Below are 57165 nucleotides of genomic sequence, written 5' to 3'. Positions count from 1 at the left end.
TCAGGGCGTTACTGCCGAGTACGTTCAGAGTGCCGGTCAACGCGATGTTGTTGGCCAACGTGACGTTGGCGGTGCTGTCCAGACTGGTGCCGGCGGCGGTGTTCAGCGCGCCGCTGCCCAACGAATTGTTGTTGGTCACCAGCAGGCTGCCGGCGCTGAGCGTGGTGGTGCCGGTGTAACCGCTGTTGGCGCCGCTGAGGGTCAGGCTGCCAGTGCCGGTTTTGGTAATGCCGCTACCGCCGCTGATCAGACCGCCGAGGGTCAGTGCTCCCGTGCCGCCAGCCGTCAATGTGCCGCCGAGGCTGATGGCATTGCTCAGGTTGATCGTGCCGGGTGCGCTCAGGGTTGTCGCGCCGGTCACATTGAGGGTACCGGTACTGAACGCCTGATTGTTACTCACCTGCACCGTGCCGCCGTTGAGCGTGGTGTTGCCCAGATAAGTGTTGGCGGCGCTTAAGTTCAACTGGCCGGAGCCGATCTTGGTCAGGCCACCGCTGCCCGATATCACGCCGCTCAACGTCGTGGCGTTGGTACCTTGCAAGGTCATGCCACCAGCCCCCAGCGAAATCAGGTTGCTGATGTTCAAGCCGGCGTTGCTGGCTTGAATGATCCCGCCGTTGGAGGTCAGCACGCCGCTGCCAAACGTGGCGTTGTTGTTGAATTGAGCGACGCCGCCATTGAGCGTGGTCGCGCCGCTGACCAGCGGCCCCTGCAAAGTCCAGGTGCCGCTGTTGATGGTCAGGTTGTTGAAGTTGACGTAGGTCGCGCTGGACGCCGTGCCGACGCCGGTGGTGCCACCGCCGACACCCACGGGGTTTTGCAGGATCAGGCGGTTGGTGCCGCCGGCACCGCCATCGACGGTGCCGGTCGGGGCGAAAGTCAGGTTGATGCCAATCAGTCCGCCAAGCCCCACCGAAATCTGAACGCCGTCACCCACCTGCACCGAAGAACCGGTCACTGCCGTGAAGGTGTTGGTGCTGCTCGCCCCCATCGACACGCCGCCAGTGATGGCGCCGGCGTTGGTAAAGGTGTTGCCCGCCGCCGAAGTCTCGAACGCGATCCGGCCATTGATCACGCCGGTGCTGCTGTTGGTCATGTTGACCTGCGAGCCGCCGTAGACGCCGATCACCGGCGTATCCGCCAGGGTGATGCCGCCTATCGACAAACCCGTCGAGGTAATGGTGCCGTTGTTGGTGATGCTGGTAGTGCCCGCAGCGGCGTTGTTCACGCCGATGGCCAGGCCGTCAATGCTGGTCAGGTTCAGCCCCAGCAGCATTCCCGTGCCTCGGATGATCCCGGAAGCATTGTTGAGCACGTTGACGGTACTGGTGGCACCACTGCCGATGAACGCACCGCCACTCAACACCGAAACCAGACCCAGCAGCGCCGGGTCGATCGTGCCGGAGTTGTTCAGGCTGATGTTCACCCCGGTCAGGTCCATGACATGGCCGCCGAGGGTTGCGTTCATCTGCGCCCCGGCGTTGACGTTGATCGTCAGGCCGTTGGTGGCACTGCTGAAGTTGTTGAGAAACAGCGGCAGGGATGGCACGCCGGTACAGGTCACCGTGGAGCCGGCTGTCGAGCAGGTGGCCAACGCAGGTGTGCTCACACCGCCGAACAGCCATCCGGCGACGCTTAGGTGCACAGCAAGGGAAAGTGGGGGAAAACGCGAAAAAACCAGGGCAACGCCAAACCTTGCTTCCACGGGAACTCCTTTCGTGGTCAAACCACTTCAATCCATGAAGGGCAGATAGCAATGACGGTAAACCGTTACGTGCTGTCAGAACTGCTACGACCCAAAACTGTTTCACTCCCGAAACACCTTACTTGACGTTCGCTGATGGGCTAGTTGTCAAATAGTGCTAGTACTTTGGTGCTATCGGTGGCGAATGCGTCGGTTTTGTTGGAGTTTCGCCTGGTAATCCGGCAAAAAACCTGTTGATCGCAAGGCAGCAGTGGCGAGCAAACTCACTTGTACAGAACCGTAAATTTGTACGACAAGCCCAGTGCTCATTCAGGATGGGAGCTCTTCATGATCGTCACCGTCCGACAATCCGAATGAATTTTCCGAGTGGCCTGCGATCCCTCTAATACAACAGGGAGGATCCAGGGCTTTATGAATAACGCAAAACTTTTCGTCATCGAGTACACCCTTCATGGCGCCCCGAAATCGTTCATTATCCGTCTGGACAAGATGGATAACGCCGAAGCCTGGCATTGGGCGAGCTGCGACGCGGGAGTCGGGCGTATCCCGCGCTTCGGCCGCGAAAAAGTGCAAAAGACCAGCAAGCCGATGGCGGAGAAATTCGGGGTGGAGAACGTCAAATGGCGGCCGGCGAATTGAATCTCGGCGGACACGGGGGAATAGGCATGACAGGTACAACCATCAGCCAACCGGCGCATCTGGACTACGGGCTGGATACGCTGTTCGGTCGCGTCACCAAAAGCGCTGAATGCCGGGTTGGCCTGGAACAGGTCGAACATGCGCCGGACCGCTTCGCCGTGCGCATCACGGCGCCCTTGCCCGAAGACCTGGAACAGGCAAAAACCGTGGTATTGAGAGTCGAGGGACGTCGCCTGACCGGCACCGTCCGCCACAGTGAACGGTTGGACGATAACAGCCTGAAACTGGAAGTGGAGCCCGATTAGGCTCCACATTCCTGCGCACGGCTAACGATTGTCAGTGAGCGCACTTGCAGCCTTGATGACTGCATTCCTCGCCGTGTTCGTGATGCTTGGCGCAGGCTTCACAGCAATAGTGCTTGCCGTGACGCACAATCGGATGCTCGCCGAGCTTGCAGTTGCATTTCGGACAGTCACAGGTACGGTCGTCGGTCATGGAGCTGACTCCTTTTGCAGTGGTCGTCAGGGCTGTAGAAACAGCCCATCCAACCAGTGTAGGAGTTGCTCGGAGACTCGCACGATGATTGGCCCGGCCGCCATCGCCGGCAAACAGCTACCACAGGAGAGCAAAAGCAAAAGCAAAACGCCATACAACCACCGTTGCTTCTAACCACTCAACAGGCCGAGCGTTAGCTCGCCTGCAGCTTTTGATCTTGATTCACCCGCCCCATCGGCAGGCTGAGTGGAGGCGTTCATCCGGGGGTGGGCGCGCAGCGCCGTGCGGCGAAGCCGCACACATCGAGAGGAGGTCGTCGCGAAGCAGACCGGAGGCGATGCCCCCGGATGAATGCCGGAGCGAAGGTACCCCGAGCCTTAGCGAGGGGCCGTACGTCAGGGGCGAGCGTTTTTTTGCTTACTTTTTTGCTGGGCCGGCACTCCGGCGCTTGTAAAAAAAGTGACTCGCCGTAAGGGCGAAACCCTAAGCAGCCGTTACCGCAGCAACGGATATGTACACGTTCAACCCACCGCCTGATCGGCCCAGAGGCCGCCAAGGTCAAGCAGCCCCGCGCCGCCCACTACTGCGATACATGAAAACCAACGCCAACCCCAACAGCACCATCGCCAAAACCCGACTCCCCGACAACTCAATCGCCGGATTCCCCAACCAGCCAAAATTGTCGATCAACATCCCCATCGCCAATTGCCCGAGAATCACCGCCACCGTCGCCACCGCCGTCCCCACCCGCGGCACCGCGCCCACCATGACCATCATGTAGACAACCCCAAACAGCGCCCCGCTGAGTTGCCATTTCGGCACCTGCAGCAAACTCACCGCATGAACCGGTTCAAAAAACACAATCAGCAACCCGGTCAGTACCGTGCCGACTACAAAGGTCAGCAAGCTGCTGCGCAATACGCCGACCGTTTCGCCCAGACGCCCATTGATCGCCGCCTGCACACTCAACACCGCACCGGCGGCCACCACCACCGCCAACAAAATAATCAGACTCATCATTACCCCCGGGCAATCAGAACGAGTGCCGCAACAATCAGCAGCAAGGCCAGCCAACGTTCACCGTTAACCTTTTTTCGCGTGGCGCCGAACCAGCCGAAATGGTCGATCAAGACGCTCTTGCCAACCTGCCCGGACAGGATCGCGATCATGGTCATCGCAATACCGATATGCGGGGTTGCCAGGGTCAACACCACCACATAGATCGGCCCGAGAAAGCCACCAACCAATTGCCAGCGCGGCAGTTCGCTCAGGGCCGGCCCCTTTTGCGGGCCACTGAGCAACAGCAGGAAAAACAGAATCGCCGAGCCCACCCCGAAAATGCTCAGGGTCGCCCACAAATGACCGACCTGGACACCCAAAGGGCCAAGCAGACCGGCCTCCACGGAAAGGCCCATACCGGCCAGTATCACCAGTGGCAGCAGTAATAAACGCAACCCGGAGTTGGCGACCGGCGCCGGTACTCCCCCCACATCATCAACAGAAGCATGCATAGAAAACACCTGTGTAAAGGAATGATGGCGTGCATTATCGATTGGCATAGCTGTGCGATAAATGGGAGCATTCGGACAACACTTTTGCGCGTCTCGCACAGCAGGATCTACCATGCAAGGATTCAACGAATTGGGTTTCAAGGCGCTTCGGCTGTTTGTCGCGGTGCTCGACCACGGCAGTTTTTCCGAAGTCGCCCGCCGCGAAGGCGTGGCGCCGTCTTCGATTTCCCGCCAGATCCAATTGATCGAACAGGCCCTCGGCCAGCAATTGCTCTACCGCCACACCCGCGCCGTCATGCCTACCGAAGCTGGCCGAGTGCTGGGCGATCACGCGCGGCGGGTGCTGGTGCAATTGGAGGAAGCCGAACAGGCGTTGCAGGAACAACAAGCCGAACCGAGCGGACTGGTGCGCATCAATGCGCCGGTGGTCTTCGGTCAGCGGCACCTGTCACCCTGGCTGGGTCAACTGTGCGCGCGTTATCCGAAGCTGCAACTGGATATCCAGCAAACCGACAGCTATGTCGCACCGTTGCAGGAAGGCGCAGACCTGCTGTTTCGCATCGGTTCGCTGCACGACTCGAGCATGCAGGCGCGGGTGCTGGCGCCGCAGCGCTTTCAGGTCGCGGCGAGCCCGGCTTACCTGGAACGCCACGGCAGGCCCGAGCATCCCGACGAACTGGCCAACCACCAGTGCCTGGCCTACAAAGGCGTGGCTGGCCTGCAACGCTGGTTTTTCCGCAAGGGTACACAGCCGTGGGTACCGTATTCGGTGAAAGGGTCAATTACCGGCAACCACGCCGACACCCTGACGCAAGCCGCTGAACAGGGTTTGGGCCTGGTGATGTTTCCGTCATGGTTGATTGGCGAGGCGGTGCGCAGCGGTACGCTGGTGCCGGTGCTGGGCAACTATCAGGTATCCAACAGCCTGGAGCCGCAGCAGATCGCGATACTCTGGCCCGGCAGCCGACGCCTGTCGGTGAAGGTCAGGACGGTGATCGACTACTTCGTCCAATGCTTTGGCGAAGTGCCGTATTGGGACAGGTCATGACCCCTCAGACGGAAAGGTTGCGCTTCTGTGGCGAGGGAGCTTGCTCCCGCTTGGCTGCGTAGCAGCCTTAAAAAAGCGGTGAGCGCTGCGCACTCAAGCGCGAGCAAGCTCGCTCGCCACAAAAAGCATCGCTGATCAGATCCGGAACTGCCCGACCAGACCGCCCAACCGCTGTCCCAGGTCGGCCAAACTGCGCGAAGTCTGCGCGCCGAGTTGGGTTTCATCGGCAACGTTGTCCACCGCCACCGCGATCTGGTGCACGCTGCGGTTGATCTCTTCCGCCACGGCGGTCTGCTCCTCGGCGGCGCTGGCGATCTGTGCGTTCATCGAATTGATGGTGGCGATCAACTGCGCCATCGTATCGAGCGAAGCACCCGCCTCATTGGCCTGCGCGGACGTGCCGTCACCGGCTTCGCTGGAACGTCGCATGGCTTCTACCGCCGATTGGGTGCCGGCCTGCAAGCGGTCGATCATGCCCTGGATTTCCTGGGTGCTGATCTGCGTACGACTGGCCAGCGCCCGTACCTCGTCGGCCACCACCGCAAAACCGCGCCCGGCCTCGCCGGCACGGGCCGCTTCGATGGCGGCGTTGAGTGCCAGCAGGTTGGTCTGCTCGGCGATCGAACGAATCACCCCAAGCACGCTGACAATCGACGACACGTCTTTTTGCAGGCTGTCCAGGGACACGCCGCTGCTGCGAATGTCGTCCACCAACGCATGAATCTTGACGATGCTGCCGGCCACCACTCGCTTGGCAGCTTGTCCTTCTTCATCAGTCTGCTGGGCAGCAACCGCGGCGTTTTGCGCACTCTTGGCCACTTCCTGGGCAGCGGCGGACATTTCGTTTATCGCCGTGGCCACCTGGTCGGTCTCGTGACGCTGGCGCTCCATGGCCTGGTCGGAACGGTTGGCCTGTTCGGAAACCTGAGTCACCAGCCCGGTCAACTGTGAGGTCATCTCGGTGATCTGGCGCACCAGGCCATGGATCTTGTCGACGAAGCGGTTGAACGAACCCGCCAGTTGACCCAGCTCATCCTGGCTGGTGATGGTCAGGCGACGGGTCAGGTCCCCCTCACCCGCGGCGATGTCGTCGAGGTTGGCTTTCATCAGGTTCAATGGCCGCAGAATGGTGTTGGCCAGCAGCATGCCGGCTGCCGCGATCAGCAACAGCACCACCACGGCCACACCGACGATACTCAGCACCACGCCTTGCATACGCTCCTGAACCTTGGCCTCGACCACGGCGACTTGCGCCTCGATACCGTCGAGGTTGACCGACGTACCCACCGCCATGTCCCATTTCGGCAGGAATTCGGTGTAACCGAGCTTGGGCACCAGCACCTTATTGTTGCCCGGCAACGGCGAGCTGTATTGCAGATAGTGCGTCCCGTCCTGGGCGACTTTCACCAGATCACGATTGACGTAGACCCCGTTGGGGTCGCGGTTGTCCTTGAAGCTTTTGCCTACGCCTTCCGGATCTTTGGCCTTGAACAGGCGCACGGTGTTGGAGTCATAGCCGAAGAAGTAGCCGTCCTTGCCGTAGGTGATGTTCGACAGCAACTTGATCGCCTGCGCCCGCGCTGCGTCATCGCCTTGCGCGGCAGCGTCGTACAGCGGCTTGATCGTGGTCATTGCCACGGCAACGTAACTTTGCAGGGTGGCCTTGGCATCGCTGAGCAGGCGCTCGCGGGTGACCTCGACCTCTTGGCGGGCCTGGCCTTGCAGGATGAACAACGTGGTCAGGCTGATGACCAGCGCGAAGAGCAATACCGGGAGGACGGCGAGGGACAGGACTTTGGCCTTCAGGCTCATGCGCATGACGTTCACTCTTTTGATTTTGTTGGCGTGGTTAAAGGCTATAACGGCACGCCAAGGCAAAACTGTAGGAGCCGGGCTTGCCGGCGAAAGCAATGTCAAAGACGCCTTCGCCGGCAAACCTGGCTTCTACATGAGTGAAATCAGAGGACCATCGCGGCCACCCAGCCAAACGCCAGCAACGGCAGGTTGTAGTGCAGGAAGGTCGGGACCACGGTGTCCCAGATGTGATGGTGCTGGCCGTCGATGTTCAGGCCGGAAGTCGGGCCGAGGGTCGAGTCCGATGCCGGCGAACCGGCATCACCGAGGGCACCGGCCGTACCGACGATGCACACGATGGCGATCGGACTGAAGCCAAGTTGCACGCACAACGGCACGAAAATCACCGCCAGGATCGGCACGGTGGAAAACGACGAACCGATGCCCATGGTCACCAGCAATCCCACCAGCAGCATCAGCAAGGCGCCGATGGCTTTGCTGTGGCCGATCCACGCTGCCGACGTTTCGACGAGTGTCTGCACTTGCCCGGTGGCCTTGATCACTTCGCCAAACCCGGAAGCGGCGATCATGATGAAGCCGATCATCGCCATCATCTTCATGCCTTCGGTGAACAGGTCATCGGTGTCGCGCCATTTGACGATGCCCGATACCGAGAAAATCAGGAATCCGGCCAGCGCACCGATGATCATCGAGTCCAGCAACAGCTGAATAATGAAGGCCGCCGCAATCGCCGCACCCGCGACCATCAGGCTCAACGGGTTGTATTGCACCGCAACCTGTTCGACTTGCTCGATCTTTTGCAGATCGTAGACACGCTTCTTGCGGTAACTGACGAACGCAATCAGCAAGCCCACCAGCATGCCCAGCGCCGGAATCCCCATGGCGTGGGTGACGTTGATGCCGCTGATGTCTACGCCGCTGCGGGCGACGTTGGCCAGCAGGATCTCATTGAGGAAGATGTTGCCGAAGCCCACGGGCAGAAACATGTACGGGGTGATGAGGCCGAAGGTAATGACACAGGCGATCAACCGGCGATCGAGTTGCAACTTGGTCAGCACGTATAAAAGCGGCGGCACCAGCAAGGGAATGAAGGCGATATGTATCGGCAAGATGTTCTGCGAGGCAATGGCCACGACCCAGAGCAACCCGATCAACAACCACTTGACCTGGCCACCGCCCGAGGCGTGCTGGCGATCGACCATCGCCAAGGCCTTGTCGGCCAGGGCATGGGCCATGCCGGACTTGGCAATGGCCACCGCGAAAGCACCGAGCAAGGCGTAGGACAACGCCACGGTCGCCCCGCCGCCGAGCCCGCTGTTGAAGGCTTTGAGCGTCGCCTCGATCCCCAGGCCACCGGTCAAACCACCCACCAGCGCACCAACGATCAGCGCGATCACCACATGCACGCGGGACAGGCTGAGTATCAGCATGACGCCGACCGCGGCAATTACTGCATTCATTGTCACTACTCCAGACAAGCGAAAAGAGTCCAGCCGGGCGCCTGCATGAGCCACCAGCGGGTTAAAGAATGGGTCTTATTAGAAGGGCGCGCACTTTGCCGCAGACACGGCCCGGTGTCAAAGCCGCGCTCGAGGTCATTTATTCACCGGGGCGAGATAAAGAAAGCCAAATCACAGCCGTTACAGTGCAAAGTCTCAGATATTTATCGAATAAGGACGTCTCCATGTCGCTCAGACAACTTTCCATTCAATGGAAAATCACCCTGCTGGCCGGGCTGTGCCTGGCGGGCATCGTGACCCTGCTGGTAGGTCTTTCGCTGTACCGCATGGAGCACAGCTCCGAGTTGGTGAAAGCCTCGAGCATGGAAATGCTGACTGAAGCGGCGCAGGCACGGATCGAGTCCCAGGGTGTAAACCAGGCACTGGTCATTCGCCAGCAGTTCATGGACGCCTATCAATACGGGCATGGATTTTCCCGTCAGGTGCTGTTTTTGCGAGACCAGGCCGAGAAGCGTTTCCTCGATGCCTTCGACCTGCGCGAAGACCTGACACGACAGGTCAAATCAGCCCTGCAAGCCAACCCCGAACTGCTCGGCTTGTCCCTGGTGTTTGAGCCCAATGGCCTGGATGGCAAGGACGATCTGTTCAGCGGACAAGCCGAACTGGGCAGTAACGACAAGGGCCGTTTTGCCCTGTACTGGTCACAGCCGACGCCGGGCAAAGTAACGTCCATGGCGCTGCCGGAAAGCGACATGGCCGACACCAGCAGCGGCCCCAGCGGCGAACCGGCCAATGCCTGGTTCACCTGCCCGCGCACCCGCCTCAAGCCCTGCGTGATCGAACCCTACTTTTATGTGATCGACGGCCAGAAAGTGCTGATGACCAGCATCGTGTTCCCGCTGATGGTCAACGGCAAGGTCATCGCTTCGCTATCGGTGGATATCAACCTCAACAGCTTGCAAACGATCAGTCAGGGCGCCAGCAAAAAGCTCTACGACGGCCAGACCAGCGTCAGTATTGTCAGCCCGGCCGGCCTGCTCGCCGGTCACAGCCCGGACGCCGGCAAACTCAGCCAGCGCCTGGAAACCGTGGACCAGACCAGCGGTGCCGAACTGATGCGCATGCTCGCCGGCAGCAGCCAGACCGGCAGCCTGCACAGCCATCAGCAGCTCAAAGTCATATCGCCCTTCCAACCGATTCCCGATGGAAAATCCTGGGGTGTGTTGCTCGACGTCCCTGAAAAAGTGCTGATCGGTCCCGCCGAAGCCTTGAAAAAGCAGCTGGATGAAAGCAACACGGCCGGCACACTGACCGAGTTGGGGCTGGGTGTCCTCGCCGCATTGATCGGGCTGGTGCTGGTGTGGCTGATGGCCCGCAGTGTGACCAAACCGATCCTCGGCGTGGCGTACATGCTCGAAGACATCGCCAGCGGCGAAGGCGACCTGACCCGGCGCCTGGCCTACGACAAACAGGATGAGCTGGGGCAATTGGCGGGCTGGTTCAACCGCTTCCTCGACAAGCTGCAACCGATCATCGCCGAAGTGAAACGCTCGGTGCAGGATGCCCGCAACACCGCTGACCAATCGTCCGCCATCGCCACCCAGACCAGCGCCGGCATGGAACAGCAGTACCGTCAGGTGGATCAGGTCGCTACCGCGTCCCACGAAATGAGCGCCACTGCCCAGGATGTCGCCCGCAGCGCCGCCCAGGCCGCACAAGCGGCGCGGGATGCCGACCAGGCGACTCGCCAAGGCCTGACCGTGATCGACCGCACCACCACCAGCATCGACAACCTCGCCGCCGACATGAGCGCGGCGATGGTCCAGGTTGAAGGCCTGGCTGCCAATAGCGAAAAAATCGGTTCGGTACTCGAAGTGATCCGCGCCATTGCTGAACAGACCAACCTGCTGGCACTCAACGCCGCCATCGAAGCCGCCCGTGCCGGTGAAGCCGGACGTGGGTTTGCCGTGGTGGCCGATGAAGTGCGCAACCTGGCGCGGCGCACACAGGAGTCCGTCGAGGAAACCCGGGTGGTGATCGAGCAATTGCAAAGCGGCACCCAGGATGTGGTGGGCTCGATGGGCAACAGCCATCGCCAGGCCCAGGGCAGTGTCGAGCAGGTTGGACAGGCCGTTACGGCACTGCGGCAGATCGGCGATGCGGTGACCGTGATCAGCGACATGAACCTGCAAATCGCCAGTGCAGCCGAAGAGCAAAGCGCGGTTGCCGAGGAGATCAATAACAATGTCGCGACCATTCGCGATGTGACCGAATCGTTGTCGGGACAAGCCAACGAATCAGCACGGGTGAGCCAGTCGCTCAATTGCCTGGCCAATCATCAGCAGGGGTTGATGGATCAGTTCCGCGTCTAATTACCACTGATCCCCTGTAGGAGCCGGCTTGCTGGCGATGGCGGCGACACATTCAGTATCAATGTGTCCAGTACACCGCTATCGCGAGCAAGCTCGCTCCCACAGGTTTTCGTGTACATCCTTGCCATTCACTTTCCATCTTCAATGATGGCGAGTGGATATCTTCCGGAAGCCGATTATGCTTCATGAAACCTTGCAGCGATGCGAGGCCGTCAGTCTGTGTCCCAGGGCCCGGGTACGGCAACAAATGAGAGGTGCTCCGGCCTAAAACAAGAACAACGGAGAAAACTCATGGCGGCAATCGACAATACAACCACGGGCAGTGCGCCCAACCGCGGGATTACCAAGGAGGAACGTAAAGTCATCTTTGCCTCGTCCTTGGGCACCGTGTTCGAGTGGTACGACTTTTACCTGTATGGCTCCCTCGCCGCGATTATCGCCAAGCATTTCTTCGCCGGCGTCAACGAGACCACCTCCTTCATCTTCGCTTTGCTCGCGTTCGCCGCAGGTTTTGCCGTGCGGCCATTCGGCGCGATTGTGTTCGGCCGACTGGGTGACATGATCGGACGCAAACACACCTTCCTCATCACCATTGTGATCATGGGTGTTTCCACGGCGGTGGTGGGTTTCCTCCCGGGGTACGCGACCATCGGGGTGGCGGCGCCGATCATCCTCATCACCCTGCGCTTGCTGCAAGGTCTGGCCCTGGGCGGCGAGTACGGTGGTGCGGCGACTTACGTGGCCGAGCATGCGCCAAAAGGCAAACGCGGTTACTTCACCTCATGGATTCAGACCACCGCAACCCTCGGTCTGTTTCTGTCACTGCTGGTGATCCTGGCCTGTCGCACAGCACTGGGCACTGAAGCCTTCGAAGCCTGGGGCTGGCGGATCCCGTTCCTGTTGTCGATCCTGTTGTTGATCATCTCGGTGTACATCCGCCTGCAACTCAACGAGTCACCGGTGTTCCTGAAAATGAAGGCTGAGGGCAAATCCTCCAAGGCGCCGCTGACCGAATCTTTCGCCCGCTGGGACAACCTCAAGATCGTCATCATGGCCCTGCTCGGCGGCACTGCCGGGCAAGCCGTGGTCTGGTACACCGGGCAGTTCTACGCGCTGTTCTTCCTGTTGCAAACATTGAAAATCGAACCGCAGACCGCCAACCTGCTGATCGCCGGCTCGTTGCTGATCGGCACGCCGTTCTTCGTGATTTTCGGCAGCCTGTCCGATCGGATCGGCCGCAAAGGGATCATAATGGCCGGCTGCATCCTCGCGGCGCTGACGTATTTCCCGATTTTCAATGCGCTGACCCAGTACGGCAATCCCGATGTGTTCGTCGCCCAGGAGAAAAACCCGGTCACGGTGGTCGCCGATCCTGACCAGTGTTCGTTCCAGTTCGACCCGGTGGGCAAGGCCAAATTCACCAGTTCCTGTGACTTGGCCAAGACCGTGCTGGCCAGACGGGCGATCCCCTATAAAAACGAAAAAGCCGAGCCGGGCACTGTGGCGCAAGTGCGGATCGGTGAGAAGGTGATCCAGAGTTTCGAGGGCACCGGCATGCCGGCCGCCGACTTCAAGGCCAAGAACGATGCCTTCACCGCCTCGCTCGCTACTGCTCTCAAAGAGGCCGGCTACCCCGAAAAGGCTGACCCGGCCAAGACCAACTATCCGATGGTGTTGTTGCTCCTGACCATTCTCGTCATCTACGTGACCATGGTGTACGGCCCGATCGCCGCGTGGCTGGTTGAACTGTTCCCGGCACGTATCCGCTATACCTCGATGTCGCTGCCGTACCACATCGGCAACGGCTGGTTTGGCGGGTTCCTGCCGACGGTGGCCTTCGCTATGGTGGCAGCCACTGGGGATATCTATTACGGCCTGTGGTATCCGATCGTGATCGCAGTGATGACGGCGATTCTGGGGATTTTCTTCATGCCGGAAACCAAGGATCGGGAGATTCATCACACCTGAAACCGGCACAACACAACCCCTGTGGGAGCACGGCTTGCCGGCGATGGCGGACGGGAGATCGCCATCGCGAGCAAGCTTTGCTCCTACGGGGGATGTCGGTGTGTTTTCAGGTGCGTTTTGGTAGTTCGATCAACACTTTCAACCCGCCCCACTCGCTCACCTGCAAGTGCATCACCCCGCCCCAGGTGTCGACGATATCGCGCACAATGCCCAGGCCCAGGCCATGCCCATCGGCCTGTTCATCCAGCCGTGCGCCGCGGCTGAACACCTGATCGCGCCGGTCTTCGGGAATGCCCGGCCCGTCGTCTTCGACAATCAGCTGAAAACTTTCTGCAGCCTCGACCACACTCAATCGGACTTCGGCATCGGCCCATTTGCAGGCGTTGTCCAACAGGTTGCCGAGCAGTTCCAGCAGATCCTCGCGATCCCATGGCAGTTGCAGCCCGGCCGGGGTGCGATAGCTCAGGTTCAGATGGTCGCCGTGAATCATGTTCAATGTCGCCAACAACCCCGGCAGTTCGGCGTCGCAGTCAAACAGTGCGCCCGGCAGTGCATCGCCGGCCAAGCGAGCGCGATTGAGTTCACGATTGAGCCGCTGTTGCACCTGTTCCAGTTGTTCCTTGAGCACCTTGCGCAGTTGCGGATGCGCGTCGAGCTGTTCGCTCGAGGCAAGACTCAACAGCACGGCCAATGGGGTTTTCAAGGCGTGACCCAGATTGCCCAAGGCATTGCGCGAGCGCTTGAGGCTGTCTTCAGTGTGAGCCAGCAGGTGGTTGATCTGCGCCACCAGCGGCTCCAATTCCACCGGTACCTGCTCATCAAGTTGCGAACGCTGGCCCTGTTGCAGTTGCGCGATCTGTTCGCGGGCCTTTTCCAGCGGGCGCAAGGCGCGACGCACAGTGACCCGTTGCAACAGCAGGATCAGCAGCAACCCCGCCAGCCCCAGTCCGAGCCCGACCTGCTGCATCCGCTGGAAGCTCTCGCGCACCGGCGTGTAATCCTGCGCCACACTGATGGAAATCGACTGGCCGAGGCGCCGATAGTCGGAACGCAACACCAGCAATTGCTGCCCTTCCGGCCCCAGTTGCAGGTTGCTGTGCAGGCCGGGATGATCGAGGCGCGGCAGCTCCTGATCCCACAATGAACGGGAGCGCCAATGACTGTCGGCAAAATCGATACGGAAATAATGACCGGAAAACGGCCGTTGATAGGCTGGAGACAAGCGCCGCTCATCCAGTTGCAAGCCCTGCGGGCCACGCACCAGCGCCACCAGCAGGCTCTCGCTGTCGTTGCGCAATCCCGCCTCGAGGTAGCGCTGCAAGCCCATTTCAAACAACCACAGACTGGTTTGCGCCAGTATCAGGCCGACAATCACCATGACGCTGATCAGGCCAAGGCTCAAGCGCCGCTGGATCGACCTCACCTGGCTTGCCCGCCGAACAGGTAACCCTGGCCGCGACGGGTTTCGATCACACTCTTGCCGAGCTTGCGCCGCAGGTGATTGACGTGAACTTCCAGCACGTTGGAATCGCGCTCGGTTTCACCGTCGTAGAGGTGTTCGGCGAGGTGGCTTTTGGAAAGGATTTGCTCGGGGTGCAGCATGAAATAACGCAGCAAGCGGAACTCGGCTGCGGTGAGCTGGACCTCGGCGCCATCGCGTGTCACGCACTGACGGCCCTCGTCCAGATGCAACCCGGCAGCCTTGAGCGTCGGTTGATTGGCCTGGCCGTGGGAGCGACGCAACAACGCCTGAATGCGTAAATGCAGCTCTTCGGGATGGAACGGTTTGGTCAGGTAATCGTCGGCACCGGCCTTCAGGCCTTCGATGCGTTCAGCCCAGGAACCGCGTGCGGTGAGGATCAGCACTGGCGTAGCCAGACCTGCGGCGCGCCATTGCGCCAGCACGTCCAACCCCGGGACGCCCGGCAAACCGAGGTCGAGGATGATCAGGTCATAGGGCTCGGTACTGCCCTGATGCAGCGCGTCGCGACCATCGGCCAGCCAGTCCACGGCGTACCCTTGGCGATTGAGGCCGGCCATCAATTCGTCGGCCAGGGGCACGTGGTCTTCCACCAGGAGCAAACGCATCGGTCAGTCTTCCTTGTCTTTCAGTAATCGGCCGGTGGCGGCGTCAAGGTCAAGCTCGCGCACCACGCCTTCAGTAGTGAGCAACTCGACTTCGTAAATATAGATGTCGTGCTTCTCTTCGAGCTCAGCCTCCAACAGTTTGGCCTCGGGGTAGCGGTCCAGCGCCTGTTGCAACAATTGCTCGAGCGGCAGGATCACCCCCTGTTGGCGCAGGCGCAGGGCTTCGTCCTGATCGAGGTCACGAGCCATGGCCACCGAACAGAAAGCCAGCAGCACCAGCGCCAGTCGACTGCCGGCGCGCCGTGTTGTAAAGGAAAGCAACGTCATTACGAATCCTGATGATCCTTGAGAACCTGCCCGCTGACAGCGTCTAATTCCAGATCCCAATCGATACCCTGCGAGTCGCGCAGTTCAATCTGGTAGATGTACTTGCCGTACTCTTCTTCCAGCTCGGTTTCAGTGATAGTGGAACCCGGGTGCCTGGTCAACGCGGTGGCATTGAGTTTCTCGAAAGACACAATGGTACCAGCGTCGCGCAGCCTCAAGGCTTCATCCGGCCCCAGATCGCGCGCGTGGGCGATACTGGCGGTCAGGCTGATGATGGACGCGGTGAACAGGGCAGTCAGGGTTTTCATGGGTGTCTCCGTATTCTTTTAGGTGTTGCCTACGGGGGCCACGTTAGCGATAAGAACTTAATTGAAACTGAATTGCCATCATTGGCCACAGCAACACAAAACCTGTAGGAGCACGGCTTGCCGGCGATGGCGCCCGGGAGATCGCCATCGCGAGCAAGCTTTGCTCCTACGGGTTTGGCGCAAGCTGTTACATAATTAACTGTTGCCAGACACAGAGGCCGGTATGACCGCCATGCACATCAAGTTTCCCTCCCTGACGCTCAAGGCCGGGCCGCGTGCCTTGGCGCGCATCCGTGAAAACGGGTTGCAGGCTGCCGATGTCGGCACGTTGCCGGGCGCTGCCGGTGGCCCCAAGGCATTGGGGATTCAGGGGCTGGACCTGGCGTTATTCGGCCAATGGTTGCCGACGGCGCCCCGGGAGCGCTCGCTGATCGGCGCATCGGTGGGTTCCTGGCGCTTCGCCAGCGCCTGCCTGCCAGACGCCGCCGAAGGCATCCGCCGACTTGGCCAGCTCTACACCGAGCAGGATTTCGCCAAGGGTGTGACCATGGCGCAAATCAGCCAGAGCTCGCGGCGCATGCTCGATGACTTGCTCGACGGTCACGATGCCGCCCTGCTCGCCAACCCCCATTACCGCCTGAACGTCATGGTGGTCAAAAGCCACGGCCTGCTCGCGGATGACCATCGCGGGCGTCTGGGCCTTGGCCTGTCGTCGGTGATTGCCGATAACCTGCGCGGCCGCGCGCGGCTGTCGCGGCACTTCGAACGGTTGATCATTCACGATCCGCGCCTGGCGCCGCCGGTCAATGCGCTGAATGACTTCCCGTCACGTTTCGTCGCCCTCGATGCCGGGAATCTGCGCCAGGCCTTGCTAGCCTCCGGATCGATCCCGATGGTGATGGAAGGCGTGCGCGATCTGCCGGGTGCCGGCGCCGGGACGTTCCGCGACGGCGGCTTGCTCGACTATCACCTCGACCTGCCCTACAGCGGCGATGACATCGTGCTCTATCCGCATTTCACCGACCGGGTGATTCCCGGCTGGTTCGACAAGACGCTGCCTTGGCGCCGCGCCTGCCCGGCACGCCTGCAAAATGTCTTGCTGGTGGCGCCGTCGAAGGAGTACCTGGCGCGTTTGCCCTACGGCAAACTGCCGGACCGCAACGACTTCAAACGCTTCATGGGCGACGCCCCGAGCCGACAGAAATACTGGCGTGCGGCGATGGATGAAAGTCGGCGCCTGGGCGATGAGTTTCTCGAACTGGCCGCCAACGGTCGCCTTGGCGAGCGCTTGCTGACCCTTTAGTCAGGACAAGCTGTTAAACTCGCCGCCTGCCCGAATCGCTGCGGCGAACGCCATCTGAACAGAGCTGAAAACACTGTGGAAATTTTCAAAGAGTTTACTTTCGAATCCGCCCACCGCCTGCCCCACGTCCCGGACGGCCACAAGTGCGGCCGCCTGCACGGTCACTCGTTCAAAGTGGCGATTCATCTGAGCGGCGACCTCGATCCGCACACCGGCTGGATCCGCGATTTCTCCGAAATCAAGGCGATCTTCAAGCCGCTGTACGAGCGTCTGGACCACAACTATCTGAACGACATTCCCGGCCTGGAAAACCCGACCAGTGAAGTGTTGGCCAAGTTCATCTGGACCGAAATGAAACCTCTGCTGCCGGAACTCAGTGCGATCCGCATCCACGAGACGTGCACCAGCGGTTGCATCTATCGCGGCGAGTAAACCTGCCAATGGATGCACAACCCTGTAGGAGCGAGCCTGCTCGCGATGGACGTCAAGACACCGCGTTTTTTCCAGATACACCACGTTAACGTTAACGTCTTTCGCGAGCAGGCTCGCTCCTACATTGGGTATGCGTTTCGTCAGTGATACAAAAAACAGCCTTCAACGGCTGTTTTTTTATGCCTATGCTTTTTGGCTCGCACCTGCCAAGAGGACACGTCCATGACTGAATGGCCACTGGCTCAAACCTACCGTTTCAAAGGGCACTCCGTTCGCTATGCCGTTCGCGGCGATGGCCCGCCGCTGGTGTTCGTGCACGGCACACCCTTCTCTTCTTATGTATGGCACCGGATTGCGCCGCATTTCATCACCACGCACCGCATTCACTACTTCGACCTGCTGGGCTACGGGCTATCCGAGAAAGTTGAGGGTGACGTTTCATTGGGCGTGCAGAACGAATTACTGGCGCAACTGTTGGAACACTGGGGCCTGGATAACCCCGATGTGGTGGCCCATGACTTTGGCGGCGCGACCACCCTGCGTGCGCACCTGCTCAACGGCAAGGATTACCGCAGCCTGACGCTGATCGACCCGGTCGCGCTGACGCCCTGGGGCTCGCCGTTCGTGCAACACGTGCGACAGCATGAAGCGGCATTCAGCGGTTTGCCCGACTACATTCAGCGAGCCATCGTGCCGGCCTATATCCGCGGGGCAATCAAACGCGACATTCCGGACGACGAACTCGCACCGTACGTGCAACCCTGGCTGGGCGACCCCGGGCAAGCGGCCTTTTACCGGCAGATCGCTCAGATGGACGAACGCTTCACCCGCGAAGTCGAAGGCTTCTACCCGACGATGCGCTGCCCGGTGCAGATCCTGTGGGGCGAGGACGATCAGTGGATTCCCATCGAACGCGGGCGAGCCTTGCAACAGATGATCCCGGGCGCACAGTTTCACGCGGTTCCCAACGCCGGTCATCTGGTGCAGGAAGATGCTCCTGAGGCCGTTGTCGCGGCGTTGATGCGATTTTTGCCACTGGCGGGGATTGCCATCACCGAGCTAACGTGAGGACATTGACAACCGAACCTCTAAAAGGACTCTCCTGATGCACATCATCAATGCCAGGTTGCGCAACCAGGAAGGCCTGCATGAGTTGCACCTGGAAAACGGCCTGATCAGCAACATCGCCCGCCAGACCGAAGCACCTACCCTGGGGCCAGACGATCTGGATGCTGGCGGCAACCTGGTCATACCACCCTTCGTCGAGCCGCACATTCATCTCGACGCAACCCTGACTGCGGGCGAGCCGCGCTGGAACATGAGCGGTACGCTGTTTGAAGGCATCGAGTGCTGGGGCGAGCGCAAAGCCACCATCACCCAGGAAGACACCAAGACCCGGGCCAGGAAAACCATCCAGAACCTGGCGGCCCACGGCATCCAGCACGTGCGCACGCATGTCGATGTCACTGACCCGCAGTTGACCGCCCTGAAGGCGATGCTCGAAGTGCGCGAGGAAAGCCGGCACCTGGTGGACATGCAAATCGTCGCATTCCCGCAGGAAGGCATCGAGTCCTATCGCAACGGCCGGGACTTGATGGAGGAAGCGATCCACATGGGTGCCGACGTGGTCGGCGGCATTCCGCATTTCGAGTACACCCGCGAGCAGGGTGTCAGTTCGGTGAAGTTCCTGATGGACCTGGCCGAGCGCACCGGGTGTCTGGTGGACGTGCATTGCGATGAAACCGACGACCCGCACTCTCGCTTTCTCGAAGTGCTCGCCGAAGAGGCCCGCAGCCGCGACATGGGTTCGCGGGTCACCGCCAGCCACACCACGGCCATGGGCTCCTACGACAACGCCTACTGCGCCAAACTGTTTCGTCTGCTCGGGCATTCGGGTATCAGCTTCGTTTCATGCCCCACCGAAAGCATCCACCTGCAGGGCCGCTTCGATAATTTCCCGAAACGCCGCGGCGTGACCCGGGTCAACGAGCTGCTCGAAGCCGGCATGAACGTGTGTTTCGGCCAGGACTCGATCGTCGACCCGTGGTATCCGCTGGGCAACGGCAACATCTTGCGGGTACTCGAAGCGGGCCTGCACATCTGCCACATGCTCGGTTACCGCAACCTGCAAAGCGCCCTGGACCTGGTCACCGACAACAGCGCCAAGGCCCTGGCCCTGGGTGACCGCTACGGACTGGAACCAGGCCGGCCAGCGAACCTGCTGATTCTTTCTGCCGATAGCGACTACGAGGTGATCCGCAGCCAGGGATTGCCGTTGTATTCAGTGCGCGGGGGCAAGGTGTTGATGAAGCGGACGATGCCGGTGGTGGAGTTCAGTGGGCAGAGCTGAGACTTGCGTTGGGCTGGTCGGCAAGCCCCTTGTAGGAGCGAGCCTGCTCGCGATGAACCCGAGAACAATGCGGGGGGCCAGACTACCCGTGTCATCGTTGACGACCATCGCGAACAGGTTCGCTCCTACAAAGGGGCTTGCCAGCGATAGCGATCCAAGCGTCAATCCGTCAACCCGTCAACCGGGCCGTACCAAACAGGCTCACCCGTCGCAACTCCCCCCGCTCTTCCTCCAGCAAAATCGGCGCAGTACCACCGGGCATCGTCACTTTCACCTCCCCGGCACTCACCCAGCCCACCCGCCAGGCCGCGCACGCCACCGCCGTGGCGCTGGTGCCGGAGGACGCCGTCGGCCCTTCGCCGCGTTCGAATACGCGCGCGATCACTCGCTGCGCGGCATCATGGGCCGCCCATTGCAGATTGATCCCCGCCGGGCACGGTTGTCCTGCCCCGGTGGGCATGGCGAAAGCGATTCGCGTGAGCCCTTCGCCCAATGCGGGTTCACGCATTTGCTCGTTGCTCGGCAGCGCATCCACGTGGTCCACCAGCGTCACACAATGCGGATTGCCGACCCGTACAAACTGACTGCGGACCCATGCGCCGTTCAATGCTGCCAGCGGCTGTACATGGCTCAGTTCCCGGCCGTTGAACGTTACACTCTCAACGCCTTGAGCACTGACTGCTTGCGGGCCGAAAGTCGGTTGCCCCAGATCCAGCCAGAAACCCTGCACCCCTTCGACCTGCGCCGCTTTCACCGAGGTTTCTCCCGGTGAAATCACATCGGTCTTGTCGTGATGAACCTTGAGCACACACGCCTCGTCCCGGGGCAATAAACCTTGGTCACTCAGGGCCTGGGAGAAAATCGTCAGGCCGTTTCCACTGCGTTCGGCGAGGGTGCCGTCGGTGTTGACAATCAACAGATCGAACGGTGGCGACGACTGGAACGGACCGACCAGCAGACCGTCGCTGCAATGGCTTTTGCTGCCGGCCGGTTGCTCGCCCGGCGCCCAGGAGCAGCATGCCTCGACAGCCGCCAATGCCCACGATTCGCGGGCTTGCGCGGCGTGACCGGCTTCATCGGGTACGGCGATACCCTGTTGGCGCAGCGCCTCGGGCGCCACGACCATGTAGATATTGCCTCGTGCATCGTACATCCGCGCCATGGCGCCCTCTCTGTTGGAATGATCGGTCTGACTCAACATATCGCGAAACGCGCATCGGCTGTGCAACGATGTCAGTCTGTCGCAATGCAAAACCCTGCGGACGCTGATCGAACCCTCGCCGCACGATCACTGTCCCTTGGAGACGCGATGTTTTTAGCCAAGGATTGATATGACCAACCTCAACACCCAGACTTCATACGCACCGGGGCGCATGGAACAAATGTCCACGCGCGTCGCTTTTTTCATCGCCGGGTTCGGCATCGCCGCGTGGGCACCGCTGGTGCCGTATGCCAAGGCGCGGGCCGGGCTGGACGAAGGCACGTTGGGTTTGTTGCTGCTGTGTCTGGGGGTGGGTTCGATTCTGGCCATGCCGATGGCTGGGATCCTGGCCACGCGCTTCGGTTGCCGCAAAGTGGCGACCGGCGGGACGCTATTGATCTGTGCAGCGCTGCCGCTGCTGGCCACGGTGTCGTCGATTCCGGCCTTGATCGGCGCGCTATTTATGTTCGGCGCAGGCCTCGGCACGGTGGATTCGACGGTGAACCTGCAAGCGGTCATCGTCGAACGTGCCAGCGGCAAGAACATGATGTCGGGGTTCCACGGTTTGTTCAGCCTGGGCGGCATCGTCGGCGCGGCGGGCGTCAGTGCCCTGCTCGGCCTGGGGCTGTCGCCGCTCGGTGCGATGCTGGTGGTGGTCGCTTTGCTGTTGGTCGCCCTGCTGAAGGCCGTACCACACATGTTGCCCTATGGCAGCGACAGTTCAGGGCCGGCGTTTGCCGTTCCCCATGGCATCGTGCTGTTCATCGGCGGCATGTGCTTCATCGTCTTCCTCGCCGAAGGCGCGGCACTGGACTGGAGTGCAGTGTTCCTGGCGCAGGAGCGCGGGATCGATACGGCCTATGCGGGGCTGGGGTATGCGGCGTTTGCCTTGACCATGACGGTTGGACGCTTGACCGGTGACAAAATCGTGCGGCGGCTGGGCGCGACACGGGTGATCGTGTTCGGAGGGCTGACTGCGGCGGCCGGGCTGTTTCTGGCGACATTCGCCCCGAGTTGGGAAGCGGCGTTGGCCGGTTATGCGTTGCTCGGTGCAGGATGCTCGAACATTGTCCCGGTGCTGTACACCGCCGTGGGCAAACAGACCGTCATGCCGGAAAGCATCGCCGTGCCGGCCATTACCACGCTGGGTTATGCCGGGATTCTTGCCGGGCCTGCGGTGATCGGCTTTGTCGCCCATGCCGCCAGCTTGAGCTTTGCCTTTGGGTTGATGGCGTTGTTGCTGGTGGCGGTGGCGATTGGCGGGAAGGTATTGAAGGTCTGAAGGCATCGCTGGCAAGCCAGCTCCCACAGAATCGTAGTCGTACACCTAAGTCGTGTTCGCCGCGAACTCTGTGGGAGCTGGCTTGCCAGCGATAAAGGCTTCCCGGTCTATCAGAAGCCAACACTGGCCTGCACGAAAAACGTACGCGGCGCGCCAACGTACATGCCCGAGTTATTGTCGCTGGAGCGAGTGAAGTACTGCTTGTCGAAGATGTTTTTCACCCCCGCGCCCAGCTTCAGGTTCGACACCTGCGGACCAAAGTCATAACCGCCACGGACGTTCCAGGTGACGTAGCCCGGAATGTCACCGTACTGACCATCGGCCGTGCCCTCGGTGATGTAGTTGTTGCTGAAGCTGCCGTCGGCGTTCACCGCAACACCCGGTGAGCGCTGTTTGGACTGGGCAAAGGCGTCGATATTGTAGGTCCAGCGATCAATGTCGTAACGCAGCCCGGCGGTGGCCACCTGACGCGAATAGAACGGCAGGTCACGCCCCTCGAAATCCGGGATATCGCCTTCATAGACGGCACGGGTGTAGGTGTAGCCGGCATTCGCTGTCAGACCGGCCAGACGCGGGTCCAATGCCGCCATATCGTAGTGGACCGATGCTTCGATCCCCTGGTGGGTCGTTGCGCCCAGGTTGGTCCAGCCCGCATCGTTGCTGATGTACTGCAACTCTTTATCGAAGTCGATGTAGAACAACGTCACTTCGCCGCCCCACACGTCATCGTTGTAGCGCGTGCCGATTTCATAGGTCTTGGCTTTTTCCGGCTCCAGACCATTGGCAGTGCTGTCGCCTGTACCCCCCTGACCGAGCTGGAAATACTGCAGGCTGCCGAACGAAGTTTCATAGTTGGCGAACAGTTTCCAGGCATCGGAGATGTGATACATCACGCTCAGCGCTGGCAGCGGTTCGTTGCTTTCGATGCTGCGTTTCTTTTCCGGTACGGGCCGGCCGGCCGTGTCGAGTACCGGGCGGTCGTGCCAGTCGGTACTGATATGTTCAAAGCGAATACCGGGAGTGACGGTCCATTGGCCGACATCGATCTTGTTGTCGATATACACCGAGTTGGCTTCGGTGCCACCGGTTCGGTCCTGATAGACATGCCCGTCCGAACCTGGACGTACCACCGGCTCGTTGCTGCTGTTGAGCCCCAGGCGGCTGGCCTCTTCGTGCATGGCTTCTTTCAGGTAGCGATAACCGACACTGACTTCCTGGGTGGTCGGGCCGACATCGAACACATGGGATACACGCGGTTCGATGCCAAAGGTGTAGTAGGTGCGCGGGAACGAGCCGATGGTTCTCTGATCGCGGGCGGCGATGTTACTGCCGCGAAAACTGTCGGTGTAGTACGTCAGCACTTCGGCCTGAGTGCGGTCGTCGAGTTGGCGGACCCATTTGAACGACACGTCCTTGCGACGGCCACTGAAGCTGTCGTTGTTCCGGTCGGACTGGAACGGGTCAGCGTCGTACTGCGCCTGGGTCAGGCCGCCGGGCATGTCGGCGCTGGCATCGTAGTAATGGAAATTGAGGCTGAAATCGTCGTAATCCGTAGGTGCCCAATGGGTCTTGAGGATCACGTCGTCGATGTCGTTGCCGTTGTTGCGCTCACGGTAGCCGTCGCCGTTCACCCCGGAGTACAACAGCGCCACGCCCATGCCGTTGTCCGCGGTGCCGCCGGCAAATACCGTGTCGATATGCTTCCAGCCACCGTGCTGGGACGTTTCCAGGGTCGTGCCGATTTCCGCAGAGGCTTGTTCAGGGATCGCACGGGTCACGAAATTGATCACACCGCCCACGTTCTGTGGTCCGTAACGCACGGAACCGGCACCGCGCACCACGTCGATGCTGTCGAGGTTGCCGGAGGAAATCGGTGCCATGGACAGCTGCGGTTGGCCGTAAGGCGCGAACGCCGCAGGCACGCCGTCGATCAGCACGGTGGAGCGCGGCGACAGGCGCGACGTCAGGCCGCGAACACCAACGTTCAGGGAAATGTCGCTGCCACCGGTACCGTTGGCGTCCTGCACTTGCACGCCCGGCACACGTTTCAGAACGTCGCCGACGTTCATCGCACCTTGCTCGACCATCGCTTCGCGGCGGATCACGGTCCGCGCGCCCGGGTGATTCTGCACCACGGCGGCGTCGGCATCATCGAGCCAGTCGCCGACCACTTTGATGTCGGTCACGCCCAATTCCAGTGGCCCTTTTGCAGCCGCCGTTGGCGCCGGTAACAAGGTGACCGAGCCTTTATCGATCTGGTATTGCAGGCCGCTGCCCTGCAACAGCTGACGCAGCGCCTCTTCCGGGGAAATATTGCCCTCCACCGCCGGAGCCTGTTTGCCGGCCACCAGTTCAGGGCTGAAAAAAACCTGCAACGACGTTTGCTGGCCCAGCTCACTCAAAGCCTGACCCAGTGGCTGCGCCCTGATTTTAATGGCGTCGGCCGCGAAGGCCTGGGGCATCGCAACGTTGATCGCCAGTGCGAGCGCCAGGGGCAACCAAGGGAGATTGTTGTTTTTAGCGGCGGATTTTTTCACGTCAAACGGCGTCCTGTGAATCGCAAGAGTGTGCGCTTGTTAATGCAAACCAGTTGCAGTTGAACAGGAAGACGATGAACTCGAAAAAAACCTGAATTTTATTTTGAAATTATTTCCTGACTGCCGTCATCGAGGGTACGCACGGCCACCGGAAGTATGCTCGGCAAGGCCTTGAGCAGCGCATCGGTGTTGTCGGACTTGAACACGCTGGTCAGACGCAGATCGCCGACTGCGCGGCTGCCGACCTTGAGCGGCGTCTCGCGATAGCGCGAGACTTGCTCGGCGACATCGGCCAGCCTGGCGTTGTTGAAGACCAGTTTGCCGTTGCGCCAGGCGGTCAGTTCGGCCGGGTTGACCGCATAGGCCGCCGCGACTTTGCCGTGCGCATCGACATGGGTGCCCAGGCCAGCCGTAAGGTTGATGAAGTCGTTGTCGGCAGCGTCGTGCCCCTGAACCTTGACGGTGCCCTGCTCCACCACGACCCGGGTTTCGCTGGCGCCACGGCGCACATCGAAACGGGTGCCGGTGACCGTGACTTTGCCGTTGCCGGCCTCGACGATGAAGGGTCTGCGGGTGTCAGGCTGGACGCGGAACATCGCCTCGCCTTCGATCAGTTCTATGCTGCGACGATCCTTCGCGAAGCGCACCTGAATCCGGCTGCGGCTATCCAGATCGACCACCGAGCCATCCGGCAGCGCCACATGACGGCGCTCGTTCAGTGCTGTGGAGAACTCAGCCGTGTAAGGCGCCGGATGATTCAGGCCACTGAACAAACCCAGCCCGAGCGCTACCGCCAACACGCTGGCGGCAACCGCATAACGCAGCACCGGGCGGCGTTTGTTGCGCGTTGGCGCTTCCTGACACAGCGCTTGCAGACGCGCCGCAGGCACCAGGTCGGCAGCTTTCCACAGCCCCTGGAGCCATTCGAATTCGGTTCGATGTTGCGGGTGTTGGTCCAGCCAGGTTTCGAACTGGCGATGCGTTTGGGCATCGACCGCAGGTTCCTGCAAAAGCACAAACCACCGCGCCGCTTCATCGCGGACCGCTGTTTGCCCGCACGCACAAGCACGAGTATCCATCATGGAAGTTCCTGTTTGGCTGGGGATGAAAAATGGCCACCGCTCATGATTGCAGTCCGTCCAGGCGGTCGCGCAGATGCCGCAGCGTGCGGATCATATACTTTTCCACCATGTTCTTGGACAGCCCCAGGCGTTCGGCGATTTCAGCCTGGGTCAGGCCTTCGATTTTCTGCCAGACAAACACCTTGCGGCAGTTGATCGGCAATTCGGTGAGCGCGCGCTCGATGGAATCGGCCAATTGGATCGCGTGCATGAAATGCTCCGGGTCGCCGGTTGACGACACACTGAGATCAATCGCCTCTGACTCCATGGCGCCCCGCCGATCCTCACGCCGATAACCGTCCACCGCGATATTGCGCGCGGTCTGGTGCAGGTAAGCCCGAGGTTGCTCCACCGCCGCCGAATTCGCCTCAAGCACCCGCACGAAGGTGTCGTGGGCCAGATCCTCAGCCTGCTGACGGTTTCTCAGGCGACGGGTCCAGGTGCCAACCAACTCTTCGTAATGCTCGAAAAAGCCGTGTCTGCGGGGCAGCTTGGGGATCATTTCGGTGTGCTGTGGAGACGGGGGCGTGAATAGTAATGCTTCCTATTAACCCAAGGCAACGATTTGCAGCTCAGTGGGCAAACAGCCCGCCATCCGCTATCGTCCGGCAGCGTTTGCTCTGCGAGCGCCGGGCAATTGCACACGCGCAATCAGCCCCGCGCCGCTGCGATTGCGCAGTGTCAGCTCTCCGCCTTGTTCGCGAACGATTGCCCGCGCAGCGGACAATCCCAGGCCGACACCGCCGGTATCACGGTTGCGTGAGGTTTCCAGTCGGTAAAAAGGCTCGAACACTCGCTCAAGCGCAGACTCGGGAATGCCCGGGCCATCGTCCATGACTTCGATGCAAACCCGCTGCTCATCCTCCATCAGCTGGATGCTCGGCTTACTCGCATACTTCACTGCGTTTTCCAGCAGATTGACCACCACCCGCTTGATCCCGAGCGGGCGGCCGTCGTACACCAGATGGGCCGGGCCAGTGAAATCGACCTCGATACCTTGGTCGCGGAAATCATCGATGATCGTTTGCAGCAACTCCGAGAGATCGAACGCAGTAGTTTGCTCCCTGTGGGTTTCTTCGCGGAAAAAGCCCAGCGCCGCGTTGATCATCGTTTGCATTTCTTCGATGTCACGGACCATTTTGCGCTGCTGCTCCAGGTCGTCCATGAACTCGCTGCGCAGGCGCATCCGCGTCAAAGGAGCCCGCAGGTCGTGGGAGATGGCGGCGAGCATTTGCGTGCGCTCGCTGAGAAAGTGCCGAATCTGCGCCTGCATGGTGTTGAAGGCGATGATGGCCTGGCGAATCTCATGGGGGCCCTCGATTTTGATCGGCGGCGCATGCAAATCCCCGCCGAAGCGGCGCGCGGCGCTGGCAAAGCGTTGCAGCGGGTTGGCCAGTTGCCGGGTGGCAACCCAGGCGACGAGCAGGGTTGCGATCAGACCCAGGGCAATGATGATCGGGATCCGGACATTGGCGTCGAGTCCCCAGCTTCGTTCCGGCGGCGTGAACGACAACCAGCTGCCATCGAGCAACTGCACGAGTGCAACGTAGTGCGCCTGAGGGCTTTCGTCCGGCCAGTCGCCGGGGTTGAAGACTTCAATGTCTCGGGGAGTATCACCCAGCAATTGCTGTAACGGCGAACTGTTCGGCGTCACCTGTTTACCGCCCGAGGGCAGGTGGAAATCGGACCGCTGCGGGTGCCAGTTCACCTCAAGCATCGGGCTGCTTGCCGCAGCGGCCAAATGCGAACGCGAGGCCGCCGGCGCCGCTTCGATTACCCGCACATTCGCCGCCATCTGTTCCAGCAAGCCCGTGCGCTCGATGGGCGGACGGCCCCATGTACCGGCGAGCTGCATGAACAAACCATTGAGTGCCAGCGAAGCGATCATCGCCGCGACGATGGTCAGCGCGATCCGGCTTCTGAGAGTGTCGCGAGGGGCCAGTCGACGGATCACGAGCGGGTTACCCTGGCAGAGAACATGTAGCCGCCGTTGCGCACCGTGCGAATCAGGTCCGGGCGCTTGCTGTCCGGTTCGATCTTGCGGCGCAGGCGACTGACCTGCACATCGATGCTGCGGTCATAGGCATCGTGGCCCTGGCCACGCGCCAGGTCGATCAGTTGTTCCCGGGTGAGAATGCGTTGCGGATGCTCGAGAAAAACCAGCAGCAAATCGAACTCCCCGGCCGACAGCGGAATCATCACGCCCTCGGGTGAGCGCAACTCGCGACAGGTGATATCCAGTTGCCAATCGGCAAAGGTAATGACCGGCCGCGTCGGTTCCTGCCCCAGGCTTTTCTCGCCTGCGCGACGTTGCACAGCGCGCAGACGGGCCAGCAGCTCCCTCGGGTCGAACGGTTTGGTCAGGTAATCGTCAGCGCCCAGTTCCAGACCGATGATGCGGTCGCTCAGCTCGCCCATGGCGGTCAACATGATGATCGGAATTGCCGTTCTCGCCCGCAGCTTCTGGCAAAGACTCAGGCCGCCTTCGCCCGGCAGCATCAGGTCAAGAATGATGATGTCCGGGCGGTTTTTTTCGATCACCGCCCACATGGCGTCACCCTGGGTGGCCAGATCCACTTCGTAGGCATGCTGAACAAAGAACTTTTTCAGCAAGTCCAGGATTTCCACATCGTCGTCGACGATCAGCAGTCTGCTCACGTTCAGGGGTCCATGGGTCGGAAAAGGAGCGTATCTAAAACCATTGCGCGGCCGCGGTCATATATTTCAATCGAGCAACATTTCTACATCCCGGACATTTTTCGGACATACCACCGCAATCCCCCTGCGGCACCCTGCGCGACTTTCAACCCATGAGGTCTTCCATGCAGGGATCGAACAGCACCTACCCGATCGAGGCGGTCGATAGCGCGCATAGCGTGATCCTCAATCAGCGCACAAGTACCCCAGGCCACGACGAACCGATTTTATTCCAGCAGGCATGCCTGGGTCTGACCGACGATCGGACCCACGTTGTACTGCGCCGTTATTACGAGCGCTACAGCCCGACCGACAGCAACTGGGTGGAATACATCCACTCAGTGCCCATTGCCGAATTCACCCACTGGATCATGGCCCATGGCGGCCTGCGTATCGAATGCTCGGAAGAGCTGCCGAACGGCAGATGATCAGCGGCAAGCCCCTTGCGCAATTCATCCACTCAGGAATCCCTTGATGAGAAAACACTTCTCGCTGCCGCTATTGGCTGCCACCACCCTGGCCCTTGCGGCGTGCAGCAACAAAAAAGTCCCGCCTGAGGCCTACTCGGGCTTCTTGAAGGACTACAGCGTTTTGACCGAACACCAGTCGCCGTCGGGGCAAACCGTGCTGAGCTGGGTGAGCCCGACACTCAAGGTCCAGCGTTACACGCAGGTGTACATCGAACCGAGCCAGTTCTATCCACAGCCCCTGCCTTCTGAGCGAATTCCGCAGACTACGCTCTCGGACACCACCTGGTATTACGACGCCGTGCTCAAGCACGAACTGGGTAAAGTCCTGCATGTGGTTACAAAGCCAGGGCCTAACACCCTGATCGTTCGGCCCGCGATCACCGGCGTCACGGCCAGCACCCAAAGCCTGCGCTACTATGAATGGTTGCCGATTACCCTGGTTGCAGCGGGCGTCAGCACGGCCACCGGGATCCGCGACCAAGACAGTGAAATCGCTACCGAAGTGCTGTTTCTCGATGGCGGGACCAAGGCCGTGGTAGCTGAAGTGGTGCGCAAAGGCACGGGTGTCCCGCTGGAAAACGACCAGCAAGTCATCACGACGGCGAACGTCAAGAGCGTGCTCGATGGTTGGGCCAGCGACCTGCGCAATTCGTACGTGGCGATGCGCAACAAACAGTAACCCGGCACGCATCCAAAGCAATCTGGCAGGAATCCCAATGCATCCGGCGGCTGGCTGTAGCAAAGTGCAAGAATGCCAGTCACCGGCTTTTCCTCAGGAATGCACACATGTCCAGCACCCACGCATCACCAAAGAGATCACCGCTTGCCCGGCTCGCCCTGGCCATTTCCCTGAGTGCCCTCGGCCTGTCTTTCTGCGCCGGCAATGCCCTGGCCCATGGTGGCCAAGCGGAAATGGTGCCACTGCAGGCGGGTCTTGAAGCGTTTGGGGCCACGGTCAAATGGGACGATTATTCGAACCTGTTCACCATTGCCAAGGATGGGGTCTACCTCAAGGTCAAGCCTGACAGCAAAGTCGCCATGCTCAACGGCAAGCGCATCGAGCTGACGGTGCCGGTGGTGTTCAAGGACCATACGGCGTTCATGTCCAAGGACTTCATCAACCAGGTGTTCCAGTCCGGCCTGGACAAGACCTTCGTTGTCGAAACCCGCCCCAGCCCGCTCAACCCCTTGAGCGCGGCTGAAATCACGGCGGCGGTGGACATCGTCAAACAATCGGAAAACTACAAGCCTGGCTTTCGCTTCACCGAAGTCTCGGTCAAGGAACCGCCGAAGGATCAGGTGTGGAACTTCGTCCTTACGGGGCAAAACGTCAGCCAGCCGCGCCAGGCTTCGATCGTGATACTGGACGGCAAGCATGTGATCGAAGCGTTGGTCGATCTCGACAGCAAACAGCTCAAGTCCTGGACACCGCTGCAAGGCGCCCATGGCATGGTGTTGCTGGACGATTTCGCCACGGTGCAGACCGCCGTGGAAACCAGCCCGGAATACGCGCAAGCCTTGGCCAAGCGCGGTATCACCGATGTGAAGAAGGTCGTGGCGACACCGCTGACCGTCGGTTACTTCGACGGCAAGGACGGCCTGGCGCAGGACAAACGCCTGCTGAAAATCGTCAGCTACCTGAATGTCGATGACGGCAATTATTGGGCGCACCCGATCGAAGGCCTGGTGGCGATTGTCGATCTGGAACAGAAAAAACTGATCAAGATCGAAGACGACGCGCTGATCCCGGTGCCGATGAAACCGACGCCGTATGACGGACGTGGACGCCAGGCCGTGGCCGTCAAACCGCTGGAAATCATCGAACCCGAGGGCAAGAACTACACCATCAGCGGCAACAGCATTCACTGGCAGAACTGGGATTTCCATGTTCGCCTCGACTCGCGGGTCGGGCCGATCCTGTCCACCGTTACTTACGACGACAAGGGCAAGAAACGCAAGATCATGTACGAAGGCTCGCTGGGCGGGATGATCGTGCCTTACGGCGACCCCGATGTCGGTTGGTACTTCAAGGCCTACCTCGACTCAGGCGACTACGGCATGGGCACCCTGACTTCACCGATTGCCCGCGGCAAAGACGCGCCGCAAAACGCCGTGTTGCTGGACGCCACCATCGCCGACTACACCGGCGCACCAACCGCCATCCCCCGGGCCATCGCGGTATTCGAGCGCTATGCCGGCCCGGAGTACAAACACCAGGAAATGGGCCAGCCCAACCTCAGCACCGAGCGGCGTGAACTGGTGGTGCGCTGGATCAGCACCGTGGGCAACTACGACTACATCTTCGACTGGGTCTTCCAGCAGAACGGCACCCTCGGCATCGATGCCGGCGCCACCGGTATCGAAGCGGTCAAGGGCGTGAAATCCAGGACCATGCACGAAGAGACCGCCAAGGAAGACACCCGCTACGGCACTCTGCTCGACCACAACATTGTCGGCACCACGCACCAGCACATCTACAATTTCCGCCTCGATATGGATGTGGACGGCGAGCAGAACTCGCTGGTGGAAGTGAACCCGGTGGTGTTGCCCAACGACCGCGGCGGACCGCGCACCAGCACCATGCAGACCGAGACCAGAGTAGTCACCAGCGAACAGCAAGCGGCGCAGAAATTCGACCCGTCGACCGTGCGCCTGCTGACCAACTTCAGCAAGGAAAACAAGGTCGGCAACCCGGTGTCCTACCAGTTGATTCCGTATGCCGGCGGCACGCACCCGGTGGCCAAGGGTGCCAACTTCGGCAAGGACGAATGGCTCTACCACCGGCTGAGTTTCATGGATAAGCAACTGTGGGTGACGCAGTACAACCCGGAGGAAAAGTACCCGGAAGGCAAATACCCGAACCGCTCGGACAAGGACTCGGGGCTGGGGCAGTTCACCCAGGACAACCAGTCCATCGAGAACACCGACAATGTGGTCTGGCTGACCACCGGCACCACCCACATCGCCCGCGCCGAGGAATGGCCGATCATGCCGACCGAATGGGTGCATGTGCTGCTCAAGCCGTGGAACTTCTTTGATGAAACGCCAACGTTGAATCTCAATTCATCGAAGTAAAACGGTAAGCACATTACCTGTGGGAGCGGGCTTGCCCGCGATGACGGAGTGTCAGTGGACAGCATTGTTGTCTGATACACCGCTATCGCGGGCAAGCCCGCTCCCACAGGGTCAAGCGGTGCTCATGAAATCAGGCGTACTGTTTGCGGTATTCGCCCGGTGCAATGCCGAAGCGCGATTTGAACGCTGTGGAAAAGTAGCTCGAATCGGAAAACCCCCACGAATACCCCAGCACCGACAATTTCTGTTCCTTGCCTGACTGACGCAGGGATTCAGCGCACAGGTCCAGCCGTCGGTTCTTGATGTAGCGCGCCACCACCAGGCCTTTCTTGGCAAACATCCGGTACAGGCCTCGGGTCGACATGCCGACTTCCCGCGCCAGCCATTCCGGGCACAGTTCCTCGGAGCGGATGTTCGCGTCGATAAAGCTCAGGGTCTTGCGGAAGATCCGTTCATGCGGGTCTGTGCAATCGTCGGTCTGGCTGATGGCCGGACGCAGCAGGCTGACAATCGCTTCCAGGGTCGCTTCACTTTCCTGGCGGCTGAGGTTCTGCTGGCGCGTGGCATCGAGGATCAAGCGATGCGAAAGCATGGCAATGGGCGATGTCGCCGCGATCCGGTGGCCGCACTTGACCTGGTTGAAGCGCAGGGTTTGCTCGACCAGTTGATACGGCAGGATCAACGACAATTGCCGGGAATTTTCGCTGTAGGTGAAATCACTGGGCCGCGAGGCATCGATCAGGGTGATGTCACCGGCGGACAACAGCACCTTGTCGTCGCCCTGGGCCATGCCTGCGGTGCCATCGAGCTGGAACACCGCAAAGTACTTGCCGTCCTCGCCCGCCGCCACTTGTTGCGGCGTGCGGTAGAGCCGTGCCTGGCAAGCATCGACGAAGCTGAGCTTTAAGGCATCGCTGTGGTATTCGCGGATCCGCCCGGCAAAGTCGCTGCCCAGGGGTTGTGCGTTGAAGGCGCCGCAGATCTGGTTGATCTGATGGATCCACTGATCGAACCCGTCCTGGCGCTGTGCGGTTGTAGAAATCATGTCAGGCCTCACGCAGGCTTATTTTTATTGTCTACGCCAATCCACACGACATCGGGATGCTTCTAGTCTCCTGAACCGCACCTTTCCCTGAACAATGACGTGTTACTTGAGTCCGCCAAAACGTCGATAAAAGCTTTCACCGACATCCGGCAACGGACCATCGGCCGTCTCCAGTGCGCTGTTGAGCCACTCTTCGGCCTTGGCGTAAATCAAACGGTAAATATTGCGGCACAACTGCCGGGCCGCACGCCCTTCCCAATCACCGGGCAACAACTCGTCGGGCAATTGCGGGTCGCGCAGCAGCAGTTTGCGGTACTCGTGAATCAGCAGAATCCGTGCCAGGAAGCAGTCCGAGGGTTGCAGGTTCTCCTGCTCGCGAAGCGCTTGCCAGAGCGGTCGGAACAGCTGGATGAACTCGCTGTAATGGGTCGCCAGTTCCTCGATGTTCCAGCTCTCGCGCACTTGCAGGCGCAGGGCCTTGGAGGCCAGCACATCCTGAGCGGTGGTTTCGAAGACGATGGTGTCTTCCTGGGCCCCCAGGTCGAGCAGCGTTGCGTTGATATCGGCACGGTCGCTGCGCGGGCAGGCCAGGACCACTGGCGAAATCGCACCAAAACCTTGCCACTCCAGTTCTTCGCGCACTTGTTTGCGCTTGTCCTGGGTCAACTGCGACAGCATCACCAGGCACCACGAACCGTCCCAGGCCGGCATGCTGGTGCTGTAGACCCGCTTGAACGCCTTGTCGAAACGCCGGCGACCGGTGCCGGTCAGGCTGTAATAGCTACGGCGGCCGACTTTCTCGGCGGTCAGCCAGCCTTCCTTGGTCAAACGGAAAATCGAGGTGCGGATCAGCCGTTCGTTGATGCCGATCGGCTCGAGCAATTGAATCAGGCTGCCCAGCCACACGGTGCCACCGTGGGGCTCGATGGCATCACCGTACAGCGTGATGATCAAGGAACTGGCGCGAATCGGCGTCTGCTCCTGGAAGCGCGTAATCAGATGGTTCAAGGGTGTCAGGGACGACATGGGCGTACCGAGCGAAAAAAGAAAAGGAATATACCGAATGCCGGGGTGTTAATCCCAATCCCTTGCAGGAGCCAGCCTGCAGGGGACCATGTTCACAAAGTGTTGCCTTTGGGGCGAAGGCCGCTGTCGCTGATTCGCGGCCGATCCGGCTCCGGTTCGCTCAGCGGTTCGCAAACCTGCATCTGCTCCAGGCAACGCTGGGCCAGTTGCTGGTATTCGCGCGTTCCCGCCTGCTTCCACGCCACTTCCTGATCGCTGAGGGTGCGCTTGACGCCGGCCGGTGCACCCATCACCAGCGATTGCTCCGGACATTCGAACCCGGCCTTGACGAACGCCGCCGCCGAAACGAAAGAACGCGCACCGATCCGGGCGTTGTCCATCACCACCGCATTCATCCCCACCAGTGCATCGGCGCCGATCCGGCAGCCGTGCAGCACTGCGCCGTGGCCGATGTGGCCGTTGCGCTCGACCACGGTGTCGCTGTCGGGGAAGCCGTGCATGACGCAGGTGTCCTGCAGGTTGGCGCCCTCCTCCAGCACGATCCGCCCGAAATCGCCACGCAGGCTGGCCAGCGGACCGACATAGCAACGCGGGCCGATGATCACGTCACCTATCAATACAGCGGACGGGTGCACATAAGCGCTTGGGTCAACCACTGGAGTCAGGCCATCAAGGCTGTAGCAGGTCATGGCAGGTTCCTTCACAAAGCGATGCAATTAATGACTCATTTTGTATCACATCACTTTTGCAATCACAAAGACTAAAAAGCGTATCACTTGAAACAGCCCTTTCCGACGAATGCCAGCAGGGCCCTAAAATCAACGAAAAACCCAATAAAACCGAGACAAATCACTCACACAGGGCCCCTCAATCGCAGTGACATCAAACCAGAAGATTCTCAATTAAGACACATTAATTCTATTTTCATATTGCTTTTACGTATCACGTTGTAGCTATACTTTGGCAAAACCGGCCCCAGCGGCCGATCCAATAACGAGCCGGCATCACGCCGAGCGTGCACCGTGAGGGCATCCGCCATGCCTCTAACCCTTGCCGTCGAGTTGATCGAGCCTGGCGTCCGCCTGATTACCCTGCAGCGCCCACAAGCTTTGAACGCCCTGACCACTGAGTTACTTGGTGAACTGGCCGATGAACTGAATGCTGCGCAAGCCGATCCCGACACCCGCGTCGTCGTACTCACCGGCAGCCGCAAAGCCTTCGCCGCTGGCGCCGACATCAAGGAAATGGCTGAGCGCGATCTGGTCGGTATCCTCGACGATCCGCGCCAGGCATCGTGGCAAGCCATTACCCGCTTCAGCAAACCGCTGATCGCCGCCGTCAACGGCTTCGCCCTGGGCGGCGGCTGCGAACTGGCGATGCACGCCGACATCATCATTGCAGGCCTCGACGCCCGCTTCGGCCAGCCGGAAATCAATCTCGGGATCATGCCCGGCGCGGGCGGTACCCAACGCCTGTTGCGCGCGGTCGGCAAATCCATGGCCATGCAAATGGTCCTCACCGGCGAACCGATCGATGCCCGCCAGGCCCAACGCGCCGGGCTGGTCAGCGAAGTGACGCAACCGGAATTCACCGTCGAACGCGCCCTGCACATTGCCCGCAGCATCGCGGTCAAGGCGCCGCTGGCAGTACGCCTGGCCAAGGAAGCCCTGCTCAAAGCCATGGACACCGACCTCGCCAGCGGCCTGCGCTTCGAGCGCCACGCCTTCACCGTGCTGGCCGGCACCCGCGATCGCAACGAAGGCATTGCCGCCTTTCAGGAAAAACGCCTGCCGACCTTTACCGGCCAGTAATCACTGAATTCGAGATCTCCAAGAGAGCGCCAAGACCATGAACTTCGAACACATCCTGTTTTCCATCGAGGCCGGCGTCGCCCTGCTCAGCCTCAATCGCCCGGACCAGCTCAACAGCTTCAACACCCAGATGCATAGCGAGGTCAAAGAAGCGCTCAAACAAGTGCGGCAGAACCCGGACGTGCGGGTGCTGCTGCTGACCGGTGAAGGTCGCGGCTTCTGCGCCGGGCAGGATCTGAGCGACCGCAACGTCGCCCCGGGCAGCGCCGTGCCGGATCTGGGCGAGTCCATCGAGAAGTTCTACAACCCGCTGATCCGCCAGCTGCGCGACCTGCCGATGCCGGTGATTTGCGCGGTCAACGGTGTGGCAGCCGGGGCCGGTGCCAACATTCCACTGGCCTGCGATCTGGTACTGGCGGCGCGCTCGGCGAGCTTCATTCAGGCGTTCTGCAAAATCGGCCTGATCCCTGATTCCGGTGGCACCTGGACCTTGCCGCGCCTGGTCGGCATGGCTCGGGCCAAGGCTCTGGCACTGCTGGGCAACCGCCTGAGTGCCGAACAGGCCGAACAATGGGGTTTGATCTACCAGTGCGTGGACGACGCCGACCTCCGCGAAGAAGCGCTGAAACTGGCCCGCCATCTGGCGACGCAGCCGACCTACGGCCTGGCGCTGATCAAGCGCAGCCTCAACGTCAGCCTGAGCAACAGCTTTGACGAACAGCTGGAACTGGAGCGAGACCTGCAACGCCTGGCCGGGCGTAGCGAGGACTACCGCGAAGGCGTCGGCGCCTTCATGGAAAAACGCACCCCAGTTTTCAAGGGGCGCTGAATCATGAGCGCACTCAACACCAACGCACGCATCGCCGTGATCGGCGCCGGTGCCATGGGCGCGGGCATTGCCCAGGTCGCGGCGCAGGCCGGGCATCCGGTGCTGCTGCTGGACAATCGCCCAGGCGCGGCCGCTCAAGCCATTGAAGGCATCGATCGGCAACTGGGCAAACGGGTCGAAAGCGGCAAGCTGTCGGCCGAATCGCGCACTGCAACCATCGCTCGCCTGCAAGCAGTGGACGCCATCGAAGCTTTGGCCGACTGCGCGCTGATCATCGAGGCCATCGTCGAAAACCTCGAGGTCAAGCGTGCACTGTTCCGTCAGCTCGAAGGCATTTGCAGTGAACATTGCATCCTCGCCAGCAATACCTCATCGCTGTCGATCACCAGCATCGCTGCGCAGCTTGAACATCCACAACGCTTGCTCGGCCTGCACTTCTTCAACCCGGCGCCAGTGATGGCGCTGGTGGAAATTGTCTCCGGGCTGGCCAGCGATCCGACATTGGCCGAGTGCCTGTACGACACCGCCAGGGCCTGGGGCAAAAAACCGGTGCACACCCGCTCCACACCGGGCTTCATCGTTAACCGCGTGGCCCGGCCGTTTTACGCCGAAAGTCTGCGGATGCTTCAGGAAGGCGCGGCCGACTGCCCGACACTGGATGCGTTGATGCGCGAGGCCGGTGGCTTTGCCATGGGCGCGTTCGAACTGACCGATCTGATCGGCCACGACGTCAACTACGCCGTGACCTGCTCGGTGTTCGACGCCTATTACCAGGACACGCGCTTCCTGCCGTCGCTGATCCAGAAAGAACTGGTCGACGGTGGACGCCTGGGGCGCAAGAGCGGCCAGGGTTTCTACAGCTACGCCCAAGGGGCAGAGCGCCCGCACACCACGCAAATCAGCAGCGACGCGCAGGTCGAGGTTTGTGCCGTGGAAGGCGACCTCGGTATCGCCCAAGGTTTGCTTGTGCGACTGCGCGAACAAGGCGTCCAGATCATCCAGCGCGATGGCAAGGGTTTGCTGCGGATCGGTGACGCCGTGCTGGCCTTGAGCGATGGGCGCATGGCCTGTCAGCGGGCTCGGGAAGACGGGCTGCGCAACCTGATCCTGCTGGATCTGGCGTTCGATTACGTCAATGCCAAACGCATCGCCATCAGCCATGCGGCTGGCATCGATCCACAGGCTCTTGAACAAGGCGTGGCCTTGCTGGAACGGGCCGGGCTCAAGGTCAGCCTGCTCAGTGACAGCCCGGCCCTCGCCGTGCTGCGCACCGTGGCGATGCTCGCCAACGAAGCGGCCGACGCCCTGCTGCAAGGCGTGGCGTCGGCTGCCGACATCGATCTGGCGATGCGCGCCGGGGTCAACTATCCGCAGGGGCCGTTGGCCTGGGCTGATGCCATTGGCCTGTCGCACATTCTTGAAACGCTGGAAAACCTGCAGGCCAGTTATGGCGAGGAACGCTACCGGCCGTCGCTGCTGCTGCGCCGTCGGGTCGCCGAAGGGAGACACTTCCATGACTAATCACCAAGCCATGACATTGGCCAGCGACTGTGCGCAAGCATTGTTCCAGCGCGACACCGCCAGCCAGGCCATGGGCATGCGCCTGCTCTCGGCCGGCCCCGGTTGTGCCCGGGTCGGCATGACCGTGCGCGCGGACATGCTCCAGGGCCACGGCACTTGCCACGGCGGTTACCTGTTCGCCCTCGCCGACTCGGCGTTTGCCTTTGCCTGCAACAGCTACAACGAAGCCACCGTGGCCATCGGTTGCAGCATCGACTACATCGCCCCGGCCCGCCTGGGTGACACGCTCAACGCCGACTGCATCGAGCAAAGCCGCTCCGGGCGCACCGGCAACTACGACGTGCGCATTGAAAACCAGCAGGGCCAGTTGATCGCCCTGTTCCATGGCAAATCCTACAAAGTGCGCGGCCCGGTGCTGACGCAGGAGAACCCGAATGAATGACGCCCTGATCATCGATGCAGTCCGCACCCCGATAGGCCGCTACGCCGGTGCATTGAGCAGCGTGCGCGCCGACGACCTCGGCGCGGTGCCGTTGCGCGAACTGCTGCGCCGCCACCCGCAAGTCGACTGGAGCAGCGTCGACGACGTGATCTACGGCTGCGCCAACCAGGCCGGCGAAGACAACCGCAACGTCGCGCGCATGTCGGCGTTGCTGGCCGGGTTGCCGGTGAGCGTGCCGGGCACCACCCTCAATCGTTTGTGCGGCTCCGGGCTGGATGCTGTCGGCACGGCGGCGCGGGCGATTCGCAGTGGTGAGGCCGGGTTGATGCTGGTCGGGGGTGTTGAGTCGATGTCGCGCGCGCCGCTGGTGATGGGCAAGGCTGAGCAGGCGTTCTCTCGTGCGGCCGAAATGTTCGACACCACCATTGGCTGGCGCTTCGTCAACCCACTGATGAAAAAGGCCTACGGCATCGATTCCATGCCGGAAACCGCCGAGAATGTCGCCGAACAGTTCAACATCTCCCGCGCTGACCAGGACGCCTTTGCCCTGCGCAGCCAGCAACGCGCCGCGGCCGCCCAGGCCAGTGGGCGATTGGGGAAAGAAATCGTCGCGGTAGAAATCCCGCAGCGCAAAGGCCCGGCCAAAGTGGTCGAGCACGATGAACATCCTCGCGGCGACACCACCCTTGAGCAACTGGCCAAACTGGGGACGCCGTTCCGCGAAGGCGGCAGCATCACCGCCGGCAACGCCTCCGGGGTCAACGACGGCGCCTGCGCGCTGCTGCTGGCCAGCCCGCAAGCTGCCAAACGCCACGGCCTGACCGCCCGTGGCCGGGTCGTGGCCATGGCCACTGCCGGCGTCGAACCACGGATCATGGGCATCGGCCCGGTGCCGGCCACGCGCAAGGTGCTGGAGCTGGCCAACCTGAGCCTGGCCGACATGGACGTGATCGAACTCAACGAAGCGTTCGCCGCCCAGGGCCTGGCGGTGCTGCGCGAGCTTGGCCTGAGCGACACCGACCCTCGGGTCAACCCCAATGGCGGCGCCATCGCGTTGGGTCATCCACTGGGCATGAGCGGTGCACGGCTGGTGACCACTGCGTTGCATGAACTGGAAGAACGTAACGGTCGCTTCGCCCTGTGCACCATGTGCATCGGCGTCGGCCAAGGGATCGCGCTGATCATCGAGCGTCTACCCCACTAAAGAATCGCGATTCCCAAGGAGCCCAGAGGTATCCTTGGGGCATGCACTCAAAGCCCCTGCACGCGGGGGCTGGAACACAAAAACAATTCGAGTGAATACATGAACATGCCAATTGCCAAAGCCGTGCTCAACCCTGTGCTGGACCCGCTGGAAACCGCCAGCATCGACGAGCTGCGCCAGCATCAGCTGGAACGCCTGCGCTGGAGCGTGAACCACGCCTACAACAACGTGCCGCTGTATCGTCAGCGTTTCGATGCGCTGGGCGTCCACCCGGATGACATCAAGTCCCTCGACGACCTGGCGAAATTCCCTTTCACCACCAAATCCGACCTGCGCGACAACTACCCTTACGGCATGTTTGCCGTACCGATGCACGACATCGTGCGATTGCACGCGTCCAGCGGCACCACTGGCAAACCGACCGTGGTCGGCTACACCCAGAACGACATCGACACCTGGGCCAATGTGGTGGCCCGTTCGATCCGTGCAGCCGGTGGCCGCCGTGGCGACAAAGTGCACATTTCCTACGGCTACGGCCTGTTCACCGGCGGCCTCGGCGCGCACTACGGCGCCGAACGCCTGGGTTGCACCGTGATTCCGATGTCCGGTGGCCAGACTGAAAAGCAAGTGCAATTGATCAAGGATTTCCAGCCGGACATCATCATGGTCACGCCGTCCTACATGCTCAACATCGCCGATGAAATCGAGCGCCAGGGCATCGACCCGCACAAACTGGCCCTGCGCCTGGGCATCTTCGGCGCCGAACCGTGGACCGCCGAACTGCGCAGCGCTATCGAGGCACGCCTGGGCATCACCGCGCTGGACATCTACGGCCTGTCGGAAATCATGGGGCCAGGTGTCGCCATGGAATGCGCCGAAACCAAGGACGGCCCGACCATCTGGGAAGACCATTTCTACCCGGAAATCATCGACCCGGTCACTGGCGAAGTCCTGCCAGACGGCCAGATGGGCGAACTGGTGTTCACCTCTCTGAGCAAAGAAGCCCTGCCGATGATCCGCTACCGCACCCGCGACCTGACCCGCCTGCTGCCGGGCACCGCGCGGCCGATGCGACGCATCGACAAAATCACCGGACGCAGCGATGACATGCTGATCATTCGCGGGGTCAACGTGTTCCCGACGCAGATTGAAGAACAGGTCCTGAAAGTCAAACAACTTGCCGAGTGTTATGAGATCCATCTGTATCGCAATGGCAACCTGGACAGCGTGGATGTGCATGTCGAACTCAAGGCAGAGCACCAGCACCTGAGTGACGAACAACAGAAGGCTGTTTGCGGGGAATTGAGCAAACACATCAAGACGTATATCGGCATCAGCTCGCGGATTGTCTTGCAGCCGTTCCATTCGATCAAACGCTCGGAAGGCAAGGCCTGCCACGTACTGGACAAACGTCCGAAAGCATGACTGCTGCACCCTTTTCAGCCCCGCTTTTGCGGGGCTCTTTTTTTGGGCGCACGGAAGATGATCGTTCCCACGCTCCGCGTGGGAATACCGCCGGGGACGCTCTGCGTCCCGCAGTCGCCGCCTGCGCAACGGTGACGCGGAGCGTCACGGGATGCATTCCCACGCGGAGCGTGGGAACGATCAATCGAAAGCGATACAAAAAACAAACGCGACACGTCATTTTATGTTTGATAATAATTTCTGTATCGCTTATAAAGTTCTCCATGCCCCAGAACAGATTTCAAGGCGGGAACAAAAAATGTACGCACAGCTCGTAGAAACCGGCGTCAAGCGCATCAAGGACCTCTCGGAAATGTCCGAACAGGAACGCGCCTTCCAGGAAAAAATCGATTCAGAAATCAAGATCGAAGCCAAGAACTGGATGCCAGATGCCTACCGCCAGACCCTGATCCGGCAGATTTCCCAACACGCCCACTCCGAAATCGTTGGCATGCTGCCCGAAGGCAATTGGGTCACCCGCGCGCCGACGCTCAAACGCAAACTGCAACTGATGGCCAAGATCCAGGACGAAGCCGGCCACGGCCTGTACCTGTACAGCGCCATGGAAACCCTCGGCGCCGACCGTGATGAAGAAATCGCCAAACTGCACAGCGGCAAGGCCAAGTATTCGAGCATCTTCAATTACCCGACGCTGAACTGGGCCGACATGGGCGCGGTGGGCTGGTTGGTGGATGGCGCGGCGATCGTCAACCAGGTGGTGTTGCAGCGCACCTCGTACGGCCCCTACTCCCGGGCCATGGTGCGCATCTGCAAGGAAGAGAGCTTCCACCAGCGCCAGGGCTACGAAATTCTTCTGACCATGATGCGCCACGGTAATCAGGCGCAAAAAGACATGGTCCAGGACGCGATCAATCGTCTGTGGTGGCCGTCGCTGATGATGTTCGGCCCGAGCGACGAACACTCGCCGAACAGCGCGCAATCGATGGCCTGGAAAATCAAGCGCCAGAGCAACGATGAACTGCGCCAGCGCTTCATCGACCAAACCATCCCGCAACTGGAACTGCTGGGCTGCACCTGCCCCGATCCGGACCTGAAGTGGAATGCCGAACGCGGTCACTACGATTTTGGCGAAATCCAATGGAGCGAATTCTACGAAGTGCTCAAGGGCAACGGTCCGTGCAACACCGAACGCGTTGCCACCCGCCGCAAGGCGATTGAAGACGGTGCCTGGGTACGTGAAGCCGCCGTCGCCCACGCCCGCAAAAAACAAAACAAGAACGCCGCCTGATTCGGCCACCTGATGTGGAGTAATTGAAATGTCCGAGTGGACCCTCTTCGAAGTCTTCGTGCGCAGCAAGCACGGCCTCAACCACAAGCACGTCGGCAGCGTGCATGCCGCCGACACCACCATGGCCATCGAGAACGCACGCGAGCTCTACACCCGTCGCAGCGAAGGCGTGAGCCTGTGGGTGGTGCCTTCAGCCCTGATCACCGCTTCGTCGCCGGATGAAAAAGACCCGCTGTTCGACCCGTCGGACGACAAGGTCTACCGCCACGCCAGCTTCTACGAGTTGCCGGCCGAAGTCGGGCACATGTGAGGTCGACCATGGACAACAAGACTGATTTGATCGAATACCTGTTGCGTCTTGGCGACAGCGCCCTGATCCAGGGGCAGCGCCTGTGCCAATGGTGTGGCAAGGCCCCGGCGCTGGAAGAAGAGTTGGCGCTGATGAACGTCGGCCTCGACCTGGTGGGCCAGGCGCGCAACTGGCTGGAGTACGCCGCCGAACTGCTGGACGACGGCCGCGACGCCGATCACCTGGCGTTCCGTCGCGACGAGCGCGCCTATCGCAACCTGCTGCTGGTGGAACAACCCAACGGCGACTTCGCGGTGACCATGCTCAAGCAGTTCCTCTACGACGCCTGGCATTTGCCGGTGCTGCAGGGCCTGAGCCAGTCCAGCGACGAACGCATCGCCGGGATCGCCGCCAAGGCGGTGAAGGAAGTGACCTATCACCTGCGCCGCTCCGGCGAATGGATTGAGCGTATGGGTGACGGCACCGAGGAAAGCCACAAGCGCATGCTCGCGGCAATCCCCGAAGTCTGGCGCTTCACTGTAGAACTGATCGCCGCCGACGACAGCGAACAGCGCCTGTGCGAAGCCGGCATCACCCCGGACATCGCCAGCGTCGCCGCGCAGTGGCAAGCCAAGGTCAACGAAATCTTCGCCAGCGCCACCCTGCCCGTGCCCGCCGCGCCGAGCTATTTCTATCTGAATGCGCGCAAGGGCCTGCACAGCGAACACTTGGGCATTCTGCTGGCCGAGATGCAGTTCCTGCCACGAGCGTACCCCGATGCAACCTGGTGAGCTGATCGCCAGCGACCTCGGCGCCCGGCCGGCGCAACCGTCCGACCTGGCTGCCGCCTGGGCGATTCTGGCCGGGGTCATGGACCCGGAAGTGCCGGTGGTCAGCGTGGTCGACCTGGGCATTGTCCGCGATCTGGGCTGGCAGGCCGGGCACCTTCACGTTGTGGTCACGCCGACGTACTCCGGTTGCCCGGCCACCGAAGTGATCGAGAGCGATATCCGTGATGCCCTGGAGCTCGCCGGATTCAAGGCGCCGCAGCTGGAACGCAAATTGACCCCGGCCTGGACCACCGACTGGATCAGCGACAGTGGGCGCGAACGCCTGCGCGCCTACGGCATCGCCCCGCCCGAGGGCAGCACCAGCAAGCGCAGCCTGCTCGGCGAAAGCCCGCAGGTTGTATGCCCGCAATGCGGCAGCGCCCACACCGAGGTGCTCAGCGAGTTCGGTTCCACCGCGTGCAAGGCGCTGTACCGCTGCGTCGATTGCCGGGAACCGTTCGACTATTTCAAGTGCATCTGAGCGGCGAATCGGCCGTCCCAGCTGGAGAACAACAATGAGCAAATTTCACAGCCTGACCATCAAGGATGTACGCGCCGAAACCCGTGACGCGGTGTCCATCGCCTTCGAAATTCCGCAGCACTTGCAGGACAGTTTTCACTTCACCCAGGGCCAGCACCTTGTGATGCGTACCCAACTGGACGGCGAAGAAGTGCGTCGCTCCTATTCGATCTGCACCGGGGTCAACGACGGTGAACTGCGCATCGCCGTCAAGCGTGTGGCCGGTGGACGCTTTTCGGCGTTTGCCAACGAGCAGCTCAAGGCCGGCCACACGCTGGAGGTGATGCCTCCGGCCGGGCATTTCTGCGTCGAACTCGACCCGGCGCGTCATGGCAACTATCTGGCCGTGGCCGCCGGCAGTGGCATCACGCCGATCCTGTCGATCATCAAGACCACCCTGGAAACCGAACCCCACAGCCGCGTCACCCTGTTGTACGGCAACCGCTCCAGCTCCGGCGCGCTGTTTCGCGAACAGCTCGAAGACCTGAAAAACCGCTACCTGCAACGACTTAACCTGATCTTCGTGTTCAGCCGCGAGCAACAGGACGTCGACCTGTACAACGGCCGGATCAACGCCGAGAAATGCGAGCAACTGTTCAGCCGTTGGCTCGATGTCAAGGCGCTCGACGCCGCTTTCATCTGTGGTCCGCAGGAGATGACCGAGACCGTGCGCGATGGTCTCAAGGCCAAGGGCATGCAACCTGAACGCATCCATTTCGAACTGTTCGCCGCCGCCGGCAGCCAGCAAAAACGCGAAGCCCGTGAAGCGGCGCGCCAGGTGGATTCAGCGGTCAGCCAAATCACCGTGATCAGCGACGGCCGCGCCCTGGCCTTCGACCTGCCGCGCAACAGCCAGAGCATCCTCGATGCGGGCAATGCCCAGGGCGCCGAGCTGCCTTATTCGTGCAAGGCCGGCGTGTGCTCGACCTGCAAATGCAAGGTGATCGAAGGCGAAGTGGAAATGGACAGCAACCACGCTCTGGAAGACTACGAAGTGGCCGCCGGTTATGTGCTGTCGTGCCAGGCCTTCCCGATCAGCGACAAGGTGGTGCTGGATTTCGACCAGCTCTGATATCAGGCGCCACACCAAACCCTGTAGGAGCGGGCTTGCCCGCGATGAGGCCATCAGATTCAACATCACTGGTGACTGATCCATCGTTATCGCGGGCAAGCCCGCTCCCACAGTTTTAGCGATAGACCCGAAATACTGTTTCACCCCAAAACAAAAACAACAAAGGAGAGCGCGTCATGACACCCCAAGACATAGAACTCATCCGCCAGCACCCCGACTTCATTCAACTGGTGCGGCGCAAGCAGACGCTGTACTGGTCGCTGTCGCTGATCATGCTGGTGATCTACTTCGGCTTCGTGTTGCTGGTCGCGTTCTCCCCCTCCACGCTCGGCCAATCCCTGAGCGGCGGCGTGACCACCGTGGGCATGCTGGTGGGTGTGGTCATCGTGGTGCTGGCCTTTGCCCTGACCGGTTTCTATGTCTATCGCGCCAACAACGTGATCGACCCGCTGAACGAAAAACTCAAGCAGGAGTGCGCCCGATGAGCCGTCTTCTCGCGTTGTTCCTGTTGCCGCTGGCGGTGGTCACTGATCTGGCGGTGGCCGCCGATGGTGTGTCCCGCCCGCTCAACTGGAACGCCATCGGCATGTTCCTGGTGTTCGTGCTGTTCACCCTCGGCGTGACACGCTGGGCGGCACTGCGCACCCGCTCCGCCAGCGATTTCTATACGGCCGGCGGCGGCATGACGGGTTTTCAGAACGGCCTGGCGATTGCCGGTGACATGATCTCGGCTGCCTCGTTCCTCGGCATTTCCGCGATGATGTTCCTCAATGGCTACGACGGCCTGCTCTACGCATTGGGCGTGCTCGCGGGCTGGCCGATCATCCTGTTCCTGATTGCCGAACGCCTGCGCAACCTGGGCAAATACACCTTCGCCGACGTGGTCTCCTATCGACTGGAACAAACCCCGGTGCGCCTGACGTCGGCATTCGGCACCCTGACCGTGGCGCTGATGTACCTGGTGGCGCAGATGGTCGGCGCTGGCAAGCTGATCGAATTGCTGTTCGGCATCGACTACCTCTACGCCGTGATGCTGGTCGGCGTATTGATGGTGTTCTACGTGACCTTCGGCGGCATGCTCGCCACCACGTGGGTGCAGATCATCAAGGCGGTGATGCTGCTGTTCGGCACCAGTTTCATGGCGTTCATGGTGCTCAAGCACTTCGGTTTCAGCACCGAAGCGATGTTTGCCGGCGCCACTGCCGTGCATGCCAAGGGCGGCGCGATCATGGCACCCGGCGGTTTGCTGTCGAACCCGATCGACGCAATTTCCTTAGGGCTTGGCATGATGTTCGGCACTGCCGGCCTGCCGCACATCCTGATGCGTTTCTTCACCGTCAGCGATGCCAAGGAAGCGCGTAAAAGCGTGTTCTACGCCACCGGTTTCATCGGTTACTTCTACTTGCTGCTGATCATCGTCGGCTTCGGCGCCATCGTCATGGTCGGCACCGACCCGGCATTCCGTGACGCCAGTGGCGCGATCATCGGCGGTGGCAACATGGTCGCCGTGCACCTGGCCCAGGCCGTGGGCGGCAACCTGTTCCTCGGTTTCATCTCGGCGGTGGCCTTCGCCACCATTCTGGCGGTAGTTGCCGGGCTGGCACTGTCCGGCGCCTCGGCGGTGTCCCATGACCTGTATGCCTGCGTGATGCGCAAGGGCCAGGCCAGCGAACAGCAAGAGATGCGCGTGTCGCGAATCGCCACCCTGTGCATCGGCGTGCTGGCGATCATCCTCGGCCTGCTGTTCGAGTCGCAGAACATTGCCTTCCTCTCCGGCCTGGTGCTGGCCATCGCCGCCTCGGTGAATTTCCCGGTGCTGTTCCTTTCGATGTACTGGAAAGGCCTGACCACTCGTGGCGCAGTGCTCGGCAGCCTGGCTGGCCTGGTCTCGGCGATTGTCCTGCTGGTACTGAGCCCGGCCGTGTGGGTCAACGTCATGCATCACGACAAGGCACTGTTCCCGTATTCCAACCCGGCGCTGTTTTCCATGAGCCTGGCCTTCTTCAGCGCCTGGCTGTTTTCCGTCACCGACCAGTCACCCCGTGCAGCCCTTGAACGCGGTCGTTATCTGGCGCAGTTCATCCGTTCCATGACCGGTATCGGCGCCTCGGGCGCCAGCCAGCACTGATCCTCTTTTGACCGGCGCGGCTCGAACCGCGCCAGACACTGACCATACCCGGAGCAATCCTGATGTCCTCCTCAACTGCACCGCATGCCCCAACCCTGCAAAGCTTCATCGCCGGCCGCTGGCTCGGCCAACACGGCGCGCAAGTCCTGCGCAGTGCCATCGACGGCCACGATATTGCGTACACCCATGAAGAGCGCCCGGACTTCGCCGAAGCCATCGAGCACGGTCGCCGCCAGGGCATCAGTGGCCTGATGGCGCTGGATTTCCAGCAACGCGCCCAACGTCTCAAGGCGTTGGCTCTGTACTTGAGCGAGCGCAAGGAACAGCTCTACGCGATTTCCCACCACAGTGGCGCCACCCGCGCCGACAGCTGGATCGACATCGAGGGCGGCAACAGCACGCTGTTCACCTACGCCAGCCTCGGCTCGCGGGAACTGCCGTCGGGCAACGTCGTCCATGAAGGCCCGGCGATGCAGCTGAGCAAAATGGGCACCTTCGCCGGCACCCACATCCTGGTGCCTCGTGGTGGCCTGGCGGTGCACATCAATGCGTTCAACTTCCCGATCTGGGGCATGCTCGAAAAGTTTGCCCCGAGCTTCCTCGCCGGCATGCCGTGCATCGTCAAGCCGGCCAGCGCCACCAGCTACCTGACCGAAGCCGTAGTGCGACTGATGGATGAATCCGGCCTGTTGCCGGCCGGCAGCCTGCAATTGATCATCGGCGGCACCGGCGACCTGCTCGACCGCCTGCAAGGCCAGGACGTGGTGACCTTCACCGGTTCGGCCGATACCGCGGCCAAGCTGCGGGTCAACCCGAACCTGATTCGCAATTCGGTGCCGTTCAATGCCGAAGCCGACTCGCTGAACTGCGCGATCCTCGCCCCGGACGTGACCCCGGATGACGAAGAGTTCGAGCTGTTCATCAAGGAAGTCGCCAGGGAAATGACCACCAAGGCCGGGCAGAAATGCACCGCCATCCGCCGCGCCATCGTCCCGGCCAAGCACATCGATGCAGTCGCCACCCGCCTGCGCGATCGCCTGGCCAAAGTGGTGGTCGGCGACCCGTCGGTGGAAGGCGTGCGCATGGGTGCGCTGGCGTCCCACGACCAGCAGAAGGACGTGACTGAACGTCTGCAAGCGCTGTTGCAGAGCAGCGACATGCTGTTTGGCGCGCGCGATGGCTTTGAACCGCGTGGTGAAAATGTCGACAAAGGCGCGTTCTTCGCGCCAACCCTGTTGCAGGCCCGCGACCCGCATGCCGAGGGCGGCGCCCACGATATCGAAGCGTTCGGCCCGGTCAGCACCTTGATGGCCTACGATGATCTGGATGAAGCCTTGGCCCTGGCTGCACGCGGCAAAGGCAGCCTGGTGGCCAGTTTGATCACCAAGGATCCGCACATCGCCGCCAAAGCCATTCCGGTGGCGGCTGCGTTGCACGGTCGGTTACTGGTGCTGGACCGTGAGTCCGCTGGCGAATCCACCGGTCACGGCTCGCCGCTGCCGCAACTCAAGCACGGCGGTCCGGGCCGCGCCGGTGGCGGTGAAGAACTCGGTGGCCTGCGTGCGGTGAAACACTACCTGCAACGCGCGGCGGTTCAAGGTTCGCCAACCATGCTGGCGGCGGTCACCGGCGAGTACGTGCGCGGTGCCAAGGTCATCGAAACCGAAGTGCATCCGTTCCGTCGTTACTTCCAGGACCTGCAGATCGGCGAATCGCTGCTGACTCACCGCCGCACCGTCACTGAAGCGGATCTGGTGAACTTCGGCTGCCTGTCGGGCGACCACTTCTACATGCATTTCGACGAGATCGCCGCCAAGGAATCGCAATTCGGCAAGCGCATTGCCCACGGTTACTTCGTGTTGTCGGCGGCGGCCGGCTTGTTCGTATCGCCCGCACCGGGACCGGTGTTGGCCAACTATGGCCTGGACACCTTGCGCTTCATCAACCCGGTGGGCATCGGCGACACCATCCAGGCGCGCCTGACCTGCAAACGCAAGATCGACCAGGGCAAGAAGAGCCCTCAAGGAATTCCGCAAGGCGTGGTGGCGTGGGATGTGGAGGTGACCAACCAACTCGGCGAACTGGTGGCCAGCTATGACATTTTAACGTTGGTTGTAAAACGCGAAGACTGACCTCGCACCATTGACTGATCGTTCCCACGCTCCGCGTGGGAATACAGCCCGGGGCGCTCTGCGTCCCCTCCAGCGCTGGAACGCGGAGCGTCCCTTGAGGCATTCCCACGCAGAGCGTGGGAACGATCGTGAAAGGCTCAGTGCCTGCGCAACCACTCGATAAACAGCGCAAACAATTCCGACTGCGACCCCACCTCCAGCTTCAGGTACAGGTTCTTGCGGTGCATGCGCACGGTTTCCGGCGAGATGCCCATCTGGCTGGCCGTAGACTTCACCGAATGCCCGCGCAGGACCATGTGCGCCACTTGCCGCTCGCGCTCGGTCAGCAAATCGCTGCCGAAATGCTCGAAAGCCGACTGCACTCGATGCTTGAGATCATCGCGTTGGCCCTGATCCTGGTCGCACTGGATCTCGCGACTGCGCAGCATCCCGCGCTGGCTGAATTCACTGATGAATTCACGCACCAGCGGTTCCACGGCGCGCAGCAGATTCAATTGCTCGGCGCACAGGCACTCACCGCCGAAACCCTGAAACAGGCTGAGTGAAATCTTCGTGTCATTGCCGGTATCGACAATGTAGTAGCTGTCTTCGGAACAGCCCGCGTTCAGGTAATAAGTCTTGTAGTAGTCGCTGTCGAAGAAGTGGTCCGGGGCGATTTCTTCCAGGTGATAGAACCCTTGCGCCAGCCCCTGCTCCACCGCCAGGCAGAACGGGTCGAGCAAATAGCCCCCGGCAAAATAACGCTCAAGAATCGACACCTGATATTCCTGGGCAATCCCGCGCTGATGCAGCAACTGTGGCGCGCGGTCCTTGCGCTCCAGGCTGATCATCATCGACTCTACGCCCGCCAGTTGCGCCAACGCGGATGCCAGGTGTTGCAGGGCGTCAGGCTCATCGATATGGGCGAATGCCTCGCGCATTCCCCCATGCCATTTGTGCAATGCCCCGAAGGGCATGGCGATCAGCGTATTGTCGTCTGGTTTGCTCATGCCCCGCAGTCTAGCGGCTGCGCAAGCCCTTGGTAACAGCTTGACCGACGAAATCATTGGCCCGCGTACTGGCCGTTCGCTGAAAGTTCGGCCGCCACCTCCAGGATGCACACCCGCAGGGTCTCGACGATCTCATCGACTTGCGCATAGGTGAGGATCAACGGCGGCGACATGACGTTGAGGTGCATGATCGGCCGCACCAGCAAGCCTTTGGCCTGGGCCCGCGAATGGATTTTCTCGCCAATGTTGATCTCGTCGGCAAACAGTTCCTTGGTGCGTTTGTCCGCGACAAACTCCACGCACGCCATCAGCTTCATGCAGCGCACATCGCCCACCAACGGCAAGTCCCGCAGCGTCGCCAAGCGTTGTTCCAGATAGCCGCCGACATCCTCAACATGGGCCAGCAGGTTTTCCCGTTCGATGATTTCGATGTTTTTCAGCGCCGCCGTGCAGCACACCGGATGGCCACTGTAAGTGAAACCGTGGGTGAAACAACGGCCCTTGCCCGGTTCGGCGATGACTTTCCAGATGCGCTCGGAAAAGATGCACGCGCCCAGCGGCAGGTAAGCCGAGGTCAGGCCCTTGGCAGTGGTGATGATGTCGGGTTGCACATCGAACACATCGAGGGAGGCGAAGAACTTGCCCAGGCGTCCGAACGAAGTCACCACTTCGTCGGCGACGAACAGAATGTCGTAGCGCTGGCAGACTTCCCACATGCGCTTGAGATAGCCCTTGGGCGCAATGATCACCCCGCCCGAGCCCATCACTGGTTCGGCGAAGAAACCCGCGACCTTGTCAGCGCCAATCGACTGGATCTTGTCTTCGAATTCCTTGACCAGAAATTCGAGAAACTGCGCCTCATCCATGCCGTCTGGTGCACGGTACGGGTTGGGGTTGGAAACGTGATGGATCAGCGGGTTGGCGTAATCGAACTCCGGCACCCGGTCGGCAGCCTTGTTGCCGATCGACATGGTCAGTGTGGTAGAGCCGTGGTACGCGTTGAAGCGCGCAATGATGTGCTTCTTTTGCGGTTTTCCACGGCAGTTCTGGTAGTACTGGATCAGTCGGTACGCGGTGTCCACAGCGGTGGAGCCGCCGGTGGTCAGGAACACGTGATCGAGATCCCCCGGCGCCAGGCTGGCGAGCTTCTCGCAGAGCTCGATGGCGACGTTGTTCGACATGTCGGAAAACGGATTCGAATAGGCCAATTGCCGTACCTGGTCAGCGATGGCGTCGGCCATTTCTTCACGCCCCAGGCCGATATTCGTGCACCACATGCCACCCACTGCATCGAGGAAGCGGTTGCCCTGGGTGTCATAGATGTAGGCACCGTCTCCGGCGACGATGTTCAGCGAACCCTGTTCGGCGTGCTCGTCGAACACGTGATAGCCGTGCATATGGTGGGCCTTGTCGGCTTTGACCAGCCGGGATTCATCCGCTGGGGAAAAAACGCTGCGTGTTGGCGTCGCCATAAGTAAACCTCTAACCGAATTGACTAACGTTCGAACCAATCAAATGCCGCTCTTGACGGTGCTCCAGACCCGGGTCATGGCCCGCATGTCCTTGCCGTCCTGAGTCTTCTGCGGAAACAGCCGTTCGCGGGTTTCGGCATCGGGGTAAATCGCCGGGTTGTTGCGTACATCGGCCTTCAACAAAGGCGTGGCCGCGGCGTTGCTGTTGGCGTAATGGATGTAGTCGGTGACGTCCGCCATCACCTGCGGCTGCATCAGGTACTCCAGGAACTTGTGGGCATTGGCGACGTGGGGCGCGTCGGCCGGGATGTAAAGGTTGTCGAACCAGATCAACGAACCTTCCTTGGGAATGAAGTAGGACAGGTTGATGTTCAACTTGGCTTCTTCGGCGCGGGCCATGGCTGTGGCGTAATCGCCGGACCAGGTCATGGCCATGCACACGTCGCCGTTGGGCAGGCTGGTCAGGTAATTGACCGAGTCGAATTTGCGAATGTATGGCCGCACCGACAACAGCAATTCCTGCGCAGCCTTCAGATCATCCGGCCTGGCGCTGCGAGGATCGCGGCCAAGGTATTTGAGGGCCAGCGGAATCACTTCGGTCGGCGCATCGACCAGGGTCACACCACAGTCGGCGAAGCGCGAAACAATTTTCGGATCGAAAATCATCGCCAGCGAACCGATGGGCGCGTCCGGCATGCGCTCCTTGATCTTGTCGACGTTGTAGGTGATGCCATTGCTGCCCCAGGTGTAGGGCGCGGAATACATCGTGCCGGGGTCGAAACCTTGCAGGTCCTGCAAGACTTTCGGATCGAGGTTGGTCCAACTCGGCAGCAGTTTCTTGTCCAGTGGCTGGAACACCTTGGCCTGGATCAGCGGCGGTGCGAGGGACGCGTTGAGCACGATCAGGTCATAGCCGGAGTGCCCGGTGAGCAACTTGGCCTGCACCGTTTCGTAAGCATCAAAGGTGTCGTAGATGACTTTGATGCCGGTGGCTTTTTCGAAATCGGCGAGGGTTTTCTCGCCGATGTAATCCGCCCAGTTATAAAGCCGCAGCGTGTTGCTGTCGTTTACCTCAGCGGCGTAGGCATTCAGGGTCAGCGGTACAACAAACAGACTGGAAATCACCTTAAGCAGTGTCTTGCCCATAGCAAATGCACCTTATCAAGCGAGTTCGGCTCTGGATGAGCGGATGTACCTACTATTGGCGGATTCACAGGTCGGCACCATAACCCGAATGGGTGTGAACACCCGATGGGCCGGCGACATGGCAAAAAGCATCAGCCCGGTTGACCCGTTTTGGCATAGCGGCAGGGTTTGCCTGACGCTTAAAGTGCCCGTTGAACCGACTCGCCAAGAGCGCGCCATGACCGACCTGATCAAACAAGAACACCGCGATGGCGTGCTGACGCTGACCATCGACCGCCCGGACAAGCTCAACGCGCTGACCAACAGCATGTACACGCGGCTGGCCGACCTGTTGTTTACCGCGAATGAAGACGATGCCGTGGGGGCGATCATCATCACCGGCGGCCCGAACTGTTTTACCAGTGGCAACGACCTGGTGGACTTCCTGCAGGAACCGCCGAAGCACCTGGACAGCCCCGCGTTTCGCCTGATGCGCGCCGTGACGCACCTGCAAAAGCCGTTGATCGCAGCAGTTTGCGGAGCGGCCATCGGTATCGGCACCACCCTGCTGTTGCATTGCGATCAGGTGCTGATTACGCGCGACGCCAAGCTGCGCACGCCGTTCGTCAATCTGGGTCTGTGCCCCGAATTTGGCGCCAGCCTGCTATTGCCTCGCCTGCTCGGCCACGCCCGTGCCGCGCGCCTGCTGCTGTTGGGTGACAGCCTCGATGGCAGCGAAGCGGTGGCCTGGGGCCTGGCCAACCAAGTCTTCGATGACGGCGAACAGTGCCTGGCCGCGGCCGCCAAAATTGCCCAGCGCTTTTTGGCGATGCCTCAGCAAGCCTTGCGCCAATCCCGGCAATTGATAAAGCAGCCGGGTATGGAAGAACTGCAGGCCACCCTGCGCGAAGAAAACACGCTGTTCATCCAGCGCCTCAACAGCGATGAGGCAAAAACAGCCTTGAACGCCCTGCTCAATCGCAGTACAGATAAGAATCCACCGAAAGGAGCCCAGTCATGAACACCCCGGACATCTTCGTAGTCAGCGCCGCCCGTACCGCCATCGGTACCTTCGGCGGTTCGCTCAAGGACGTGCCATTGGCCGACCTCGCGACCACCGCTGTGAAAGCCGCCCTGGAGCGGGCCGCCGTAGACCCGGCGCTCGTCGGCCATTTGGTGATGGGCAACGTGATCCCGACTGAAACCCGTGACGCCTATATTTCCCGGGTTGCCGCAATGAACGCCGGCATTCCCAAGGAAACCCCGGCCTACAACGTCAACCGCCTGTGCGGTTCGGGCCTGCAAGCGATCATCAACGCCGCGCAGACCCTGATGCTCGGCGACGCCGACATCGTCGTCGGTGCCGGTGCCGAATCCATGAGCCGTGGCCCGTACCTGATGCCGAGCGCCCGCTGGGGTTCGCGCATGGGCAACGCCCAGGTCATCGACTACATGCTCGGCATCCTGCATGACCCGTTCCATGGCATTCACATGGGCATCACCGCCGAAAACGTGGCCGCACGCAACGGCATCACCCGCGAGATGCAAGACGCCCTGGCCTTTGAAGACCAGAAACGCGCCGCCCACGCGATTGCCAACGGCTACTTCAGCGAACAAATCGCCACCGTGGAAATCCAGGATCGCAAGGGCACCAAGCTGTTCAGCGTCGACGAGCATCCGCGTGCCACCTCCCTGGAACAACTGGCCGGCATGAAGCCTGCGTTCAAGAAAGACGGTTCGGTGACTGCCGGCAACGCCTCGGGCCTGAACGACGGCGCCGCCGCCCTGGTCATGGCCACCGGCACCGCTGTCCAGGTCAATAACCTCAAGCCACTCGCACGTCTGGTCAGCTACGCCCACGCCGGCGTCGAACCGGAACTGATGGGCCTCGGTCCGATCCCTGCCACGCGCCTGGCACTCAAACGCGCCGGCCTGACCGTCGCTGATCTGGACGTGGTCGAAGCCAACATCGCCTTCGCCGCCCAGGCCTGCGCAGTCAGCCAGGAACTCGACCTCGACCCGGCCAAAGTCAACCCGAACGGCTCGGGCATCGCCCTGGGCCACCCGGTCGGCGCCACCGGCGCGATCATCGCCACCAAAGCCATCCACGAACTGCACCGCACCAACGGCCGCTACGCGCTGGTGACCATGTGCATCGGTGGTGGCCAGGGGATCGCGGCGATTTTCGAGCGCGTCTAACCCCTTGCCGTAGGGGCTGTCGAGTGAAACCAGGCTGCGATCTTTTGACCTTGTCTTATAAAAAGCAAAGTCAAAAGATCGCGGCCTGCGGCGGCTCAGGTGGAGTGCGGTACGTCCAGCGAGAAAATGACATAACCGGAAAGCGGAGACGGTCATTTCGGAAACGTCCCACAGTCAGAGTTTTAGCTTCCCGGTAGGGTCAATGCCCTCCCAGCATCAGGCTGGGATTGGCCAGGGAAGAAAAGAGCATGACTAAAAAGGCAGTTATCGTTTTCAGTGGCGGTCAAGACTCCACAACCTGCTTGATCCATGCATTGCCGCATTACGATGAAATTCACTGTATTACGTTCGACTACGGCCAGCGCCATCGTGCAGAAATCGAAGTGGCGCAGCAGCTTTCAAAGAAACTTGGCGTGACAGTACACAAGGTATTGGACACGTCATTACTCAATGAGCTGGCGATTAGCAGTCTTACTCGCGACAACATCCCGGTACCCACCACACACAGCTCCAGGGATACCCTGCCCAGTACTTTTGTACCAGGGAGGAATGTTCTATTTTTAACCCTGGCAACTATCTACGCTTATCAAGTGCGTGCTGAAACTATCATCACCGGTGTCAGTGAGACGGAAAGCTCGGGTTACCCAGATTGTCGCGATGACTTTGTAAAGCGCCTGAATGATGCGATTGAATGTGGCATGGATTACAAATTGCGCATTGAAACCCCGCTTATGTGGCTGACCAAAGCGGAAACCTGGGCCCTTGCCGATTATCACCAACAGCTGGACTTGGTTCGCTACCAGACACTGACCTGCTATAACGGCATAAAAGGAAGTGGATGTGATCGTTGCGACGCCTGTACGCTCCGCAAAAATGGACTGATTGAATTCCTTGAAGATAGAACGGGAACTACAAAACGCCTAAGAATCAAACTGAATCTATAAAAAATAGCATATGGCAGGGGGGGCGTTTACGATTAACACCTCGCCGCTGAACCTTATGCCGGTTGTGCTGCGCCGACGTACCTTTTAAATAAGGATCTAGCTCCATAGGCTGGAAAAATGTTAAGCACAGCAAAACACATTTTTATTGCTATCTGAACGTAAACTATATTCAGGATATCTCGGTTTTCCATGGCACCATAAAACGCAATAAAACAGAAAATAAAGCTATCTAGAATTACTGCGAAAAAAGTACTGAAGAACACTCGTAAAAATAGATACCTGGAATTTGTAAGCTGCTTAATTTTACAGAGCAAGTATGAATTTACGTACTCCGAAAAAAGAAAAGACACGGACGAAGCTACTAATGCAGACGAGACATGAGTGATGATTTCCCCATATGGTTCATTAAGCTGCCAGCCAGGCAAACCCGGGAGATATCCAGTAATGGAGAGTAAAACAAGAATAAAAGCATTACTAGCGAAGGCAAAGTATATCGCCCTCCTTGCCAATCTAAGCCCATATGACTCATTTAGCAGATCAACTATCAAGAACGTCAACGGATAGAGAAAAACACCAGGAGTAACCACGACATCAAAATACTCCAAATAAATAAGCTTTGCCGCAGCGACATTAGTAAAAATATAGAGCGCAAAAAGCATTAGATTAAGAG

General features: G+C 60.6%; 53 protein-coding genes (1 of these 53 only partly in view). 30 read left to right on the top strand and 23 right to left on the bottom strand.

The genetic code is table 11. From position 1 onward, the window contains the following. Positions 1-1705: the 5' end (the start) of an autotransporter-associated beta strand repeat-containing protein gene (locus tag D8V06_RS12375; RefSeq protein WP_130931039.1), read on the bottom strand. 8834 nt of this gene lie to the left of the window's left edge; the window shows 1705 of its 10539 coding nt (coding positions 1-1705); it begins with the start codon at positions 1703-1705; the stop codon falls past the left edge of the window. A gap of 411 nt (positions 1706-2116) precedes the next feature. On the opposite strand from D8V06_RS12375, the gene D8V06_RS12370 reads away from it, so the two are divergent. After that, on the top strand, positions 2117-2344 hold the full coding sequence (locus D8V06_RS12370) for a DUF6555 family protein (RefSeq protein WP_008152143.1): 228 nt from the start codon (positions 2117-2119) through the stop codon (positions 2342-2344). Positions 2345-2370: 26 nt separating this feature from the next. Next, positions 2371-2649 carry a hypothetical protein gene (locus D8V06_RS12365; RefSeq protein WP_056854902.1) on the top strand — a complete coding sequence of 93 codons (279 nt, stop codon included), beginning with the start codon at positions 2371-2373 and terminating at the stop codon, positions 2647-2649. A 31-nt stretch (positions 2650-2680) separates the two neighbouring features. Here D8V06_RS12365 and D8V06_RS12360 read toward each other — a convergent pair whose 3' ends face one another. The 3 genes from D8V06_RS12360 to D8V06_RS12345 all read right to left on the bottom strand — a co-directional run bounded on the left by D8V06_RS12360 (position 2681) and on the right by D8V06_RS12345 (position 4350). After that, entirely contained in the window at positions 2681-2839 is a 159-nt protein-coding gene (locus tag D8V06_RS12360) for a metallothionein (RefSeq protein WP_056854808.1), read from the bottom strand. A gap of 558 nt (positions 2840-3397) precedes the next feature. Then, a complete protein-coding gene (locus D8V06_RS12350; protein ID WP_130908379.1) occupies positions 3398-3859 on the bottom strand; it encodes a DMT family transporter in 462 nt (153 codons plus the stop codon). After that, entirely contained in the window at positions 3859-4350 is a 492-nt protein-coding gene (locus D8V06_RS12345) for a DMT family transporter (protein WP_056854810.1), read from the bottom strand. Before D8V06_RS12345 ends, D8V06_RS12350 begins: the two co-directional genes overlap by 1 nt. Positions 4351-4462: 112 nt before the next feature. Between D8V06_RS12345 and D8V06_RS12340 the strand changes: the two genes are divergently transcribed. Next, positions 4463-5398 carry a LysR family transcriptional regulator gene (locus D8V06_RS12340; protein ID WP_130904215.1) on the top strand — a complete coding sequence of 312 codons (936 nt, stop codon included), beginning with the start codon at positions 4463-4465 and terminating at the stop codon, positions 5396-5398. Positions 5399-5533: 135 nt separating this feature from the next. Here the strand turns inward: D8V06_RS12340 and D8V06_RS12335 are convergent, their stop codons facing one another. Beyond that, positions 5534-7216 (bottom strand): methyl-accepting chemotaxis protein, encoded by a 1683-nt coding sequence (locus tag D8V06_RS12335; protein WP_130931038.1) that lies wholly within the window; start codon positions 7214-7216, stop codon positions 5534-5536. A gap of 140 nt (positions 7217-7356) precedes the next feature. Beyond that, positions 7357-8673 carry a Na+/H+ antiporter NhaC family protein gene (locus D8V06_RS12330; protein ID WP_056854813.1) on the bottom strand — a complete coding sequence of 439 codons (1317 nt, stop codon included), beginning with the start codon at positions 8671-8673 and terminating at the stop codon, positions 7357-7359. A gap of 224 nt (positions 8674-8897) precedes the next feature. On the opposite strand from D8V06_RS12330, the gene D8V06_RS12325 reads away from it, so the two are divergent. Beyond that, complete coding sequence (locus D8V06_RS12325) at positions 8898-11045, top strand: methyl-accepting chemotaxis protein (RefSeq protein WP_130904213.1); 2148 nt, start codon at positions 8898-8900, stop codon at positions 11043-11045. Positions 11046-11336: 291 nt separating this feature from the next. Beyond that, positions 11337-13013: an MFS transporter gene (locus D8V06_RS12320; protein WP_056854815.1), complete on the top strand. Its 1677-nt coding sequence runs from the start codon at positions 11337-11339 to the stop codon at positions 13011-13013. Positions 13014-13119: 106 nt separating this feature from the next. Here D8V06_RS12320 and D8V06_RS12315 read toward each other — a convergent pair whose 3' ends face one another. Genes D8V06_RS12315 through D8V06_RS12300 form a run of 4 tightly spaced genes read right to left on the bottom strand, consistent with a single transcriptional unit; the run spans position 13120 to position 15736 of the window. Next, the gene (locus tag D8V06_RS12315) at positions 13120-14436 is read right to left on the bottom strand and encodes an ATP-binding protein (protein ID WP_130904212.1); all 1317 of its coding nucleotides are present in this window, start codon (positions 14434-14436) and stop codon (positions 13120-13122) included. Continuing rightward, the gene (locus tag D8V06_RS12310; protein WP_056854817.1) at positions 14433-15101 is read right to left on the bottom strand and encodes a response regulator transcription factor; all 669 of its coding nucleotides are present in this window, start codon (positions 15099-15101) and stop codon (positions 14433-14435) included. The genes D8V06_RS12315 and D8V06_RS12310 overlap by 4 nt, the downstream gene beginning before the upstream one ends. A gap of 3 nt (positions 15102-15104) precedes the next feature. Beyond that, the gene (locus D8V06_RS12305) at positions 15105-15428 is read right to left on the bottom strand and encodes a PepSY domain-containing protein (protein WP_056854818.1); all 324 of its coding nucleotides are present in this window, start codon (positions 15426-15428) and stop codon (positions 15105-15107) included. Next, positions 15428-15736, bottom strand: a complete 309-nt coding sequence (locus D8V06_RS12300; protein ID WP_056854819.1) for a PepSY domain-containing protein — start codon at positions 15734-15736, stop codon at positions 15428-15430. The genes D8V06_RS12305 and D8V06_RS12300 overlap by 1 nt, the downstream gene beginning before the upstream one ends. A 223-nt stretch (positions 15737-15959) precedes the next feature. Between D8V06_RS12300 and D8V06_RS12295 the strand changes: the two genes are divergently transcribed. The 4 genes from D8V06_RS12295 to codA all read left to right on the top strand — a co-directional run bounded on the left by D8V06_RS12295 (position 15960) and on the right by codA (position 19821). After that, the gene (locus tag D8V06_RS12295) at positions 15960-17039 is read left to right on the top strand and encodes a patatin-like phospholipase family protein (RefSeq protein ID WP_130931037.1); all 1080 of its coding nucleotides are present in this window, start codon (positions 15960-15962) and stop codon (positions 17037-17039) included. A 75-nt stretch (positions 17040-17114) separates the two neighbouring features. Beyond that, complete coding sequence (gene queD / locus D8V06_RS12290; protein ID WP_130904210.1) at positions 17115-17471, top strand: 6-carboxytetrahydropterin synthase QueD; 357 nt, start codon at positions 17115-17117, stop codon at positions 17469-17471. Between the two features lie 222 nt (positions 17472-17693). Beyond that, the gene (locus D8V06_RS12285; RefSeq protein WP_130904209.1) at positions 17694-18539 is read left to right on the top strand and encodes an alpha/beta hydrolase; all 846 of its coding nucleotides are present in this window, start codon (positions 17694-17696) and stop codon (positions 18537-18539) included. A 37-nt stretch (positions 18540-18576) separates the two neighbouring features. Beyond that, positions 18577-19821 (top strand): cytosine deaminase, encoded by a 1245-nt coding sequence (codA, locus tag D8V06_RS12280; RefSeq protein ID WP_130904208.1) that lies wholly within the window; start codon positions 18577-18579, stop codon positions 19819-19821. A gap of 169 nt (positions 19822-19990) precedes the next feature. On the opposite strand, the gene D8V06_RS12275 is transcribed toward codA, so the two are convergent. Next, positions 19991-20983, bottom strand: a complete 993-nt coding sequence (locus tag D8V06_RS12275) for a diaminopimelate epimerase (RefSeq protein WP_130904207.1) — start codon at positions 20981-20983, stop codon at positions 19991-19993. A 169-nt stretch (positions 20984-21152) separates the two neighbouring features. Between D8V06_RS12275 and D8V06_RS12270 the strand changes: the two genes are divergently transcribed. Next, on the top strand, positions 21153-22304 hold the full coding sequence (locus D8V06_RS12270; protein ID WP_130904206.1) for an MFS transporter: 1152 nt from the start codon (positions 21153-21155) through the stop codon (positions 22302-22304). Between the two features lie 110 nt (positions 22305-22414). Here D8V06_RS12270 and D8V06_RS12265 read toward each other — a convergent pair whose 3' ends face one another. The 5 genes from D8V06_RS12265 to D8V06_RS12245 form a co-directional block, all read right to left on the bottom strand. Next, on the bottom strand, positions 22415-24841 hold the full coding sequence (locus D8V06_RS12265; protein WP_130931036.1) for a TonB-dependent receptor: 2427 nt from the start codon (positions 24839-24841) through the stop codon (positions 22415-22417). A gap of 98 nt (positions 24842-24939) precedes the next feature. Further along, positions 24940-25923: a FecR family protein gene (locus D8V06_RS12260; protein ID WP_130931035.1), complete on the bottom strand. Its 984-nt coding sequence runs from the start codon at positions 25921-25923 to the stop codon at positions 24940-24942. 40 nt (positions 25924-25963) lie between these two features. Continuing rightward, a complete protein-coding gene (locus D8V06_RS12255; protein ID WP_056854832.1) occupies positions 25964-26464 on the bottom strand; it encodes a sigma-70 family RNA polymerase sigma factor in 501 nt (166 codons plus the stop codon). Positions 26465-26560: 96 nt separating this feature from the next. Continuing rightward, positions 26561-27916 (bottom strand): ATP-binding protein, encoded by a 1356-nt coding sequence (locus D8V06_RS12250; protein WP_056854833.1) that lies wholly within the window; start codon positions 27914-27916, stop codon positions 26561-26563. Next, positions 27913-28620 (bottom strand): response regulator, encoded by a 708-nt coding sequence (locus D8V06_RS12245; RefSeq protein WP_056854834.1) that lies wholly within the window; start codon positions 28618-28620, stop codon positions 27913-27915. Before D8V06_RS12245 ends, D8V06_RS12250 begins: the two co-directional genes overlap by 4 nt. Positions 28621-28784: 164 nt before the next feature. On the opposite strand from D8V06_RS12245, the gene D8V06_RS12240 reads away from it, so the two are divergent. From D8V06_RS12240 to tynA, 3 genes are all read left to right on the top strand, one after another. Continuing rightward, on the top strand, positions 28785-29087 hold the full coding sequence (locus tag D8V06_RS12240) for a hypothetical protein (RefSeq protein WP_130931034.1): 303 nt from the start codon (positions 28785-28787) through the stop codon (positions 29085-29087). A gap of 46 nt (positions 29088-29133) precedes the next feature. Beyond that, positions 29134-29808, top strand: a complete 675-nt coding sequence (locus D8V06_RS12235; RefSeq protein ID WP_130931033.1) for a DUF3313 domain-containing protein — start codon at positions 29134-29136, stop codon at positions 29806-29808. A gap of 107 nt (positions 29809-29915) precedes the next feature. Then, entirely contained in the window at positions 29916-32204 is a 2289-nt protein-coding gene (gene tynA / locus D8V06_RS12230) for a primary-amine oxidase (protein ID WP_130931032.1), read from the top strand. 130 nt (positions 32205-32334) lie between these two features. Here tynA and feaR read toward each other — a convergent pair whose 3' ends face one another. The 3 genes from feaR to paaY form a co-directional block, all read right to left on the bottom strand. Next, a complete protein-coding gene (gene feaR, locus D8V06_RS12225) occupies positions 32335-33249 on the bottom strand; it encodes a transcriptional regulator FeaR (RefSeq protein WP_130904200.1) in 915 nt (304 codons plus the stop codon). A 102-nt stretch (positions 33250-33351) separates the two neighbouring features. Further along, on the bottom strand, positions 33352-34275 hold the full coding sequence (gene paaX / locus D8V06_RS12220) for a phenylacetic acid degradation operon negative regulatory protein PaaX (RefSeq protein ID WP_056854839.1): 924 nt from the start codon (positions 34273-34275) through the stop codon (positions 33352-33354). Between the two features lie 92 nt (positions 34276-34367). Then, complete coding sequence (paaY, locus tag D8V06_RS12215) at positions 34368-34964, bottom strand: phenylacetic acid degradation protein PaaY (RefSeq protein WP_056854840.1); 597 nt, start codon at positions 34962-34964, stop codon at positions 34368-34370. Between the two features lie 348 nt (positions 34965-35312). Between paaY and paaF the strand changes: the two genes are divergently transcribed. The 14 genes from paaF (at position 35313) to paaZ (ending at position 49766) form a co-directional block, all read left to right on the top strand. Continuing rightward, on the top strand, positions 35313-36086 hold the full coding sequence (gene paaF, locus D8V06_RS12210; RefSeq protein ID WP_056854841.1) for a 2,3-dehydroadipyl-CoA hydratase PaaF: 774 nt from the start codon (positions 35313-35315) through the stop codon (positions 36084-36086). 37 nt (positions 36087-36123) lie between these two features. Further along, entirely contained in the window at positions 36124-36915 is a 792-nt protein-coding gene (paaG, locus tag D8V06_RS12205; RefSeq protein ID WP_130931031.1) for a 2-(1,2-epoxy-1,2-dihydrophenyl)acetyl-CoA isomerase PaaG, read from the top strand. Positions 36916-36918: 3 nt separating this feature from the next. After that, positions 36919-38436, top strand: a complete 1518-nt coding sequence (gene paaH / locus D8V06_RS12200; RefSeq protein WP_130908393.1) for a 3-hydroxyacyl-CoA dehydrogenase PaaH — start codon at positions 36919-36921, stop codon at positions 38434-38436. Beyond that, a complete protein-coding gene (gene paaI, locus D8V06_RS12195) occupies positions 38429-38878 on the top strand; it encodes a hydroxyphenylacetyl-CoA thioesterase PaaI (RefSeq protein ID WP_056854844.1) in 450 nt (149 codons plus the stop codon). The genes paaH and paaI overlap by 8 nt, the downstream gene beginning before the upstream one ends. Further along, complete coding sequence (gene pcaF, locus D8V06_RS12190) at positions 38871-40082, top strand: 3-oxoadipyl-CoA thiolase (RefSeq protein WP_130931030.1); 1212 nt, start codon at positions 38871-38873, stop codon at positions 40080-40082. Before paaI ends, pcaF begins: the two co-directional genes overlap by 8 nt. Positions 40083-40181: 99 nt before the next feature. Then, positions 40182-41507, top strand: coding sequence for a phenylacetate--CoA ligase PaaK (gene paaK, locus D8V06_RS12185; protein ID WP_056854846.1), 1326 nt, complete (start codon positions 40182-40184; stop codon positions 41505-41507). A 298-nt stretch (positions 41508-41805) separates the two neighbouring features. Next, complete coding sequence (gene paaA / locus D8V06_RS12175; RefSeq protein WP_056854847.1) at positions 41806-42795, top strand: 1,2-phenylacetyl-CoA epoxidase subunit PaaA; 990 nt, start codon at positions 41806-41808, stop codon at positions 42793-42795. Between the two features lie 28 nt (positions 42796-42823). Further along, positions 42824-43105, top strand: a complete 282-nt coding sequence (gene paaB, locus D8V06_RS12170; RefSeq protein ID WP_007943393.1) for a 1,2-phenylacetyl-CoA epoxidase subunit PaaB — start codon at positions 42824-42826, stop codon at positions 43103-43105. Positions 43106-43113: 8 nt separating this feature from the next. Beyond that, on the top strand, positions 43114-43875 hold the full coding sequence (gene paaC, locus D8V06_RS12165) for a 1,2-phenylacetyl-CoA epoxidase subunit PaaC (RefSeq protein ID WP_130931028.1): 762 nt from the start codon (positions 43114-43116) through the stop codon (positions 43873-43875). Beyond that, positions 43862-44395, top strand: coding sequence for a 1,2-phenylacetyl-CoA epoxidase subunit PaaD (gene paaD, locus D8V06_RS12160; RefSeq protein ID WP_056854849.1), 534 nt, complete (start codon positions 43862-43864; stop codon positions 44393-44395). The genes paaC and paaD overlap by 14 nt, the downstream gene beginning before the upstream one ends. 34 nt (positions 44396-44429) lie before the next feature. Further along, entirely contained in the window at positions 44430-45506 is a 1077-nt protein-coding gene (gene paaE, locus D8V06_RS12155; RefSeq protein ID WP_056854850.1) for a 1,2-phenylacetyl-CoA epoxidase subunit PaaE, read from the top strand. Between the two features lie 176 nt (positions 45507-45682). Continuing rightward, entirely contained in the window at positions 45683-45991 is a 309-nt protein-coding gene (locus tag D8V06_RS12150; protein ID WP_130904194.1) for a DUF485 domain-containing protein, read from the top strand. Beyond that, positions 45988-47634 carry a cation acetate symporter gene (locus tag D8V06_RS12145; RefSeq protein ID WP_056854852.1) on the top strand — a complete coding sequence of 549 codons (1647 nt, stop codon included), beginning with the start codon at positions 45988-45990 and terminating at the stop codon, positions 47632-47634. Before D8V06_RS12150 ends, D8V06_RS12145 begins: the two co-directional genes overlap by 4 nt. Before the next feature lie 62 nt (positions 47635-47696). Continuing rightward, positions 47697-49766, top strand: a complete 2070-nt coding sequence (paaZ, locus tag D8V06_RS12140; protein ID WP_130904193.1) for a phenylacetic acid degradation bifunctional protein PaaZ — start codon at positions 47697-47699, stop codon at positions 49764-49766. A 137-nt stretch (positions 49767-49903) separates the two neighbouring features. Here the strand turns inward: paaZ and D8V06_RS12135 are convergent, their stop codons facing one another. From D8V06_RS12135 to D8V06_RS12125, 3 genes are read right to left on the bottom strand one after another with little or no spacing between them, the layout of a single operon-like run. After that, a complete protein-coding gene (locus tag D8V06_RS12135) occupies positions 49904-50812 on the bottom strand; it encodes a helix-turn-helix transcriptional regulator (protein WP_130904192.1) in 909 nt (302 codons plus the stop codon). After that, positions 50809-52227 (bottom strand): aminotransferase, encoded by a 1419-nt coding sequence (locus D8V06_RS12130; protein ID WP_130931027.1) that lies wholly within the window; start codon positions 52225-52227, stop codon positions 50809-50811. The genes D8V06_RS12135 and D8V06_RS12130 overlap by 4 nt, the downstream gene beginning before the upstream one ends. 39 nt (positions 52228-52266) lie before the next feature. Next, on the bottom strand, positions 52267-53373 hold the full coding sequence (locus D8V06_RS12125; RefSeq protein WP_130931026.1) for a polyamine ABC transporter substrate-binding protein: 1107 nt from the start codon (positions 53371-53373) through the stop codon (positions 52267-52269). Between the two features lie 217 nt (positions 53374-53590). Between D8V06_RS12125 and D8V06_RS12120 the strand changes: the two genes are divergently transcribed. The 3 genes from D8V06_RS12120 to queC all read left to right on the top strand — a co-directional run bounded on the left by D8V06_RS12120 (position 53591) and on the right by queC (position 56495). Next, complete coding sequence (locus D8V06_RS12120) at positions 53591-54373, top strand: enoyl-CoA hydratase-related protein (RefSeq protein WP_130931025.1); 783 nt, start codon at positions 53591-53593, stop codon at positions 54371-54373. After that, the gene (locus tag D8V06_RS12115; RefSeq protein WP_056854858.1) at positions 54370-55551 is read left to right on the top strand and encodes an acetyl-CoA C-acyltransferase family protein; all 1182 of its coding nucleotides are present in this window, start codon (positions 54370-54372) and stop codon (positions 55549-55551) included. The genes D8V06_RS12120 and D8V06_RS12115 overlap by 4 nt, the downstream gene beginning before the upstream one ends. Before the next feature lie 248 nt (positions 55552-55799). Beyond that, positions 55800-56495, top strand: coding sequence for a 7-cyano-7-deazaguanine synthase QueC (gene queC, locus D8V06_RS12110; RefSeq protein ID WP_130931024.1), 696 nt, complete (start codon positions 55800-55802; stop codon positions 56493-56495). 53 nt (positions 56496-56548) lie between these two features. On the opposite strand, the gene D8V06_RS12105 is transcribed toward queC, so the two are convergent. Next, the coding region (locus tag D8V06_RS12105; protein WP_130931023.1) for a queuosine precursor transporter at positions 56549-57165 on the bottom strand (617 nt) is incomplete at its 5' end.

It is taken from the genome of Pseudomonas sp. Sample_24 (assembly GCF_004307605.1).
Lineage (GTDB): Bacteria > Pseudomonadota > Gammaproteobacteria > Pseudomonadales > Pseudomonadaceae > Aquipseudomonas.
Note: the sequence above shows the minus strand (reverse complement) of the source record. Positions and strands in the feature narration are given on the sequence as shown.

What these genes read in the sequence shown, in the direction of transcription:
- D8V06_RS12370 (WP_008152143.1), top strand. Translation starts at nt 2,117, where the DNA reads ATGAATAACGCAAAACTTTTCGTCATCGAGTACACCCTTCATGGCGCC.
- D8V06_RS12365 (WP_056854902.1), top strand. Translation starts at nt 2,371, where the DNA reads ATGACAGGTACAACCATCAGCCAACCGGCGCATCTGGACTACGGGCTG.
- D8V06_RS12360 (WP_056854808.1), bottom strand. Translation starts at nt 2,839, where the DNA reads ATGACCGACGACCGTACCTGTGACTGTCCGAAATGCAACTGCAAGCTC.
- D8V06_RS12350 (WP_130908379.1), bottom strand. Translation starts at nt 3,859, where the DNA reads ATGATGAGTCTGATTATTTTGTTGGCGGTGGTGGTGGCCGCCGGTGCG.
- D8V06_RS12345 (WP_056854810.1), bottom strand. Translation starts at nt 4,350, where the DNA reads ATGCATGCTTCTGTTGATGATGTGGGGGGAGTACCGGCGCCGGTCGCC.
- D8V06_RS12340 (WP_130904215.1), top strand. Translation starts at nt 4,463, where the DNA reads ATGCAAGGATTCAACGAATTGGGTTTCAAGGCGCTTCGGCTGTTTGTC.
- D8V06_RS12335 (WP_130931038.1), bottom strand. Translation starts at nt 7,216, where the DNA reads ATGCGCATGAGCCTGAAGGCCAAAGTCCTGTCCCTCGCCGTCCTCCCG.
- D8V06_RS12330 (WP_056854813.1), bottom strand. Translation starts at nt 8,673, where the DNA reads ATGAATGCAGTAATTGCCGCGGTCGGCGTCATGCTGATACTCAGCCTG.
- D8V06_RS12325 (WP_130904213.1), top strand. Translation starts at nt 8,898, where the DNA reads ATGTCGCTCAGACAACTTTCCATTCAATGGAAAATCACCCTGCTGGCC.
- D8V06_RS12320 (WP_056854815.1), top strand. Translation starts at nt 11,337, where the DNA reads ATGGCGGCAATCGACAATACAACCACGGGCAGTGCGCCCAACCGCGGG.
- D8V06_RS12310 (WP_056854817.1), bottom strand. Translation starts at nt 15,101, where the DNA reads ATGCGTTTGCTCCTGGTGGAAGACCACGTGCCCCTGGCCGACGAATTG.
- D8V06_RS12305 (WP_056854818.1), bottom strand. Translation starts at nt 15,428, where the DNA reads ATGACGTTGCTTTCCTTTACAACACGGCGCGCCGGCAGTCGACTGGCG.
- D8V06_RS12300 (WP_056854819.1), bottom strand. Translation starts at nt 15,736, where the DNA reads ATGAAAACCCTGACTGCCCTGTTCACCGCGTCCATCATCAGCCTGACC.
- D8V06_RS12295 (WP_130931037.1), top strand. Translation starts at nt 15,960, where the DNA reads ATGACCGCCATGCACATCAAGTTTCCCTCCCTGACGCTCAAGGCCGGG.
- D8V06_RS12285 (WP_130904209.1), top strand. Translation starts at nt 17,694, where the DNA reads ATGACTGAATGGCCACTGGCTCAAACCTACCGTTTCAAAGGGCACTCC.
- codA (WP_130904208.1), top strand. Translation starts at nt 18,577, where the DNA reads ATGCACATCATCAATGCCAGGTTGCGCAACCAGGAAGGCCTGCATGAG.
- D8V06_RS12275 (WP_130904207.1), bottom strand. Translation starts at nt 20,983, where the DNA reads ATGGCGCGGATGTACGATGCACGAGGCAATATCTACATGGTCGTGGCG.
- D8V06_RS12270 (WP_130904206.1), top strand. Translation starts at nt 21,153, where the DNA reads ATGACCAACCTCAACACCCAGACTTCATACGCACCGGGGCGCATGGAA.
- D8V06_RS12260 (WP_130931035.1), bottom strand. Translation starts at nt 25,923, where the DNA reads ATGATGGATACTCGTGCTTGTGCGTGCGGGCAAACAGCGGTCCGCGAT.
- D8V06_RS12255 (WP_056854832.1), bottom strand. Translation starts at nt 26,464, where the DNA reads ATGATCCCCAAGCTGCCCCGCAGACACGGCTTTTTCGAGCATTACGAA.
- D8V06_RS12240 (WP_130931034.1), top strand. Translation starts at nt 28,785, where the DNA reads ATGCAGGGATCGAACAGCACCTACCCGATCGAGGCGGTCGATAGCGCG.
- D8V06_RS12235 (WP_130931033.1), top strand. Translation starts at nt 29,134, where the DNA reads ATGAGAAAACACTTCTCGCTGCCGCTATTGGCTGCCACCACCCTGGCC.
- tynA (WP_130931032.1), top strand. Translation starts at nt 29,916, where the DNA reads ATGTCCAGCACCCACGCATCACCAAAGAGATCACCGCTTGCCCGGCTC.
- feaR (WP_130904200.1), bottom strand. Translation starts at nt 33,249, where the DNA reads ATGATTTCTACAACCGCACAGCGCCAGGACGGGTTCGATCAGTGGATC.
- paaX (WP_056854839.1), bottom strand. Translation starts at nt 34,275, where the DNA reads ATGTCGTCCCTGACACCCTTGAACCATCTGATTACGCGCTTCCAGGAG.
- paaY (WP_056854840.1), bottom strand. Translation starts at nt 34,964, where the DNA reads ATGACCTGCTACAGCCTTGATGGCCTGACTCCAGTGGTTGACCCAAGC.
- paaF (WP_056854841.1), top strand. Translation starts at nt 35,313, where the DNA reads ATGCCTCTAACCCTTGCCGTCGAGTTGATCGAGCCTGGCGTCCGCCTG.
- paaG (WP_130931031.1), top strand. Translation starts at nt 36,124, where the DNA reads ATGAACTTCGAACACATCCTGTTTTCCATCGAGGCCGGCGTCGCCCTG.
- paaH (WP_130908393.1), top strand. Translation starts at nt 36,919, where the DNA reads ATGAGCGCACTCAACACCAACGCACGCATCGCCGTGATCGGCGCCGGT.
- paaI (WP_056854844.1), top strand. Translation starts at nt 38,429, where the DNA reads ATGACTAATCACCAAGCCATGACATTGGCCAGCGACTGTGCGCAAGCA.
- pcaF (WP_130931030.1), top strand. Translation starts at nt 38,871, where the DNA reads ATGAATGACGCCCTGATCATCGATGCAGTCCGCACCCCGATAGGCCGC.
- paaK (WP_056854846.1), top strand. Translation starts at nt 40,182, where the DNA reads ATGAACATGCCAATTGCCAAAGCCGTGCTCAACCCTGTGCTGGACCCG.
- paaA (WP_056854847.1), top strand. Translation starts at nt 41,806, where the DNA reads ATGTACGCACAGCTCGTAGAAACCGGCGTCAAGCGCATCAAGGACCTC.
- paaB (WP_007943393.1), top strand. Translation starts at nt 42,824, where the DNA reads ATGTCCGAGTGGACCCTCTTCGAAGTCTTCGTGCGCAGCAAGCACGGC.
- paaC (WP_130931028.1), top strand. Translation starts at nt 43,114, where the DNA reads ATGGACAACAAGACTGATTTGATCGAATACCTGTTGCGTCTTGGCGAC.
- paaD (WP_056854849.1), top strand. Translation starts at nt 43,862, where the DNA reads ATGCAACCTGGTGAGCTGATCGCCAGCGACCTCGGCGCCCGGCCGGCG.
- paaE (WP_056854850.1), top strand. Translation starts at nt 44,430, where the DNA reads ATGAGCAAATTTCACAGCCTGACCATCAAGGATGTACGCGCCGAAACC.
- D8V06_RS12150 (WP_130904194.1), top strand. Translation starts at nt 45,683, where the DNA reads ATGACACCCCAAGACATAGAACTCATCCGCCAGCACCCCGACTTCATT.
- D8V06_RS12145 (WP_056854852.1), top strand. Translation starts at nt 45,988, where the DNA reads ATGAGCCGTCTTCTCGCGTTGTTCCTGTTGCCGCTGGCGGTGGTCACT.
- paaZ (WP_130904193.1), top strand. Translation starts at nt 47,697, where the DNA reads ATGTCCTCCTCAACTGCACCGCATGCCCCAACCCTGCAAAGCTTCATC.
- D8V06_RS12135 (WP_130904192.1), bottom strand. Translation starts at nt 50,812, where the DNA reads ATGATTTCGTCGGTCAAGCTGTTACCAAGGGCTTGCGCAGCCGCTAGA.
- D8V06_RS12130 (WP_130931027.1), bottom strand. Translation starts at nt 52,227, where the DNA reads ATGGCGACGCCAACACGCAGCGTTTTTTCCCCAGCGGATGAATCCCGG.
- D8V06_RS12125 (WP_130931026.1), bottom strand. Translation starts at nt 53,373, where the DNA reads ATGGGCAAGACACTGCTTAAGGTGATTTCCAGTCTGTTTGTTGTACCG.
- D8V06_RS12120 (WP_130931025.1), top strand. Translation starts at nt 53,591, where the DNA reads ATGACCGACCTGATCAAACAAGAACACCGCGATGGCGTGCTGACGCTG.
- D8V06_RS12115 (WP_056854858.1), top strand. Translation starts at nt 54,370, where the DNA reads ATGAACACCCCGGACATCTTCGTAGTCAGCGCCGCCCGTACCGCCATC.
- queC (WP_130931024.1), top strand. Translation starts at nt 55,800, where the DNA reads ATGACTAAAAAGGCAGTTATCGTTTTCAGTGGCGGTCAAGACTCCACA.